This window comes from Tenacibaculum sp. Ill (assembly GCF_051938915.1).
Lineage (GTDB): Bacteria > Bacteroidota > Bacteroidia > Flavobacteriales > Flavobacteriaceae > Polaribacter > Polaribacter larymnensis.
This window is the reverse complement of record NZ_JBPSCW010000002.1, coordinates 2832735-2890405: the sequence shown is the minus strand read 5'-3', so window position 1 is coordinate 2890405 and position 57671 is coordinate 2832735. Positions and strand designations below refer to the sequence as shown.

General features: G+C 31.5%; 61 protein-coding genes, 2 tRNA genes and 1 pseudogene (2 of these 64 cut by a window edge). 29 read left to right on the top strand and 35 right to left on the bottom strand.

The genetic code is table 11. From position 1 onward, the window contains the following. The 9 genes from hemN to ACTPNM_RS13525 all read left to right on the top strand — a co-directional run. On the top strand, window positions 1-866 hold the 3' portion of the coding sequence (gene hemN, locus ACTPNM_RS13565) for an oxygen-independent coproporphyrinogen III oxidase (protein ID WP_440122343.1). It extends 496 nt beyond the left edge of the window; the window shows 866 of its 1362 coding nt (coding positions 497-1362); its start codon lies off the left edge, out of view; its stop codon occupies window positions 864-866. A gap of 89 nt (window positions 867-955) precedes the next feature. Next, window positions 956-1291 (top strand): hypothetical protein, encoded by a 336-nt coding sequence (locus tag ACTPNM_RS13560; protein WP_274640321.1) that lies wholly within the window; start codon window positions 956-958, stop codon window positions 1289-1291. Between the two features lie 111 nt (window positions 1292-1402). After that, window positions 1403-1567, top strand: a complete 165-nt coding sequence (ccoS, locus tag ACTPNM_RS13555; protein ID WP_073184498.1) for a cbb3-type cytochrome oxidase assembly protein CcoS — start codon at window positions 1403-1405, stop codon at window positions 1565-1567. Between the two features lie 33 nt (window positions 1568-1600). Then, a complete protein-coding gene (gene ccoN, locus ACTPNM_RS13550; RefSeq protein WP_274640320.1) occupies window positions 1601-3802 on the top strand; it encodes a cytochrome-c oxidase, cbb3-type subunit I in 2202 nt (733 codons plus the stop codon). Between the two features lie 5 nt (window positions 3803-3807). Continuing rightward, complete coding sequence (locus tag ACTPNM_RS13545; RefSeq protein ID WP_115902066.1) at window positions 3808-3975, top strand: CcoQ/FixQ family Cbb3-type cytochrome c oxidase assembly chaperone; 168 nt, start codon at window positions 3808-3810, stop codon at window positions 3973-3975. A gap of 14 nt (window positions 3976-3989) precedes the next feature. Further along, a complete protein-coding gene (locus ACTPNM_RS13540; protein ID WP_440122341.1) occupies window positions 3990-4913 on the top strand; it encodes a cbb3-type cytochrome c oxidase N-terminal domain-containing protein in 924 nt (307 codons plus the stop codon). 36 nt (window positions 4914-4949) lie between these two features. Beyond that, entirely contained in the window at window positions 4950-6371 is a 1422-nt protein-coding gene (gene ccoG / locus ACTPNM_RS13535; RefSeq protein ID WP_440122339.1) for a cytochrome c oxidase accessory protein CcoG, read from the top strand. Between the two features lie 64 nt (window positions 6372-6435). Continuing rightward, complete coding sequence (locus ACTPNM_RS13530; protein ID WP_440122338.1) at window positions 6436-6882, top strand: FixH family protein; 447 nt, start codon at window positions 6436-6438, stop codon at window positions 6880-6882. Then, window positions 6882-7580: a sulfite exporter TauE/SafE family protein gene (locus tag ACTPNM_RS13525; RefSeq protein ID WP_440122337.1), complete on the top strand. Its 699-nt coding sequence runs from the start codon at window positions 6882-6884 to the stop codon at window positions 7578-7580. Before ACTPNM_RS13530 ends, ACTPNM_RS13525 begins: the two co-directional genes overlap by 1 nt. 36 nt (window positions 7581-7616) lie before the next feature. Here the strand turns inward: ACTPNM_RS13525 and ACTPNM_RS13520 are convergent, their stop codons facing one another. Further along, window positions 7617-8921 carry a hypothetical protein gene (locus ACTPNM_RS13520; protein ID WP_440122335.1) on the bottom strand — a complete coding sequence of 435 codons (1305 nt, stop codon included), beginning with the start codon at window positions 8919-8921 and terminating at the stop codon, window positions 7617-7619. A gap of 129 nt (window positions 8922-9050) precedes the next feature. On the opposite strand from ACTPNM_RS13520, the gene ACTPNM_RS13515 reads away from it, so the two are divergent. Then, window positions 9051-9887, top strand: coding sequence for a universal stress protein (locus ACTPNM_RS13515; protein ID WP_440122334.1), 837 nt, complete (start codon window positions 9051-9053; stop codon window positions 9885-9887). A gap of 66 nt (window positions 9888-9953) precedes the next feature. On the opposite strand, the gene ACTPNM_RS13510 is transcribed toward ACTPNM_RS13515, so the two are convergent. From ACTPNM_RS13510 to ACTPNM_RS13470, 9 genes are all read right to left on the bottom strand, one after another. Next, window positions 9954-10658: a DUF4369 domain-containing protein gene (locus tag ACTPNM_RS13510; RefSeq protein WP_274640314.1), complete on the bottom strand. Its 705-nt coding sequence runs from the start codon at window positions 10656-10658 to the stop codon at window positions 9954-9956. A 40-nt stretch (window positions 10659-10698) separates the two neighbouring features. Further along, window positions 10699-12006: a DUF819 domain-containing protein gene (locus ACTPNM_RS13505; protein WP_430730015.1), complete on the bottom strand. Its 1308-nt coding sequence runs from the start codon at window positions 12004-12006 to the stop codon at window positions 10699-10701. Between the two features lie 43 nt (window positions 12007-12049). Continuing rightward, window positions 12050-12715, bottom strand: a complete 666-nt coding sequence (locus tag ACTPNM_RS13500) for a DUF2490 domain-containing protein (RefSeq protein ID WP_440122333.1) — start codon at window positions 12713-12715, stop codon at window positions 12050-12052. Window positions 12716-12861: 146 nt separating this feature from the next. Continuing rightward, entirely contained in the window at window positions 12862-14781 is a 1920-nt protein-coding gene (locus ACTPNM_RS13495; protein WP_440122332.1) for an alpha/beta fold hydrolase, read from the bottom strand. Window positions 14782-14825: 44 nt separating this feature from the next. Continuing rightward, entirely contained in the window at window positions 14826-18020 is a 3195-nt protein-coding gene (locus ACTPNM_RS13490; protein ID WP_440122331.1) for a WD40/YVTN/BNR-like repeat-containing protein, read from the bottom strand. A 96-nt stretch (window positions 18021-18116) separates the two neighbouring features. Then, window positions 18117-18284, bottom strand: a complete 168-nt coding sequence (locus ACTPNM_RS13485; RefSeq protein ID WP_081728321.1) for an Arc family DNA-binding protein — start codon at window positions 18282-18284, stop codon at window positions 18117-18119. 138 nt (window positions 18285-18422) lie between these two features. Further along, window positions 18423-18923: a hypothetical protein gene (locus tag ACTPNM_RS13480; protein WP_440122330.1), complete on the bottom strand. Its 501-nt coding sequence runs from the start codon at window positions 18921-18923 to the stop codon at window positions 18423-18425. A 1-nt stretch (window position 18924) separates the two neighbouring features. Continuing rightward, window positions 18925-19092 carry a DUF4177 domain-containing protein gene (locus ACTPNM_RS13475; RefSeq protein WP_121148363.1) on the bottom strand — a complete coding sequence of 56 codons (168 nt, stop codon included), beginning with the start codon at window positions 19090-19092 and terminating at the stop codon, window positions 18925-18927. A gap of 16 nt (window positions 19093-19108) precedes the next feature. Continuing rightward, window positions 19109-19969 (bottom strand): SPFH domain-containing protein, encoded by an 861-nt coding sequence (locus tag ACTPNM_RS13470; RefSeq protein ID WP_273694828.1) that lies wholly within the window; start codon window positions 19967-19969, stop codon window positions 19109-19111. Window positions 19970-20091: 122 nt separating this feature from the next. Here ACTPNM_RS13470 and ACTPNM_RS13465 point away from each other — a divergent pair, with 122 nt between their 5' ends. From ACTPNM_RS13465 to ACTPNM_RS13440, 6 genes are all read left to right on the top strand, one after another. After that, window positions 20092-20880, top strand: coding sequence for a S1/P1 nuclease (locus ACTPNM_RS13465; protein ID WP_440122328.1), 789 nt, complete (start codon window positions 20092-20094; stop codon window positions 20878-20880). 129 nt (window positions 20881-21009) lie between these two features. Further along, a complete protein-coding gene (locus tag ACTPNM_RS13460; RefSeq protein WP_440122327.1) occupies window positions 21010-21522 on the top strand; it encodes a TlpA family protein disulfide reductase in 513 nt (170 codons plus the stop codon). A gap of 6 nt (window positions 21523-21528) precedes the next feature. Then, entirely contained in the window at window positions 21529-22149 is a 621-nt protein-coding gene (locus ACTPNM_RS13455) for a thioredoxin family protein (protein ID WP_440122326.1), read from the top strand. Window positions 22150-22265: 116 nt separating this feature from the next. Further along, a complete protein-coding gene (locus tag ACTPNM_RS13450; protein ID WP_440122325.1) occupies window positions 22266-24764 on the top strand; it encodes a M14 family metallopeptidase in 2499 nt (832 codons plus the stop codon). 35 nt (window positions 24765-24799) lie between these two features. Beyond that, window positions 24800-25594, top strand: a complete 795-nt coding sequence (locus ACTPNM_RS13445) for a hypothetical protein (RefSeq protein WP_440122324.1) — start codon at window positions 24800-24802, stop codon at window positions 25592-25594. 92 nt (window positions 25595-25686) lie between these two features. Beyond that, complete coding sequence (locus tag ACTPNM_RS13440) at window positions 25687-25842, top strand: YqaE/Pmp3 family membrane protein (RefSeq protein WP_073184478.1); 156 nt, start codon at window positions 25687-25689, stop codon at window positions 25840-25842. A 91-nt stretch (window positions 25843-25933) separates the two neighbouring features. Here ACTPNM_RS13440 and pafA read toward each other — a convergent pair whose 3' ends face one another. After that, on the bottom strand, window positions 25934-27571 hold the full coding sequence (gene pafA / locus ACTPNM_RS13435; protein ID WP_440122322.1) for an alkaline phosphatase PafA: 1638 nt from the start codon (window positions 27569-27571) through the stop codon (window positions 25934-25936). Window positions 27572-27689: 118 nt separating this feature from the next. On the opposite strand from pafA, the gene ACTPNM_RS13430 reads away from it, so the two are divergent. The 9 genes from ACTPNM_RS13430 to ACTPNM_RS13390 all read left to right on the top strand — a co-directional run bounded on the left by ACTPNM_RS13430 (window position 27690) and on the right by ACTPNM_RS13390 (window position 35533). Beyond that, on the top strand, window positions 27690-28430 hold the full coding sequence (locus ACTPNM_RS13430; protein WP_274640301.1) for an MlaE family ABC transporter permease: 741 nt from the start codon (window positions 27690-27692) through the stop codon (window positions 28428-28430). Beyond that, window positions 28430-29194, top strand: a complete 765-nt coding sequence (locus ACTPNM_RS13425) for an ABC transporter ATP-binding protein (protein ID WP_028892908.1) — start codon at window positions 28430-28432, stop codon at window positions 29192-29194. Before ACTPNM_RS13430 ends, ACTPNM_RS13425 begins: the two co-directional genes overlap by 1 nt. Window positions 29195-29328: 134 nt before the next feature. Further along, window positions 29329-29401, top strand: a tRNA-Lys gene (locus ACTPNM_RS13420). 47 nt (window positions 29402-29448) lie between these two features. Then, window positions 29449-29531: transfer RNA gene (locus ACTPNM_RS13415), tRNA-Tyr, on the top strand. A 114-nt stretch (window positions 29532-29645) separates the two neighbouring features. Continuing rightward, window positions 29646-32045, top strand: a complete 2400-nt coding sequence (locus ACTPNM_RS13410; protein ID WP_440122321.1) for a TonB-dependent receptor — start codon at window positions 29646-29648, stop codon at window positions 32043-32045. A gap of 70 nt (window positions 32046-32115) precedes the next feature. Next, window positions 32116-33231 carry an aminopeptidase C gene (locus tag ACTPNM_RS13405; protein ID WP_440122319.1) on the top strand — a complete coding sequence of 372 codons (1116 nt, stop codon included), beginning with the start codon at window positions 32116-32118 and terminating at the stop codon, window positions 33229-33231. 117 nt (window positions 33232-33348) lie between these two features. Continuing rightward, window positions 33349-34797: a DUF389 domain-containing protein gene (locus ACTPNM_RS13400; protein WP_440122317.1), complete on the top strand. Its 1449-nt coding sequence runs from the start codon at window positions 33349-33351 to the stop codon at window positions 34795-34797. Between the two features lie 29 nt (window positions 34798-34826). Beyond that, complete coding sequence (locus ACTPNM_RS13395) at window positions 34827-35243, top strand: winged helix-turn-helix transcriptional regulator (protein ID WP_440122316.1); 417 nt, start codon at window positions 34827-34829, stop codon at window positions 35241-35243. 2 nt (window positions 35244-35245) lie between these two features. Then, window positions 35246-35533 carry a YciI family protein gene (locus tag ACTPNM_RS13390; RefSeq protein ID WP_440122315.1) on the top strand — a complete coding sequence of 96 codons (288 nt, stop codon included), beginning with the start codon at window positions 35246-35248 and terminating at the stop codon, window positions 35531-35533. Between the two features lie 123 nt (window positions 35534-35656). On the opposite strand, the gene ACTPNM_RS13385 is transcribed toward ACTPNM_RS13390, so the two are convergent. The 3 genes from ACTPNM_RS13385 to pdxH are packed head-to-tail and all read right to left on the bottom strand — an operon-like array spanning window position 35657 to window position 37728. Next, window positions 35657-36553, bottom strand: a complete 897-nt coding sequence (locus ACTPNM_RS13385) for a Ppx/GppA phosphatase family protein (protein WP_274640395.1) — start codon at window positions 36551-36553, stop codon at window positions 35657-35659. An 8-nt stretch (window positions 36554-36561) separates the two neighbouring features. Next, on the bottom strand, window positions 36562-37050 hold the full coding sequence (locus tag ACTPNM_RS13380; protein ID WP_274640295.1) for a SixA phosphatase family protein: 489 nt from the start codon (window positions 37048-37050) through the stop codon (window positions 36562-36564). A 30-nt stretch (window positions 37051-37080) separates the two neighbouring features. Next, window positions 37081-37728 (bottom strand): pyridoxamine 5'-phosphate oxidase, encoded by a 648-nt coding sequence (gene pdxH, locus ACTPNM_RS13375; RefSeq protein ID WP_440122314.1) that lies wholly within the window; start codon window positions 37726-37728, stop codon window positions 37081-37083. Between the two features lie 235 nt (window positions 37729-37963). Here pdxH and ACTPNM_RS13370 point away from each other — a divergent pair, with 235 nt between their 5' ends. The 3 genes from ACTPNM_RS13370 to ACTPNM_RS13360 all read left to right on the top strand — a co-directional run bounded on the left by ACTPNM_RS13370 (window position 37964) and on the right by ACTPNM_RS13360 (window position 41384). Continuing rightward, window positions 37964-40120, top strand: a complete 2157-nt coding sequence (locus tag ACTPNM_RS13370) for a TonB-dependent receptor (RefSeq protein WP_440122313.1) — start codon at window positions 37964-37966, stop codon at window positions 40118-40120. Window positions 40121-40246: 126 nt separating this feature from the next. Then, on the top strand, window positions 40247-40666 hold the full coding sequence (locus ACTPNM_RS13365; protein WP_440122311.1) for a DUF2141 domain-containing protein: 420 nt from the start codon (window positions 40247-40249) through the stop codon (window positions 40664-40666). Between the two features lie 91 nt (window positions 40667-40757). Then, window positions 40758-41384, top strand: a complete 627-nt coding sequence (locus ACTPNM_RS13360; protein ID WP_440122310.1) for a tetratricopeptide repeat protein — start codon at window positions 40758-40760, stop codon at window positions 41382-41384. Here ACTPNM_RS13360 and ACTPNM_RS13355 read toward each other — a convergent pair. The 15 genes and pseudogenes from ACTPNM_RS13355 to ACTPNM_RS13285 all read right to left on the bottom strand — a co-directional run bounded on the left by ACTPNM_RS13355 (window position 41381) and on the right by ACTPNM_RS13285 (window position 53254). Then, window positions 41381-42058 carry an SGNH/GDSL hydrolase family protein gene (locus ACTPNM_RS13355; protein WP_440122309.1) on the bottom strand — a complete coding sequence of 226 codons (678 nt, stop codon included), beginning with the start codon at window positions 42056-42058 and terminating at the stop codon, window positions 41381-41383. The two genes, ACTPNM_RS13360 and ACTPNM_RS13355, sit on opposite strands and share 4 nt — an antisense overlap. An 18-nt stretch (window positions 42059-42076) precedes the next feature. After that, entirely contained in the window at window positions 42077-42583 is a 507-nt protein-coding gene (locus ACTPNM_RS13350) for a transcriptional regulator (protein ID WP_440122308.1), read from the bottom strand. 3 nt (window positions 42584-42586) lie between these two features. After that, window positions 42587-42727 (bottom strand): annotated as a pseudogene (locus ACTPNM_RS13345) (winged helix-turn-helix domain-containing protein); the annotation flags it as partial. A 62-nt stretch (window positions 42728-42789) separates the two neighbouring features. Then, complete coding sequence (locus ACTPNM_RS13340; RefSeq protein ID WP_440122307.1) at window positions 42790-43260, bottom strand: DinB family protein; 471 nt, start codon at window positions 43258-43260, stop codon at window positions 42790-42792. Window positions 43261-43443: 183 nt separating this feature from the next. Then, on the bottom strand, window positions 43444-44079 hold the full coding sequence (locus ACTPNM_RS13335; RefSeq protein ID WP_440122306.1) for a nitroreductase family protein: 636 nt from the start codon (window positions 44077-44079) through the stop codon (window positions 43444-43446). Between the two features lie 11 nt (window positions 44080-44090). Further along, on the bottom strand, window positions 44091-44513 hold the full coding sequence (locus tag ACTPNM_RS13330; protein ID WP_440122304.1) for an organic hydroperoxide resistance protein: 423 nt from the start codon (window positions 44511-44513) through the stop codon (window positions 44091-44093). Continuing rightward, a complete protein-coding gene (locus ACTPNM_RS13325; RefSeq protein WP_440122303.1) occupies window positions 44497-44943 on the bottom strand; it encodes a MarR family winged helix-turn-helix transcriptional regulator in 447 nt (148 codons plus the stop codon). The genes ACTPNM_RS13330 and ACTPNM_RS13325 overlap by 17 nt, the downstream gene beginning before the upstream one ends. A gap of 119 nt (window positions 44944-45062) precedes the next feature. Then, window positions 45063-45755, bottom strand: coding sequence for a hypothetical protein (locus ACTPNM_RS13320; RefSeq protein ID WP_440122302.1), 693 nt, complete (start codon window positions 45753-45755; stop codon window positions 45063-45065). Further along, on the bottom strand, window positions 45745-47307 hold the full coding sequence (locus ACTPNM_RS13315) for a serine hydrolase (protein ID WP_440122301.1): 1563 nt from the start codon (window positions 47305-47307) through the stop codon (window positions 45745-45747). The genes ACTPNM_RS13320 and ACTPNM_RS13315 overlap by 11 nt, the downstream gene beginning before the upstream one ends. A gap of 51 nt (window positions 47308-47358) precedes the next feature. Continuing rightward, window positions 47359-48003, bottom strand: coding sequence for a hypothetical protein (locus ACTPNM_RS13310; protein WP_440122300.1), 645 nt, complete (start codon window positions 48001-48003; stop codon window positions 47359-47361). Window positions 48004-48335: 332 nt separating this feature from the next. Beyond that, window positions 48336-48860 (bottom strand): hypothetical protein, encoded by a 525-nt coding sequence (locus ACTPNM_RS13305; protein WP_440122298.1) that lies wholly within the window; start codon window positions 48858-48860, stop codon window positions 48336-48338. 218 nt (window positions 48861-49078) lie between these two features. Next, window positions 49079-51409 carry an endonuclease/exonuclease/phosphatase family protein gene (locus ACTPNM_RS13300; RefSeq protein ID WP_440122297.1) on the bottom strand — a complete coding sequence of 777 codons (2331 nt, stop codon included), beginning with the start codon at window positions 51407-51409 and terminating at the stop codon, window positions 49079-49081. Between the two features lie 206 nt (window positions 51410-51615). After that, the gene (locus ACTPNM_RS13295) at window positions 51616-52233 is read right to left on the bottom strand and encodes a DUF7079 family protein (RefSeq protein WP_440122296.1); all 618 of its coding nucleotides are present in this window, start codon (window positions 52231-52233) and stop codon (window positions 51616-51618) included. Window positions 52234-52250: 17 nt separating this feature from the next. Continuing rightward, a complete protein-coding gene (locus tag ACTPNM_RS13290) occupies window positions 52251-52628 on the bottom strand; it encodes a nuclear transport factor 2 family protein (RefSeq protein ID WP_440122295.1) in 378 nt (125 codons plus the stop codon). Window positions 52629-52768: 140 nt separating this feature from the next. Further along, complete coding sequence (locus ACTPNM_RS13285) at window positions 52769-53254, bottom strand: GNAT family N-acetyltransferase (RefSeq protein ID WP_274640280.1); 486 nt, start codon at window positions 53252-53254, stop codon at window positions 52769-52771. Between the two features lie 223 nt (window positions 53255-53477). Here ACTPNM_RS13285 and ACTPNM_RS13280 point away from each other — a divergent pair, with 223 nt between their 5' ends. After that, window positions 53478-54077, top strand: coding sequence for a leucine-rich repeat domain-containing protein (locus tag ACTPNM_RS13280; RefSeq protein ID WP_440122293.1), 600 nt, complete (start codon window positions 53478-53480; stop codon window positions 54075-54077). Between the two features lie 149 nt (window positions 54078-54226). On the opposite strand, the gene ACTPNM_RS13275 is transcribed toward ACTPNM_RS13280, so the two are convergent. From ACTPNM_RS13275 to ACTPNM_RS13250, 6 genes are all read right to left on the bottom strand, one after another. Continuing rightward, complete coding sequence (locus ACTPNM_RS13275) at window positions 54227-54382, bottom strand: hypothetical protein (protein ID WP_274640278.1); 156 nt, start codon at window positions 54380-54382, stop codon at window positions 54227-54229. A gap of 193 nt (window positions 54383-54575) precedes the next feature. Further along, window positions 54576-54737: a hypothetical protein gene (locus ACTPNM_RS13270; protein ID WP_440122291.1), complete on the bottom strand. Its 162-nt coding sequence runs from the start codon at window positions 54735-54737 to the stop codon at window positions 54576-54578. Between the two features lie 187 nt (window positions 54738-54924). Beyond that, entirely contained in the window at window positions 54925-55857 is a 933-nt protein-coding gene (locus ACTPNM_RS13265; protein WP_440122290.1) for a hypothetical protein, read from the bottom strand. A 78-nt stretch (window positions 55858-55935) separates the two neighbouring features. Next, window positions 55936-56268: a hypothetical protein gene (locus ACTPNM_RS13260; protein ID WP_440122289.1), complete on the bottom strand. Its 333-nt coding sequence runs from the start codon at window positions 56266-56268 to the stop codon at window positions 55936-55938. Between the two features lie 40 nt (window positions 56269-56308). Then, the gene (locus ACTPNM_RS13255; protein WP_440122288.1) at window positions 56309-57241 is read right to left on the bottom strand and encodes a hypothetical protein; all 933 of its coding nucleotides are present in this window, start codon (window positions 57239-57241) and stop codon (window positions 56309-56311) included. 90 nt (window positions 57242-57331) lie between these two features. Next, window positions 57332-57671: the final stretch of a DUF3667 domain-containing protein gene (locus ACTPNM_RS13250; RefSeq protein ID WP_121148434.1), read on the bottom strand. Its footprint extends 368 nt past the window's final position; only the last 340 of its 708 coding nucleotides appear in the window; its start codon lies off the right edge, out of view — the gene reads right to left on this strand; the stop codon is at window positions 57332-57334.

Here is a 57671-nt window from a genome sequence, read left to right as displayed (position 1 = left end):
TAAGTTTTGGAGTACAAGATTACAATCCAAAAGTACAAGAAGCTATTCATAGAGTACAACCTTTTGAAAACGTAGAAAAAGTACACAATTGGGCAAAAGAAATAGGTTATACGTCTATCAGTCATGACTTAGTATTTGGACTTCCATTCCAAACAAAAGAAAACGTAATTCATACAATTAATAAAACAAAAGAATTAGAACCCGATAGAATTTCATTTTATAGCTACGCACATGTTCCATGGGTGAAAGGAGTGGGGCAACGCGGATTTAATGAAGATGATTTGCCAAAAAATGAAGAAAAACGCGAGTTGTATGAAATAGGTAAAGAATTATTTGCCGAAATGGGTTATGTAGAAATTGGAATGGATCATTTCGCCTTAGCTACCGATAGTTTATACAAAGCCACCCAAGAAAAAACATTGCACCGCAATTTTATGGGATACACTGCTAACAAAACACAGTTAATGGTAGGTTTAGGAATGTCGTCAATCTCTGATTCTTGGTATGGATTTGCACAAAATGTAAAAACTGTAAAAGAGTACGAAAGAATTGTAAACGAAGGAGAAATCCCTGTGTTTAGAGGGCATATATTATCGGAAGAAGACTTAATAATAAGAAAACATATTTTAAATATTATGTGTCATTTCTCCACTTCGTGGGAAGAAGAGCAATTACAAATAAAAAATGTAGAAACACATATAGGAAAGTTAGAAGAAATGATAGATGATGGTTTGGTTTCTATTGAAGGGAAAAAGTTAACAGTTCCTGAAAAGGCAAGACCCTATGTACGTAATATTTGTATGGCATTTGACAAGAAATTACATGAAAAACAACCAGAAACAAAATTATTTTCAATGACTATTTAATTTGTTGGTAATTAGTGTTTTGTATTGGTTTTTATTGTGTTTTTACTAAAAAAATGATTAAATTTGAGTAAACCTAAAAACCAGACGTCATGAAATCATTTGAAGTAAATTGGTCAAAGGAAGAGCTACAAACCTATGTTTTTATCTATTGTATTAATGCAGATTATAAAGAAACAAAAGAAGAACTCGAAGCCATTTCTTTAAGAACGAACCAAGAAACGTACAAAAAGATGCATGAAGAGTTTGAAAAAGATAATGACTATGCTAGCATTCAAAAAATTAATGAATCACTCAAAAAATTAAACTACGGTAAAGAAGAAATAAATCAGCTATTTGAAGAAATAAAAGAATTATTTCTATCAGATGGTAGCTACGCTATTTTAGAGAAAAATCTTCTAATGGGTTTACAAAGATTACTTAAATAAAGAGAACAAAAGTTCTCTTTATTTTTTTTGAAAAAAAACTCAAACATGACAAAAGTCATATTTTAAGAAAACCTTCACAGTTACCTTTGAACTATAATTATCAGGCAAGATATGAGCGTTATTTACTTACTACTATCACTAAGCATTTTAGTGGCTATTATTTTCTTTATAGCATTTATTGTTTCAGTAAAAAAAGGGCAGTACGATGATTCGTACACGCCATCAGTTCGCATGTTGTTTGATGATGAACTGGTAAAAGAAGAAACAAAGAACTAACAATTAACAATAGATATTAAATTCAAATAGATTATGGAAATGCAACAATTTTATTACGATAATAAGATCGTAAAAAAATTCATCTACGCAACCTTACTATGGGGAATAGTAGGTTTTTCAGTAGGATTGTTATTGGCTTTTATGTTTTTATTCCCAAATTTAACTGATGGAATTTCATGGTTGAGTTTTGGGCGTTTAAGACCATTACATACAAATGCAGTAATTTTTGCATTCGTAGGAAATGCCATTTTTGCAGGAGTTTACTACTCATTGCAACGATTACTGAAAGCGCGTATGGCAAGTGATTTTTTAAGTAACTTTAACTTTTGGGGATGGCAGTTAATAATTGTTGCAGCAGCCATAACACTTCCGTTAGGGTATACAACTTCAAAAGAATATGCCGAATTAGAATGGCCAATTGATATAGCCATAGCATTAGTTTGGGTAGCTTTTGGTGCTAACATGATTTGGACAATCTTACAAAGAAGACAACGCCATTTATATGTAGCAATTTGGTTCTACTTAGGAACTTTTGTAACCGTAGCAGTATTACATATTTTTAATAGTTTAGAATTACCTGTAAGCTTTATGAAAAGTTATTCAGTATACGCAGGTGTTCAAGATGCATTAGTACAATGGTGGTACGGACATAATGCGGTAGCGTTCTTCTTAACGACTCCGTTCTTAGGGTTAATGTACTACTTTGTTCCCAAAGCGGCTAACCGTCCGGTATATTCATATAGATTATCTATTGTACACTTCTGGTCGTTAATTTTTATCTACATCTGGGCAGGACCTCACCACTTATTATATACATCATTACCAGATTGGGCTCAAAATTTAGGAGTAGCATTCTCTGTAATGTTAATTGCACCATCTTGGGGAGGTATGATCAACGGATTACTAACACTTCGTGGAGCTTGGGATAAAGTAAGAGTAGACCCAGTATTAAAATTCATGGTAGTTGCAATTACAGGTTATGGTATGGCAACGTTTGAAGGACCAATGTTATCATTAAAGAATGTAAATGCAATTGCACACTTTAGTGATTGGATTATTGCTCACGTACACGTAGGAGCCTTAGCATGGAACGGATTCTTAACTTTCGGTATGTTATACTGGTTAGTACCAAGAATGTTTAAAACAAAATTATACTCTACAGCATTAGCAAACTTCCACTTCTGGATAGGTACCTTAGGTATTATCATGTATGCATTACCAATGTATGTAGCAGGATTTGTACAAGCATCAATGTGGAAACAATTCAACCCTGATGGAACCTTAACATATGGTAACTTCTTAGAAACAGTAAACGAGATTATTCCAATGTACTGGATGCGTGCTATCGGAGGAAGTTTATTTATTCTTGGAGCATTTGTAATGTTATATAACATCGTTAAAACTGTAAGGTCAGGTAGTGGAGTAACAGATGAATTAGCAGAAGCAGCAGCATTAACAAAAGTATCTAAATACAGAACTTCTAAAGAAGGATGGCACACTTGGTTAGAAAGAAGACCAGTAAAATTAACTATCTATGCTACTGTAGCTATTTTAATTGGAGGTGTTGTTCAAATTATACCAACCTTATTAGTAAAGTCAAATATTCCAACTATAACAAGTGTACAACCATATACTCCACTAGAATTAGAAGGAAGAGATATTTATATCCGTGAAGGATGTGTAGGGTGTCACTCACAAATGGTACGTCCGTTCAGATCAGAAGTAGAACGTTATGGAGAATTTGCAAAAGCAGGAGAGTTTGTATACGATCATCCATTCTTATGGGGTTCTAAACGTACAGGACCAGATTTATTAAGAGTTGGAGGAAAATATAATGACAGCTGGCACTTAAATCACATGTACGATCCGCAAAGTACTTCACCTGGTTCTATCATGCCTTCATACCAATGGTTAGTAAGAGATAAACTAGATAAGAGTGATACAGAAGGCAAAATGAAAGCAATGGTTAGCCTAGGTGTTCCTTATACTGAAGAAGATATAGCCAATGCGCAGGCAAGTATGGAAGAACAAGGAGCTAAAATTCAAGAGAACTTATATGCTGATCCAGACTTTGCAACAAATTATGAAGCAGATAAAAAGTACGCTCAAGAAAACGGACAAACTTTCATTGAAATGAAAGATAGAGAAATCGTAGCCCTAATTGCTTATTTACAACGACTAGGTACCGATATTAAGATTAAAGATGTTGAAGATCAATTAAGCGCTAAAAACTAGAAATCATGTTAAAGTTTGTAAAAAACCATATGGAAACTATTGCAGGTATTGAAATATACCCAATTATTTCGCTAACCATATTCTTTACATTTTTTGTAGTGTTGTTTTGGTGGGTGTTTACAGCCAAAAGAGAATATATAAGTAATGTAAGTAAATTACCTTTAGATAATTAGTAAAATTAAACAAGATGAAAAAATATTTTCAATCTATAGTATATATCATTTTTGTTGCAGTTACCTTTTTTGCTATAACAACTGCAATTAAATCATATGAAAACCCATTTAGCCTGTATGAACATCCGTTAGTATGGATAGCAATTGTAGGGCTCGTAACAGCAGTTGTGTTAAAAGAAGTTTTAAATATAGTAGCGCAACAAAAAGCAGAGCAACTTCAAATGGAAAAAGATGGTATTCAGCCAGAAGAAGTTGATAACTGGGCTTGGGCGAAGAAAATTATAAATAAATGGACGGAAGCTAAAGCGATAGAAGAAGAGGATGAAATTATATTAGATCATAACTATGATGGAATTAAAGAGTTAGATAATAACTTACCACCATGGTGGCTATATATGTTCTACGCAACAATAGTTTTTGCAGCCGTATACTTAGTAAGATATCATGTACTGGGAGCAGATAACCAAGAGATGGAATACGCTCAAGCTGTAGCAGAAGCTAAAAGAGAGTTAGCAGCATTTAAATCAAATTCTAAAGAAGCAGTTATTGATGCTGAAACAGTAACAGTTTTAACAGATGCTGGTGATTTAAGTAGAGGTAAAGCTGTATACAACTTAAACTGTGCTGCATGTCATATTGCAGATGGTGGTGGAGGTATTGGACCAAACTTAACCGATGAATATTGGATTTTAGGAGGAGGTATAAAAAATATCTTTAATACTATTTCTAATGGAGGTAGAGACGGTAAAGGTATGGTAGCTTGGAACAAAACGTTGAAGCCAAAAGATATTCAAAAGGTAGCAAGTTATATTATTTCTTTACAAGGAACTACACCAGCAAAACCAAAAGAGCCTCAAGGAGAGTTATATAAAGAAGAGGGTCAAGCGCCAACTGTTGCTGAACCTTTAGAAGAGCAAGTAAAAGACAGTATTCAATAAAAATAGTAGTTACAAATTAGTTTTTAATAGTTGATTATGGAAACACCCAAAAACGAACAATTCAGAGATAGTATTGGTACTATAAATGATGAAGGAAAAAGGGCTTGGGTGTTTCCAAAAAAACCAAGTGGTAAGTTTTATAAATATCGAAGCTATGTAAGCTACTTTTTATTAGCATTTTTATTACTAGCACCGTTTGTTAAAATCAACGGAAATCAGTTTTTACTATTTAATGTTTTAGAACGTAAGTTTAACATTTTCGGATTTCCTTTTTGGCCTCAAGATTTCCATTTAATGGTGATTTCAATGATAATAGGAGTAGTATTTATCATCCTATTTACTGTTGTATTTGGTCGAATTTTCTGTGGATGGATTTGCCCACAAACCATTTTTTTAGAAATGGTTTTCAGAAAAATTGAATATTTAATAGAAGGAGATAGAGGAAAACAAATTCGTTTAGCTAAACAAGCATGGAATGCTGAAAAAATAAGAAAAAGAGTTTTAAAATGGATAGCCTTTTTTATCATCTCTTTTATTATAGCAAACGTTTTCTTAGCGTATCTAATAGGAAGTGATAAATTAATAAGTTACATAACAGGTAACCCATTAGACCATATTAGTACTTTAATATCATTGCTAATCTTTACAGGGGTTTTCTATTTTATTTTTGCATGGTTTAGAGAACAGGTGTGTATTATAGCTTGTCCTTATGGTAGGCTGCAAGGAGTGCTGTTAGATAATAAAACTATTAATGTAGCTTATGACCACGTAAGAGGAGAAGGTAAAACAGGAAGAGGAAAGTTTAATAAAAAAGAAGATAGAGCAGCGACAGGAAAAGGAGATTGTATAGATTGTTTTCAGTGTGTGAATGTATGTCCTACAGGAATTGATATTCGTAATGGTACACAGTTAGAATGTGTAAACTGCACCGCCTGTATTGATGAATGTGATCACATGATGGAAAAGGTAGGCTTACCAAAAGGATTAATCCGTTATGCAAGTGAAGAAAATATTGTTAAGAAAGCGCCTTTTAAGTTCACTTCAAGAATGAAAGGGTACTCAGCAGTATTGTTTATTTTAATAGGGATTTTAGTAGGAATGCTATTTTTAAGAAATGATGTAGAAGCAACAATTTTACGATTACCGGGTCAGTTATATCAACATAAAGAAAATGGGGTTATTAGTAATATTTACACTTTTAAAGTGGTAAATAAGACAACAAAACAGATTGATAATGTGAGTTATAAATTATTGTCTCATAAAGGGAAAATAGAGACTGTAACACATCAAGATTTTGAAGTTCCAAAACAAGGATTGGCAGAAGGAACTTTGTTCATAGAGTTACATCAATCTGAAATGAAAGACGAAAAAGAAAAACTAAAAATAGGAGTGTATAGTGGCGATAAACTTATTGAAACAACTACAACCAACTTTTTAGGACCAAGAAGTTATAGATAAACCAGTCTAAGGTTATTAGTTTTCGTAAGTATGACTAAGAGCCAAAGGCTAAAAATTAAATAAAATGAAACTAAACTGGGGCACGGGTATAGTAATAGCAATTGTAGGGTTTATAGGCTTTATCATGTATTTTGTAATCACTATGAGTACAGGTAAAAACTATAACCACGATTTGGTAACTGAAAAATACTATCAACAAGAATTAGAATTTCAGAACAAATTAGACGCTACTAAAAATGCAAAAGCATTAAAAGACAATATTAAAATAGAAAAAGTTACTGAAGGAATTAAAGTCTATTTTCCAACAGACTTTAATCCTAAAGATATAAAAGGAAAAGTGTTCCTATACAGACCATCTGATAAACAATTGGATTTCGAAATGCCTATTTCGATTTCCGAAACATATTTGCTCGTGCCTGAGAAACGTTTGTTGGGTGGTCGTTGGAACATAACAGTTTCCTGGAACTACAAAAATAAAGATTATTTATTTCAGAAAGAGTTGGTGTATTAATGTTTCTCTCAGCAATTATATTTGGTTTATTAGGAAGCTTCCACTGTATTGGCATGTGTGGTCCTATAGCCTTTATGTTACCTGTAGATAGAACGAATAAAGTAAAGCAGTTTTTTCAAATTACCAGTTATCATTTTGGACGCTTATTTACTTATAGTTTAATAGGTTTTTTGTTTGGTTTATTAGGAAAAGGGTTTTATTTCTTCGGATTTCAGCAACAACTTTCTATCATCGTTGGCGTATTAATGATTTTGGCAATCCTTGTTCCCAAAACCTTTCAAAAATACAACTTCTCAAATCCAATAAATAAATTAGTAATGAAGGTAAAATCTACTCTGGGAAAAGAGTTAAAGAAAAAAGGAAACGATACCTTTTTTACAATTGGTTTTTTAAACGGTTTTTTACCTTGTGGCTTAGTATATATGGCAGTTTTTGGAGCACTAACTACAACAAATATGTTGTCAGGAAGCCTATATATGTTTCTATTCGGGCTAGGAACTATACCGTTAATGACAGCAGTAGTTTATGTAGGTAATTTTGCAAATGGCTTGGTGCGAAAAAGAATTCAACAAGCAATACCTTATGTTGTAGTTTTTATAGGCGTATTGTTTATTCTTAGAGGATTAGGGTTAGGAATACCTTATGTTTCACCACTTCCTGTAACAGATATTCATAATTCAGTTGAAGGCTGTCATTAATCATAATTTAAAACAGTCTAAATACTTATTTACTAGTTAGTTCTTTTGTTTATTAGTTATACCAATACCTTGTGTTATACGGTTTCCTTGATTATCGATTATTACATTTCCTTTTAATGTAAAAGCATCATAAAAACTAAGAATTGTTTTGTTTGGTAAAAAAGTTGCATCCACAGTAACTTTACCATAAGTATCATTTAAAAAAGGATTGTTTTCTTCATTAAAATCCCATAGTTTATTTCCTGTTATAGTATCATATGCTGAAATGATATAAGGAGTTTCTTTTTTTATGTTGACTTTGTGTCTAATAATAACAACATTATTTGTGTAAGAAATAATTTTAGCATTTAAAAACACAGCTTCTTGTAAAGTAGTAGCTAGCTTTTTCTTTTTTGCAAATAATTTATACCTATGTTCGTTTATACGTCTTAAATAGTATGTACTGTTAGTGTATTTGTATTTGTCAGTAATTAAATTATCATCTGTATGTAAGTATAATACCTCACCATAATTAGTTTTTACATAAATACTATTTTTTTGAGCAGACGAGTAACTTAATTCGGCAATACCACTTTTTTGATGTTTTTTAGGCATCATACGGTTTAAATCCTCTTTGTTTTTTATAACCATGTTGCTGTTAACCATGTTAAAAGCTTTTATATAATTATTAGAAGCTTCAAATAACCATAAGGTATCTTTTGCACTAAAAGTGTAAACATTATTGCCTGGAATAACTAACTTTTCAAATAAAACAGTATCTACTTTGGTAGTGTTAAATTTTCTTACAACTAAAAATGAAGAGTCATTGCTTACGGTTTTGTGTTCTTTAATATAGTTACCTTTTATTTTTTGTATACCTATTTCCCAAATTTCATTATTAGGATTATATATACGCTCTTTAAGTACATAAGCACCTCTTTCATTGATGTTTAAAAAAGAATCAATATTTATGTATTTGGGCATAAAGTAGAAGCTAACAACAAGTAGTGTTAAAATAAAATCTCTTTTGGCTAATTGCGTGTTTTGTGCTTTAAAATTTAAAAATGTTGCAATAGCAGAAAATACTCCAAAGTAAAAAATTAAAGCAATAAAAATCACTAAAAGTAAGGGTAAGGCTACATATAAACCATCATTGTTTAATACAAAAAAATCAAAAGTCCATCCATTTTGTCCTGGTTTATATGAATAATGTGTACTAGTATATGCTATAGGTCTATTAAAAAAAAGACGATTGGGTATGGTAATAAAAAACTTTAATAAAATACCTAAAATAGAAACGACCATTAAAGAAATAAAGGCACGTACACCAACGCCCACAGATCTAGAAGAGTTTTTATTCATAACAAATGTAAAATTTAAGAAAGCAAATGTATAGAATATATAGTGGTTTATAAAGTGACAAAAATCATAGTTTTACTAATAAAATTTAGGTAACTTTATAGGAGACATTAAACCTAAAAGTAATTAATCATGAAAAAAATTATAGTCCCAGTTGATTTTTCTGAATATTCTGAAAATGCTTTACAAACAGCAGCTTTTTTAGCAAAAAGATCAGACGCTGAAGTATTGGTAGTACATATGCTTGAGTTGTCTAACGCTGTCTTAAGTCGCTCAGAAAGTTATTTACAACAAGAAATGTTATTTTACCTACAAATGTCTGAAAAAAAGTTAGCAGAATTTTTAAAGAAAGATTATTTATCAGGAATAAAAATAAGACCAGTTATAAAACATTTTAAAATATTTAGTGAGATAGACCTTTTAGCAAGAAACGAAGGAGCAGATTTGATAGTTATGGGGTCTAAAGGAGCTAGTGGTTTAAAAGAAATGTTTATAGGTTCTAATACAGAAAAAGTAATTCGTTATGCACATGTACCTGTATTAGTTATTAAAGAAGAGCCAGTAGTAAAACAAATAGAAAAGGTATTATTTGCTTGCGATTTTTCTGATGATGACGTGAAGCCATACAAGGAAGCAAAAGAGTTTCTTAAGAAGTTTAATGCAGATATGGAACTAGTGTATGTGAGTACTCCAACTTCTAAATTTAAAAGTACAAAAGAGTTAGAAGAAAGAATGAAGCGTTTTTTCAATCAAACTAATGAAAGTTATGATGAAGGTGTTCATAAAGTAAAAATAATTTCTGATTACACAGTAGAAAAAGGAGTGTTTTACCATGCAAATAAAATAAATTCAGATGCTTTAGTGGTAGCGACTCATGGAAGAAAAGGAATAGCACACTTTTTTGAAGGTAGCATTTCAGAAGATATTGCTAATCATAGTAAATTACCAGTGCTGTCTTTTAAAATTTAATACACAGAAAATAAAAAAAGCTCATTCAAATTGAATGAGCTTTTTTATCTTTATAAGAGGAAAATTTTACTTTTCTTCTTTAGCTTTTATATCATCTACAAATTTTTGTAAACGTTTACCATATTCAGAGCTTTTAACTTTATCTGTTAAACTGTTATTAATAGTATCTAAAAGTTGAATGTTAGCGTCGTATAATTCAGATAATGCAATATATGGTGCAGCTTCACTATCAGCGTTTGCAATGGCAAAGTTTGTAGAGAATAAGTAACGACGACGGATCATTTTTTTGTAATCAGCTTCTACCTGCTCTAATTGTACTTCATCCTGAGCTTGACGAGCTTCAACTTCTTTTTTAACAAAGTCTAAACGTTGATCTATAAATCGTTGGTTTACTTTACGGTATTCGTCCATTACCTCCTGGTTTTTAGAACCTTTAATTTCAGGCTTAAAACCAAATTCTTCAATTTTATCGTTTATAGTAATTTCACCTTCTTCACCAAAAAACATGATGTGTTTATCTGTGGTATTACCATCAAAAGTTAGGTAATATATTACAGGAGATTCAATATTATCTGTTAGTATAAATTTATCATCACCTAACAACGCCATAGAATCAACAGATACCAATAATGTATCCTTCATCTTTTGAAGATATAAAGTACCTTTTTTTAATCCTTTAATCTGACCTTTAACAACCATGTTACCCTCTTTTTTAGAGGAACAAGCAAAAGCAACAAGTGCAATTGCGAAAAGAGCAATAATTTTCTTCATTGAATTCAAAATTTGTCTGTTGCAAATATGCAGATTTCTCCTAAACTTTTGAGGCTATTTCCATTAAAATTGTACATAGGATTGCACCTACAGTACCGATAGCGTATCCAAAAACAGCTAATAAAACACCTACGGTTGCTAAAGAAGGGTGAAAAGCTTGTGCTACAATTGGAGCAGAAGCAGCTCCTCCTACATTTGCTTGACTTCCTACAGCTAGGAAGAAATATGGAGCGCGAATTAATTTAGCTACTAATATTAATAATCCAGCATGAATTGCCATCCATACTAAACCAATAAAAATTAAATTGAAATTATCAAAAATTAGCGTTAAGTCCATTTTCATACCAATAGTTGCTACGAGTACATAAATGAAAATACTTCCTATTTTACTAGCACCGGCACCTTCGTAATTTTTAGCTTTAGTAAAAGATAAAACAACAGCAGCAATTGTTGATATACTAATTAACCAGAAGAAGTTAGAACCCAAGAAAGAGAAAATGTTTCTCATAGTTTGAGACTCCATACTTGCTGTAAACGAAGCAAAAACATCACTTAAATACGCTCCTGCAAAATGACCAAAACCAACAGTTCCAAAAGCAATAGCAAGCATAATTATAAAATCGGTTAAAGTTGGATTTCTTTTAACACTTTGAGTAAAGTTAGAAACTCTTTGTTTTAAATCTTCAATAGCTGAGGTATCAGCTTTTAACCATTTATCTATTTTATCTTTTTTACCAATTCCAATTAAAATGATTGCCATCCAAATATTAGCCACTACAATATCAACAAATACCATTCCTCCATATTTAGCAGGATTGTATTGGTAAATTTCTAGCATGGCAGTTTGGTTAGCTCCACCACCAATCCAGCTACCAGCTAAGGTAGAAAGTCCTCTCCAAACAGCATCAAAACCTGCACCGCCAACTGTTTCTGGTGAAACAGAAGAAATTAATAAAATGGCTATTGGCCCTCCAATTACAATTCCTATAGTACCTGTAAAAAACATGATTAATGCTTTTGAACCTAAGTTAAAAATAGCTTTTAAATCGATACTTAAAGTCATTAAAACTAAGGCAGCAGGCAATAGAAATCGGCTAGAAACATAGTATAGTTGTGATTTGTTTTTTACGACTTCGCCAGCAGCACTAGTAGTTTCCCATTCTGGGGAGATAATACCAAGAGTTGTAAATATTGCAGGGATAAAATAAGCCATAAATAATCCTGGGACTATTTTGTAAAACTTAGGCCAAAACCCTGTAGTTTTTGATTCTGTATAAAATACAAAACCTAACGAAATCATTAAAATACCAAATACGATTGCATCGTTTGTAAAAAGAGGTGCTTCCATTTAAAAAATAATTTGCCGCTAAAGTATGAAATATTAGTTAGTTCTATTTTCTATGACCTGTGCTGATTGCAACCCCTAATTGAATTCTATTAAAGTTACCAACCTCATTTAGATTTATCAGTTGATATCCTGCTTGAAGCTTAACTATATCAGATACTTTGTATTTAAAGCCAGCTCCAAACCAGTTTTGATTATAGGCTTCACCCTTAAAGTCTAAAAAAGTTTCATTATACAAATATGTAGACCATTTTTCATTGATAGGATGCCCTAAGGCCAATTGGTATCGGAAAAAATTACCAGTTGTTGATTCAAAAAAACGTTGTTCTCCTCTAAAACGATGTGCTAAATTTAAGCTAGCTATTTTATGCTTTACATTTAGGTCTTCATAAATTCGATGTTCGTTAAAATCTCCTGCATCAATATCAAAAGCTCTATCAGTATTTAAGAAAGCGTATCCTACAGTAGCGCTTAAAGTTTTGTTGAATTTATAATTACCACCTAAACGTCCAATGAATTGCTGCATATCGTCTCCAATTTCAAAAAAACGGAAATGCGCCATGCTTTTTAAACTAAACTTATCAGAAATTTGATGAGATCCGTTGTACATATACCATACACCTAATTCTTTTGTTGGGTCTGGGGCTGCTGATTGTTGAGCGAAATTATTTAATGAAAATAAAGTGATAATTAATAAAGTTAACTTTTTCATAATTGTTAAAGTGGTTGTTTGTTATATTAAAAATCCCCTACATATCCGTATCCGGTATATGTAGGAGATTTAATTGTTATGTAAGCAAAAATAAAAACCAGAGTTTTCTTACGAAAAATTAGGATGTTAAAATTGCGCCAACTTGTTTATAATTCATCATTTTTAATAGGCTCTTCTTTTTTTAGATAAGTATCTAAAAATTGTAAAATTCTACTATTAGCTTCTATTTGATTTTCCTTTTTAACAAAACCATGTCCTTCATCATCAAAAAGAACATATTCTACTGGAACTCCATTTTTCTTAACTCCAGCTACAATTTCATCAGACTCCACTTGTAAAACTCTTGGGTCTTTAGCTCCTTGTAATACCATTAATGGTTTTGTTACTTTATCTGTATGAAATAAAGGAGAAATTCTTTTCAATCTTACCGAGTCTGCAGAGTGTGGATCACCTAACTCTTTGTATAAAGCTTCTCTAAAAGACTCCCACCAAGAAGGAATGCTTTTTAAGGTGCGCATCCAGTTCGTAACTCCGTAAATGTTTACTCCAACAGCAAATTCTTCAGGAGTATATGTTAAAGCAGCCATTGTCATATAACCACCGTAAGAACCTCCTATGATTCCTATTTTTTCAGCGTCTATTTCTGGTTGTTTTGCTAACCAATTTTTGCCCTCTACACAATCTTGCAAATCTTTTTCTCCGTGGTTTAAATCATCCATAGTAAAAAAGGTTTTACCATATCCGCTACTACCACGATTATTAACAGCCAAAACAGCATATCCGTGGTTTACTAAATATTGAATTCTTGAATTAAAATTTTGACGTGATTGTCCTCCTGGGCCTCCATGAACCCAAACCAAAGCAGGAACTTTAGTATCTTTTGAAGCTTGATGTGGCAAGTAGTAGATTGCAGGAATAGTTACTCCATCAAAAGAAGGGTAACGGATTACTTTCGCTTTTACTAAATCTTCGGGATTAATATCTTTATTTAATACGTCAGTTAGTTGTGTTTGCTTTTTTGTTTTTAAGTCATACACATATAAGTTAGAAGGAGTGTTAGAGCCACCAGCATAAAAACGCATTATGCTTTCATCTCTAGAAAAACCAACACTAGTAATGCTTTTTCCATTAACATTAGGTAGTTCTATGTTTTTACCAGCTTTAACATCATAAACTTCAATTACATTCTTAGCATCTTCATTAATATATGTTACTCTGTAGCTACCATTATTGGTAAAGTAACTTCCAGAAATATCCCAGTCTTTAGCTAATACTTTTTCTGTTTCATTGGTACTAATAGTATATTTCATTAAGGTAGCAAATTCACCTTCCGCATCTGTTGTGTAGTAAAACTCAGTATCATCGATAGAAAAATCAGCTGCTGAATTACCACTTAATCTTAGGTTAATTTTTGTAATTACTTTGGTGGTTCTATCAAACAAAAACAAATCACTATCGTTGGTGTTAACTGTTTTGCTTAGTGCTAACATATTTTTGTTGTTTGATATAGCCGAAACGTTATAGCCTTCTTTGTTTTCATAAATCATTTTAGGAGTAAAAGTTTCAAGATCCATTTCGTAGAGATCCATAAAGCGATTGTCTCTTTTGTTTGAAGTAAAAAAGAAGCTTTTTTCATCTTTAGCCCACCCAAAAAAGCTAGCTCTAGCTCCTTTAGTTGGTGTTAAATCTTTAATATAACCATTAAGTTCTCTTAAAAAGATGTGGTAAATTTCATCACCATTATTATCCATTCTAAACAGCATTCTTTCATCTTTTGGAAAATAAGAGGTTGCAAAAACTGAAGAGCTATCTGACTTTGTAATAGGCTCTAACTCACCACCAGAAGTTGAAACAGTGTACATATTATAAATTCCTGAACGATTACTAGTTACTAGTAATTTAGAGTTATCAGGAGAAAAACTTCCTCCAAAAACATTTTCGTTATCCATCATTTGCTCAATAGAGTATTTTTTGAGTGTTATAATGGCTTTATCAGAATCTTTTTTATCCATTTTACAGGCAACTACCGAAATGGCAATGGCAAGTAGTAAGAAATGTTTTTTCATAAGTGTATGTTTGGGTTATTAATTTTTGTTTTTAGCAAGCCCTTTTATTCTAAGCTAAATTGCTTGGTTTCTTTAAAAGGGGACAAGTCTATTTTTTCAACTTCAATCTTATATTCTTTCCAATCTTTATTAAAGAAAGCATTGGTTTTTTCTAGTGCTGGTTTTAATGCTTCTTTAAATTGAATAATTAATTGTTTTTCTGTAGAAGTTTGTTCGCCAAACCTACTATTTACATATCTGCTAGCTATTCCTAAACGTTGCGTAACATTCATTTCTGGATTTCGTGTAATACCCTGTCTTTTGTCTAATTTTCCTAAATAAACAGCTAAAAGTGTATCTATTTTCTGAACAATATTTTTAGAGTTTTTAATTGATTCTTTGTAAAGTTTTTTGTCTTTTTTAGATAGTTTTTGATTGAAATTATTTGCAATATTTTTACTCTCAACTAACTGTTTTACCACATCAGCTATAATTTTTTGTTGAGACTCTAAGTCTTTGGCTGTTGCATATTTTTGATCGATTGCGTTTTGAGAAATACGAAGTCTAGGATCAAACTTTACAGTAATATTTTTTTCTGATGTTTGGTTACCAAACGTAGCTTTTATTCTGTAAGTACCAGGTTTTACTTGTACACCTCTAGGTTCTCTTTTTTGTTTTCTGATTGTTTTTGAAGGTCGAGTAACACCTTTTTCACTCATAAACCAAACACCTTTGTGAATTCCATTTTCTTTAGGAGTTTTTCTTTTAATAGTTCGAATAAGTCTGTTACCATCAAAAACTTCAAATTTGATAGAGTCCCATTTCACAGTATTCTCATCATCTTTTTTTAGTGGTTTCTTATTTTTTTCATCAGACTTTTTTACTGGTTTTGGTTTATTCACATAAAACTGAACCAAAGCACCACGACCTCTATTAGTTCCATTAAACATAGCATCAGCACCAAATCGGCTACCAGTGGGTTGTTGATATGCTGCTTGATATGCTGTTGGTGGTGTAAATAACTCAATATTTTTGGTAAGAATATTTTTGTCTTTAGCTAAAGCTCTTAATGGACGAATATCATCTAATACCCAAGCTGCTCTACCAAAAGTACCAATAACTAAATCGTGTTCTCTTGGGTGAATTACTAAATCTTTTACAGGAACAGTAGGGAAGCCCTCAGTCCACTTAGTCCATTTTTTTCCTGCGTTTAAAGAAATATATAAACCATCGTCAGTTCCTAAGAAAAGTAAATTTGATTCAATAGGGTCTTCAATAATACACTGTGTAAAGCTTTTTACATCATTTTCATCAACAATACGTTCCCAAGTTGTTCCATAGTCTTTAGTTCTGTAAGCATAAGGTTTATAGTTAAAACGACGATAATCGTTAGCAACTAGTAAAGCTTCTCCTTTATTTTTGTTAGATGCTTTTATTTGCGTAATCCAACTGTTTTCTGGTAAACCTTTTAGGTTTTTGGCAACATTTGTCCAAGTTGTACCTCCATTTTTAGTAATATGTACTTGTCCATCATCAGTAGCAGCCCACAACATATCTTTTTCAATAGGAGAGGGTTCAATTACTAAAACAGTACAGTGGTTTTCTGCACCAGTAGCATCCATAGTTAATCCACCACTTTCAGATTGTTTGAGTTTACTTTTATCATTTGTAGTTAAGTCTGGAGAAATTACTTTCCACGTTAAGCCTTTATCGGTTGATTTATGTACAAACTGACTTCCAAAATATAGTGTAGAATTATCAAAAGGATCAATATTAATAGCTGCATTCCAATTGAAACGTAGCTTTACATTAGCATCAGGATGTGTTGGACGAACGGTATAGTTGTTACCTGTTTTGTAATCGTAGCGAGATACATATCCTTGTTGACTCATAGACCAGCCATAACGCGAGTCGTCTTTATCAGGAATAACATCAAAACCATCTCCAAAACTAATCTCTTGCCAATACGAATTTCGTATTCCTTGTGCTTTCCATACATAAGCGGGTCCTCTCCAAGAACCGTTATCTTGCATACCGCCATACACATTATATGGAAACTCATTATCTACATTAATATGATAAAATTGAGCTACAGGTAAATTACCAATAAAACGCCAAGTTTTACCACCGTCTTTGGTAACATTCATTCCTCCATCATTTCCATCAATCATAAATTTTCCATTTTTAGGGTGAATCCACCAAGCGTGATGGTCTGGGTGAATACCGTTATCAACTCCATATGCAGGCATGAGTTGTTTGAAGCTTTTTCCACCATCAATAGAAACATTTACGTACGTAAAAACAGTATATAACTTATGTTCGTTTTGAGGATCTACATAAATTTCTGAATAGTAAAAAGGTCTATTTCCAATGCCTTTTTTATCATTAATTTTTTTCCAAGAAAAACCACCATCTTCACTTTTATATAAAGCATTTTTCTTTGCTTCAACAAGAGCATACACAGTATTTGGGTTCGAAGGAGCGATTGCTACGCCAATTCTACCTAGTTCACCTTTAGGGAAGCCTTCTTTTTCGGTAATTTTCTTCCAGTTATCGCCACCGTCATGAGTAATGTATAAACCACTTCCTTCACCTCCAGATTTAAAAAACCAAGGATTTCGTTTGTGTTCCCACATAGCTGCTATTAGTTTATTAGGATTGGATGGATCCATAATTAAATCAGCAGCACCAGTTTTGTTATTGTTGAATAAAATTTGTTTCCAAGTTTTACCACCGTCGGTAGTTTTATATACACCACGTTCTTTATGTTCTCCCCAAGGAGATCCGATAGCGCCTACGTAAACAACATCCGGATTGTTTGGGTGTATAACTACACGATGTATGTGACGTGTTTTTTCTAATCCCATTGACTTCCATGATCTACCACCATCAAGAGACTTGAAAATTCCGTAACCACCATTTAAACTATTACGAGGATTTCCTTCACCAGTTCCTGCCCAAATTACACTAGGATTGGATTGTTGTATGGCTAAAGCACCAATAGAAGCAGTTACTTCTTTATCAAAAATAGGTTCCCATTTAATACCTCCTGAAGTAGATTTCCAAATACCTCCTGAAGCTGTACCAACAAACATAATATCAGGGTTGGATTCTACAACATCAATGGCTGTTACACGTCCGCTCATTCCACCAGGACCAATATTTCTTGGTTTCATGTTTTTGATTAAATCCATTGAGAATTCTTGAGAAAAAGCAGCACAAGAGAAGGTTATAAATAGGAGATAAAAAAGTTTTTTCATAATAGTTAGTTGCTTGTAATTTAAGTTTGTACAATGTACAAAATAGAAAACGCCCAATAAAATTGGACGTTTTTTTTAACAAGTTCTTAAGATTTGTTATTCTTCTTCTTTCTTTTTAGGCTCTCTTTTGGCTTCTTTAAGTGCTTGCATAAGCATCCATTCAATCTGCCCATTGGTAGATCGAAACTCGTCTGAAGCCCATTTTTCAATGGCTTTTAACATATCTTCATTAATGCGTAGTGCAAAAGCTTTCTTTTTTGCCATGTTGTGTTTTATAATAGTGTTTTTTTGAAACGCTAAAATGGTTGCAAAAATACAATTTCAAATTTCTTTTAATTTATAGTAAAGAGATTATAAAGGTTAAAATATATACTATGGTAATAGTTATTACTTGTATCATTATTAGTTGATTTTGTATTGATAGTTTTCTAATACATGTTTAGCTTCTTGTTCTTTTTTAGTTCCTATCAATAGTTTTTTGTTGTTTTTCAATTCTATTTGAATGCCAATGTTTCCAGAAATATTAATAGCTGTTCCTTTTCCTTTGTTCCAAAGAAAACCACCTTTTAATCCCCAGCCGCCATATTCGCTAATTGGTTCGTATTTTCTAACATATATTTTATTAATTTCTGTCCAAGTAATTTTTCTCATTGAAAGATGAAATGGGAAAAACTGATAATGAATTCCAATTTCATCTATTCTAGTTGTTAATTTAAAGAAGAATATAAACGTAATAGATAAGGTGATACCAAGTAACGTTAATATAAACTCGGTTGAGTTCATAGTTGAACTTTCTTTCATGTACTCTTTTATAATAAGAGTTATAGGAAGAATTATACTTATTGTCATAAGAATAATTAACCATGATTGTGTAAATCGTTGTTCTTCTTTAAAAACTTTCATGTTATCGGTTTTTATCTCTTTCTAAAATAACTTCAATATTACCGTCACTTACTTGGTATGTACTAGCAACTCGCCAACCTTGTTTCGCATAATTGTTAATTTCATCTTCAAACTTTTGTCTTCCATTTGACCAACTAAACTTTCTATGTATAATTTTATATTCTTTCATTAGTAAGTAATCGTTTTTAATGATTTAAAGTTCCTGCATTTACTACAGGAGAAGCTTCTTTATCTCCACATAAAATAACCAATAAATTGCTAACCATCGCAGCTTTGCGTTCTTCATCTAAATCAACAATCTCTTTTTTGTTTAATTCCTCCAAAGCCATATCAACCATGTCAACAGCACCTTGTACAATTTTATGACGAGCTGCAACGATGGCTGTAGCTTGTTGACGTTTTAACATAGCACTTGCAATTTCTTGTGCATAGGCTAAATAACCAATTCGTGCTTCTAAAACCTCAATTCCAGCAATAGCTAATCGTTCTTCTAACTCTTTTTCTAAAGCTTCACTTACTTCGTTTACACTAGAGCGTAACGTAATATCTTCTTCGTGTCCCTCATCAGCAAAATTGTCATACGGATACATACTAGCTAGTTTTCGTACAGCAGCATCTGTTTGTACACGAACAAAATTCTCATAATTATCAACATCAAAAGCAGCCTTATAGGTTTCGGTAACTCTCCAAACCAAAATGGTACTTATCATTACTGGGTTTCCTAGTTTATCGTTAACCTTTAAACGCTCACTATCAAAATTACTAGCTCTTAACGAAACAGTTTTCTTTTTATATAATGGATTAGCCCAGTATAAACCATTTTGTTTCACAGTACCTACATATTTACCGAAGAATAATAGAACTTTTGAAGAATTAGGATTCACTAAAATGAAACCTAACGCTAAGATAAATGCTAATACAGACATTAATATAAATATTGGGTTTTCGCTTTTTACTGCTAATGCGATTCCGCCAATAAAAAGAATAAGTACAATAAAAAACATTACGTACCCATTTGCTGGTTTGATAATTTTTTCTGCTTTCATGTTTGTTTTATTTAAAGTGATATTAAAATGATATCATAAAGATATAAATTAAATTTTGTTAAATCCAAATTTTTGATGATTATATTTTATAATTTAGCTTCCGATTATAATTTAAACCGTTCATGAAGACAAAATTTTTAATAGTACTAGCTGCATTGTTAGTGAGTATTTCGTCAATAGCTAACAACGAAGATATTTGGGGACCAACAGGTCATAGAGCTACTGGAAAAATTGCAGAAAAACATTTGACTAAAAAAGCTAGAAAGAAAATTGAAAAATTATTACAAGGTGAGAGCTTAGCGTTTGTATCTACTTATGCAGATGAAATAAAGTCTGATAGAAAGAAGTATGGTAAGTTTTATACTTGGCACTATGTAAATATGCCATTAGATGCTCGTTACGAAGAAACAGAGAAAAATCCGAAAGGAGATATGATTACTGGTATTGAGCAATGTGTAAAAGTGTTAAAGGATGAAAATAGTTCAATTGAAGACAAACGTTTTTACTTAAAAATGTTAGTACACTTAGTAGGTGATTTACATCAACCTATGCATGTTGGACAAAAAGAAGATTTAGGAGGTAATAAAATTCAGGTTCAATGGCATGGAAAAGGATCTAACTTACATAGAGTTTGGGATGAAAACTTGATTAATAAGTGGGATATGAGTTATATTGAATTAGCTGATAATGCAAGAGATTTATCTAAAGAGCAAATCAAAGTAATTCAAAAAGGAACTGTTGTAGATTGGTTACATGATACACACAAAATTACTAAAGAGGTGTACAAATCTGCTGAAGTAGGAGAAAACTTACGTTACCGTTATTCGTATGTTTATTTTCCTATAGTTAGAGAACAGTTACAAAAAGGAGGTTTACGTTTAGCTAAATTACTGAATGAAATTTTTTGTTAGTAGAACAAATAAATGATAATAAGAAGAGCTCGGAAATTGTATTTCCGAGCTTTTTTCTTGTTAATATTTAGTTAATTCTATCTTTTTAATGTGATAAACAGTTAATTTTGAGAGAAATCGTTTTAAAAAATGTTTAGAAGTAAATTCTTACTAATACTTATAGTAATTGCTCTTTTTAGTGGAAAAATAGCTAAAGCTCAAGTTAAAACCACACCTAAAACAATTAAGATAACCACGTTAAATTACGAAGAGTTAAAACCGTTTTTACATAAGAATAATAATAAAACGTATGTAGTTAATTTTTGGGCTACATGGTGTATGCCTTGTGTAAAAGAGTTACCTGCTTTTGAAAAACTTTATAAGAAATATAAAGATAAAGATGTTGAGGTTGTTTTGGTGAGTCTAGATTTTTCTAAACAAATAGAAACGAACCTTATACCATTTATAAAAAAGAAAAAACTACAATCTAAAATACTTCATTTTGAAGATTCAAATGAACAGTTTTGGATACCAGATATTGCAGAAAGCTGGTCAGGTTCAATACCAGCTACGTTAATCTACAATTCTAACAAAAGAAAATTTTACGAACGAACTTTTAGCTATAAAGAGTTACAAAACGAATTACAAACCTTTTTAAACTAAATAATTATGAAGACATTTAAAATAATACTAATGTTATTGGTAGTTGCTACAATTTCAGCATTTACTAATGATACTTCTAGAGGTTATAAAATAGGAGATGAAGCTTCAGACTTTACATTAAAAAATATTGATGGTACCATGGTTTCTTTGGCAGATTATAAAGAAGCAAAAGGGTTTATAGTTGTGTTTACGTGTAATATGTGTCCGTATTCTGTAGCTAATGAAGATAGATTAATTGCTCTAGATAAAAAATATAAACAAAAAGGGTTTCCTGTAATAGCTATTAATCCGAACGATCCAGAAGTGTCAAAAGGAGATAGTTTTGAGGCAATGAAAGTACGTGCTAAAGAAAAAGGGTTTACATTCCCTTATTTATTTGATGAAGGACAGAAAGTATATCCTAAATATGGAGCAACAAGAACCCCTCATGTATATATTTTAAATAAAAAGAAAGGCAGATTAATTGTTGAATATATAGGAGCTATTGACGATAATTCTCGTGATGAAAACAATGTAAAAGAACGTTTTGTTGAAAATGCTGTAGAAGCTTTGTTGAAAGGAGAAAAACCAACAAAAACAGATACCAGAGCAATAGGTTGCTCTATTAAGGATAAAAGAAACAGATAATTAAATAGATAAAGATTAAAAAATGATAAATCCCGCGGTTTATGCGGGATTTTGTCTATTAGTGCTAATTTACTGCCTAATTTTATAATCAATCGTAAAATGAAATCAAGAAAATAATGAAGAAATTATTACTATCACTACTATTTATCAGTGCTACATTAACAGCTCAAACTGTAGATTTGAGTTATTATTTACCAAAAGGTATTTCATATAACCAAAATATTCCGACTCCAAAATCTGTTTTAGGACATGAAGTAGGAGAGTGGCATGTAACACATGATAAGTTGGTAGAGTATATGAAGGCGCTTGCCAAAGCTTCTGATAGAGTGATGCTTGAAAATAGAGGAACAACTTATGAAGGAAGGCCTTTAGTATTGCTAACAATTACTTCCTCTAAAAATCATCAAAATTTAGAAACAATACGAGAAAATCATATAAAAGCAACGAACAATGCTTCTGTTGATGTTACTAATAGTCCAATTGTGGTGTATCAAGGTTTTTCTATTCATGGAAACGAAGCAAGTGGTTCAAATGCAGCGTTGGCAGCAGCCTATTATTTAGCAGCAGCAGAAGGACAGAAAATAGAGGAGCTACTAAATAATTCAGTTATTCTTTTTGATCCAGCAATGAATCCTGACGGGTTACAACGTTTTGCATATTGGACAAATACAAACAAGGCAAATAATATCAATCCTGATCCGAATGATAGAGAATATCACGAAGTTTGGCCAGGGGGAAGAACTAATCACTATTGGTTTGATATGAATCGTGATTGGTTACCTGTGCAATTACCAGAGAGTAGAGCACGAATTAAAACTTTCCATAAATGGTTACCAAATATTTTGACTGATCATCATGAAATGGGAACGAATTCAACCTTCTTTTTTCAGCCAGGAATTCCGAGTAGAACCAATCCGTTAACTCCAAAAATGAATCAAGAGTTAACTAAAGAAATAGCAACCTATCATGCAAAAGCATTCGATAAAATAGGGTCGACATATTATTCAGAAGAAAGTTTTGATGATTTTTACTACGGAAAAGGATCAACTTTCCCAGATATTAATGGAGGTATCGGAATTTTGTTTGAACAAGGAAGTTCTCGTGGACATGCACAAGAAAGTGAAAACGGAATATTAACCTTTCCGTTTACAATTCGTAACCAGTTTACAGCAGCATTGTCAACTTTGGAAGCTGCTAAAAATATGCGAACTAAAATCTTACAGTATCAACAGGATTTTTATAAAAATTCAAGAAGCTCAGAAACAAACAAAACGATAGTATTTGGTGATGAAAAAGACGCAACTAAAACAAATCACTTAGCTGAGGTTTTACAACGTCATCAAATAAAACTCCATGAGTTAAAAGAAGATTTTACATCGAATGGAAAACGCTTCAAAAAAGGGTATAGCTATGTCGTACCTATGAACCAAAAAAATCATCGATTGGTAAAAGCAATGTTTGATGTGCGAACTACATTTAAAGATAGCTTGTTTTATGATGTATCCGCTTGGACGTTCAATCATGCATTTGGAGTCGATTTTGCAGATAATTTATCATTGTCGAAAGCAGGAGTTGAGGTGACTAAATTGCAACCAAAACAAGGAACAATTCAACAAAAAAGTAGTGTGGGATATTTATTTCTTTGGAATGAATATAACACTCCTAAAGCTTTGAATGCGATTTTAGAAAAAGGATTACGAGCGAAAGTAGCGATGAAAAAATTTACAAATGATGGTAATTCATACGATTATGGAACCATTTTTATCCCTGCTCAAAATCAAAAATTAAATGGAAGCGAGTTATTTGATTTCTTAGGAAAAATAGCGTATGAAAATCATCTTGAAATTAAAGGAGTATCTACAGGGTTGAATGAAGGAATTGATTTAGGAAGTAGAAACTTTGAGGCTGTAAAAAGGCAAAAAGTAGCGATGTTGGTAGGAAATGGAGTAACAAGTTACGATGCAGGAGAAATTTGGCATTTGTTAGATCAACGCTACGATATGAAGCTAACAAAGTTAGATACACAGTACGCTACAAGAGTAAATCTTGATAAATATACAACGATTATTGTTCCAAATAGTCGCTCTATTGATAAGAATTTAGTAGAGAAATTAAAAGTATGGGTGCGTAATGGAGGAGTGCTAATCGGATATAGAAATGCAGTAAATTGGTTATCTAGCAGAGGATTTGTTAATGTAAAATTTAATAAAACTAAAATAGATTCTATAAAAGATGTGTCATTTGAAAACCGTTCATTACAATCAGGATCACAGGTAATTGGAGGAGCAATTTTTGAAGCAAAGATTGATCGTTCACATCCAATCAATTTTGGATATAAGAATGATAAAATAGCATTATTTAGAAATACAAAACAGTTTATTCAACCTGATGCAAAGAGTTATAACAATCCAATTCAGTACACCAAGAATCCGTTATTGAGTGGTTATATTTCAAAAGAGAACTTAAAAGAGTTGAAAAACACCGTTCCGTTTAAAGCAGGACGCCTAGGTAGTGGAAGGGTAATCGTTTTTACAGACAATACCAATTTTAGAGGTTTTTGGTTTGGAACCAATAAACTATTGATGAATGCTATTTTCTTTGGAAAGTTGATGTAGAGAATTATTTATAATGTTAGATTAAATTATAAAGAATGAAGTTTTTCGAGTTTAGTACTAGTGGTGTCTTTCAATGGAGTATTAACATATACCAAGAAGATTATGGAGATATTATTGCTCCAATGAATGATAATATTTGGATAAAAGATGAAGTTTTACCTTTAAAAATGAGGTTAATAGATTCATTTGAAAATTTTGACACATGGCAAGGAGAAACGCCCTTTGTCGATGTATTAACATGGTATACGAATTTAATGACAGCAGATGTAGAACCTAAAAGAGGAGCTAATTTGCTAATGAGTAAAAAGGTAAAAGAAGTTTTAGAAAAATATAATTTACCTGAACATCGTTTCTATCCTGTAATACTTCACTGTAAAGAACTTCAACAAACCAATGAAGATTATTTTTTATTTCATGCGGTAGTTGATAGTGCAACATCGGGAGATGATATTATAGACTACCCAAAATGTACTTTTGTAGAAATAGCTCAAGATTCAGAAGGGAATAATGTGCCTGTCAAAATTTACCCAGAGGGATTTATAAAGTCGTCTGAGGAAAAGGGGGATATACAGTTTGGAGATATAGAACTCCTGGGAACATATGAGGTTACTTATGGCAATCAAACATTTACTGAATTAAATGAACTAAAATTTAAAAATAAGGTGTATAAATACGATTATGATGTATTATGGGGATTATCAGGGCTTTTATATATCAGTGAAGAAATAAAAAACGAGTTAGAAGCTGTTGGTATTACCAATGGATATTTTTACGAAATGCCCGAGAATATAATACGTTCTTTTGAATACAAGCAAATGAAAAATAGTTAAGCTTTATTTAAATGATGTGCTTCTAATGATTCAATAAGTGTAACAAAATTCTAATTAACTCGTCTTTTAAGTATACTAACTAAAAAAGTACTATGAGTTTATTAAGAGTTTTATTAGCAATTTTTTTTCCACCGTTAGCAGTTATAGGTAAAGGTTGTGGATCTATTATAATAGTGTTTTTACTAACACTTTGCGGATGGGTTCCAGGAGTAATTGCAGCGCTAATTATATTAAACAATCCAAATTAAACGATGTGTTGATTTGAGAATATGAATTAATTAAAAACGCCATTTTGAGTTTATCAAAATGGCGTTTTCTATTTTTATCTTCTAAGTTTTTCTATTCAAGAACTTCTTCAATAATCTCTCCAGAACATCCATTAGGGAATTCTATCTGTAATAAATTAGAAATGGTAGGAGCTATATCTACAATTTCATATTTCTTTTTAGAAACACCTTGCTTAATTCCATTTCCATAGAAAATCATAGGAATGTGTGTGTCGTATGAGTATCCAGAACCGTGAGTTGTTCCTTTTCTAGAGCTACTTGCAATAGTTGATGGATTAGGCACTAAAATAACATCACCAGAAAGCTTTTGATTATAACCATTTTGTAATACATGTAAAACTCCGTTTGTAAACGTAGTAGTCTGCATGGTTCTCGCAGTTACCGATTTATAAATCTTTTTATGATTAATGGCTTCATCCGCTATGGTTTGTGCCACATTTTCATAGTTAAGGTTTAACTCTCTAATCTTATCTTTATTTAAGAAAACTTGGAAGTTAGAAACGTTTTCAATGATTTCGTCAGATTTAAAATGCTTTAAGGTAATTTCATTTAAAAAGTTTTTAAAAGCAACAGGCTTTACATAACCAGCAGGTATTTTTAAAGACTCTAAGTATGAAGGAACTTGTACAGCAGCATGATCTGCAGTTAAGAATAAGGTATAATTCCCTTTTCCAACTTGTGTATCTAAAAACTTAAATAATTCTGCTAAATCTTGATCTAAACGTAAATAAGTGTCTTCAATTTCTTTAGAAGCAACTCCAAATTGATGTCCAACATAATCAGTTGAAGAATAGCTAACCGCTAAAAAGTCAGTATATGCTGATTTTCCTAAGTTTTCACCAATAATAGCTGCTTTAGCAAAATCGGTTGTGATAGAGTTACCAGCAGGAATACCTTTTATAATGCTATAGTTGTTGTTGCTTTTTCTTAATGTTGGAATATCGTGTGGAAAAACTGGCTTTTCTTCCCCTTTAAAAGTAGCTTCAAAATTATTATCATCTTCTATACTTTGTTTGTAGGTAGTAATATCATATAAAGTTTCCCAAGGCTTACTTAAGTATTCGTCTGCTTTTCCAGAAGCATTAAATTCTTGTACCCAATCAGGTAATTCATTTAAATAAAAAGAAGAAGAAATCCACTGTCCTTTATCACCGCCATCAAACCAATAAGCAGCATTAGCTGTGTGTCCTGCTGGTAAAATAGCAGAACGATCTTTTATAGCAACACCAATAGTTTTACCATTCATGTTTTGAGCTAATTTTAATTGATCAGTCATAGTTGTAGTAAACATTCTGTAAGGAGATTTTTTACCTCCTTCACCATCATTACCAATCGTTTTGTAGTTATTGTCATCAACACAATAAATGGTTTTCTTTAAATACTTATCGTACCAATGATTGCTAATAATACCATGGTTAGTAGGAGTTGTCCCTGTATATATAGAAGTATGTCCTACAGCTGTGTAGGTAGGAATATAATTGTAGTGTGCGTTTTCTAAAGAGTACCCCTCTCTAAGCAAACGTTTAAAACCGTCATTTCCATATCTATCAGCAAAACGAGTAAGGTAATCGTAACGCATTTGGTCAATAACAACACCAACTACAAGTTTTGGTTTTTGAGTATTTGTTTTTTTGTTAACAGAGCAGCTTGTTAAACATATTATAGCTGCTAAAAAAGCTATTTTTCTCATTTTGTTTTTTGAAAATTAAAACTCAAAGGTACACAAAAAGCAAGCTAAAACTTGTAAATAAGGCGATGAGTTAATGGTTTTTTAATACTTTAGCAAAAAAGAAAATATATTTCATTTAATGAATTACATTGAGCATATAGGTAAATACTTTTCAATGCTAAAACAGGTTTTTTCAAAACCTCAGAGGGCAAGAGTATTTCGTGAAGCTTTGTTTAGAGAAATAGATGAGTTAGGACATAAATCCATTGGAATTATAGCTTTTATCTCATTTTTTATTGGAGGAGTAATCGCTCTACAAACTGCGTTGAATTTAGAAAGTCCGTTTATACCAAAATCGTTGATTGGTTTTGCAGCAAAACGATCTGTAATTTTGGAGTTTGCTCCTACATTTTGTTCTATTATCTTAGCAGGTAAAGTTGGGTCTTATATTACTTCGAGTATAGGAACAATGCGTGTGACTGAGCAAATAGATGCCCTAGAAGTAATGGGGATTAACTCACTAAATTATTTGGTGTTGCCAAAAATAATAGCAACTGTTTTCTTTTATCCTTTTTTAATAATCTTAGGAATGTTTTTAGGAATTTTTGGAGGATGGGTAGCAGGAGTTTTATCTGGTTTGTTTTCAGGAGCAGATTATATTGCAGGAGTTCAATTAGATTTTGATCCGTTCCTTATAACTTATGCGTTGATAAAAACAGTAGTTTTTGCCTTTTTAATTGCTACAGTACCATCATATCATGGGTACTATGTTAAAGGAGGCTCATTAGAGGTTGGAAAAGCAAGTACACAATCGGTTGTTTGGACAACAGTACTTATAGTAATCGCCAACTATTTCTTAACTCAAATGTTATTAACCTAATGATAGAAGTAAATAATTTACATAAAGGATTTAATGGTGTTGAGATTTTAAAAGGAATTACAACCTCATTTAAACCAGGAGAAACAAGTTTGATAATTGGTCAGAGTGGTTCTGGAAAAACAGTGTTTTTAAAATCGTTAATTGGTTTACATACACCAGAAGAAGGAACGATTGTTTATGATGGACTAGCTAATGTTGATATGACCTTAGAGGATAAACGTCAATTTCGTCAAGAATTAGGAATGGTATTCCAAGGAAGTGCTTTGTTCGATTCACAAACAGTGGAAGAAAATGTAATGTTTCCTTTAAAGATGTTTACAAAGCAACCTGAAAGTGAAATGTTAGATAGAGTAAACTTTGTGTTGAACCGTGTAAACTTAGAGAACTCGAATAAAAAGTTTCCAGCAGAATTATCAGGAGGGATGCAAAAACGTGTAGCAATTGCGCGTGCGATTGTAATGAACCCTAAATATTTATTTTGTGATGAACCAAATTCTGGATTAGACCCTCAAACATCTATTGTTATAGATAACCTAATTCAAGAAATTACGGATGAATATAAAATTACCACAGTAATAAATACACACGACATGAATTCGGTGATGGAAATAGGAGATAAAATTGTTTTTCTTAAAAATGGAGTAAAAGCATGGGAGGGATCTCACAAAGAAATCTTCAAAACAGATAACGAAGCAGTGGTAGATTTTGTGTATTCATCTAATTTATTTAAAAAAGTTAGAAAAGCATACTTAAATGATCTTTAGGTAACTTTCTGTTAATTAATAGGTAACAAAAAACATTAAAAATTTTTCAAAAAAACTTCTAAAAAATGTTTGTGGGAACAATAAAAGCTTCTATATTTGCACCCGCAAACGCAGAAAAGCAAAAGCGAAAAAATGACCGGGTAGCTCAGTTGGTAGAGCATCTCCCTTTTAAGGAGAGGGTCCTGGGTTCGAGCCCCAGCCCGGTCACTAGTAAAGCTTCTCGATTTTACTGAGAAGCTTTTTTTAAAAGCTTTGGGGAGATTCCAGAGCGGCCAAATGGGACGGACTGTAACTCCGTTGTCTTACGACTTCGCAGGTTCGAATCCTGCTCTCCCCACGAAAACTCAATCATAACGATTGAGTTTTTTTGTTTTTATAATAATTTTGTTTAATGTTTTTTATTTTTAATTAAACAAAATATGTATTTTTGTTAGATACTAAATATTTTAATATGAGAAAAGTGTTGATACTCTTGGTTTTACTTCAGTCGTTTACTGGAATGTCTCAAAATGAAGGAGTAATTTCAGGAAAAGTTGTCGATTCCAAAACAAGAGAAGTACTTCCTTTTGTTAATGTTTTGGTATACGGAACAAAAATAGGAGTAGTTTCAAATGAAAATGGAGAGTTTGTATTGAAAAATGTTCCTCTGGGGTATAATAAAATACAGGCTTCGTTTGTAGGCTATAAAACGTTGATTTCTGATGAGTATTTAGTTACTAAAGATAATTCGCCATATATAACCTTAGAGTTGATTGAAGATGCAACACAGTTAAAAGAAGTCCAAATTCAAGCACCATTATTTAAGGAATCTGTAGATAGCCCATTATCGCTTCAAAGTTTAGGAATAGCTGAAATAGAAAAGAACCCAGGAGGGAATAGAGATGTCTTAAAGGTTATTCAATCTTTTCCTGGAGTAGCCTCTAATCCTGGATTTAGAAATGATATTATTATTAGAGGAGGAGCAACTTCTGAGAATAAGTTTTACTTAGATGGAATTGAAGTTCCTGTAATAAATCACTTTCAAACCCAAGGGGCAACTGGTGGACCAGTAGGAATTATGAATGCAGATTTAATTCGTAAGGTAGATTTTTATTCAAGTGCTTTTCCAGCAAACAGAGGTAACTCTTTGAGTTCTGTTATAGAGTTTACTCAAAAAAGAGGAAATCCAAATTCACTAAACACAAGAGCAACTGTTGGAACTTCAGATGCAGGAATAACCTTAGATGGTCCATTAGGAAAAAATACGACTTTTATGTTTTCTGCACGTCAATCATATTTACAGTTTTTATTTAAGTTGATAAAACTTCCTTTTTTACCAACATACAGCGATTTTCAAGTAAATGTTAAATCACAATTATCAAAAAACAGTGAATTATCAATAGTTGCTTTGGGAGCTATTGATGATTTTGAAATAAATAAAGAGGTAAATGATGGTGAAACAGATTTAGAAACGATAAAGAGAAATAAAGTTATTTTAAACTCTGTTCCTGTAAATAGTCAATGGAATTATACGGTAGGTGCCAGTTATAAGTATTTTGCACCAAACTCAACACATTTAGTTGTGCTTAGTCGAAATGAGTGGAAAAACAAGGCAGTAAAGTACTTTTTAAATGAAGAAATACCAGCAAACTTACTGTTAGATTATTCATCAAAAGAAATAGAGAATAAGTTACGATATGAAAACAGTTTTGAAAGTGACAATAAGATTGATTTTAATCTAGGTTTTAATTTGGAAACTGCAAGATATACGAATAACAATTATCAGAAAAATGCTAATTCAGATGGAGTAACAATCTACGATTTTAATTCAGCAATTAATTTTGTTAAATATGGAGTTTTCGGACAAGTATCAAAAAGATATTTAGATGAAAAGTTAGGAGTTTCTTTTGGTTTTAGAATGGATGGGATAGATTATAATTCAACAATGAAAAACCCGTTCAATCAATTTTCACCACGATTGTCGTTGAGCTATGATTTGTCTGGAAAATGGATGGTGAGTTCTTCAGTAGGTCGTTACTATCAATTACCGTCTTATACAGTACTAGGATATAAAAACGATATAGGCGAATTTGAGAACAAAAATGGATTGAAGTATATACAATCAGATCATTTTGTAAGTGGATTAAGTTACAAGCCTAATACAAGCTCAAAAATAACTTTTGAAGGGTTTTATAAAGGATATAAAGACTATCCGTTTTCGCTAAGAAATCAAATAAGTTTAGCAAACCTAGGTGCTGATTTTGGCATTATAGGAAATGAAGCAGTGAGTTCAACATCTGAAGGTCGAGCGTATGGATTTGAGTTATTGGCACAGAAAAAATCATATAGCGGACTGTATGGAATAGCGTCGTATACTTTTGTAAGAAGTGAGTTTAAAGATGCACAAGGTGGGTATATTCCTTCAACATGGGATAATAAGCACCTGTTAACGATTACTGCAGGAAAAAAACTAAACAGAAACTGGGAAATAGGAACAAAGTTTCGATTAGTTGGTGGTAAACCTTATACACCATACGATTTAGATGCTTCTTCTTTAAAAGATAATTATGATGTGCAAAACGGCGGAATTTTAGATTATACCAAACTTAACACAGAAAGATTAGATACGTATACACAACTAGATATACGTGTAGATAAAACTTGGTTCTTAAAAAAAGCGGCTATAAACTTATATTTAGATGTTCAAAATATATATGCTAGTAGCTCTAAACAGCAACCATTTTTATTACCTATTGAAGATGGGAATGGAAGAGTAACCGACCCTAATGATAGTTCAAGGTATTTGTTAGAAGAAATAGAAAGTACAACAGGAAGAGCTTTACCACGTATTGGCGTTATAGTAGATTTTTAACACTTTTGAAGTTTAATAGTCTTTTAAAAAGAGTAAATTGCTTGCTTAAATTATCATAAGGTTTTTAAGTATGAAAAAAATTCTATTAGGAGCAGCATTCACTTTTTTAAGTATAACTTCAACTTCAGCACAAAAGTATCAGTTTTCAACAGTAAAAGGTATTGAAGACACTGAAGTTAAAAGTCAAGGAAGAACAGGAACATGTTGGAGTTTTTCTACGACCTCTTTTTTAGAATCGGAAATTATCAGGTTAACAGGTAAAAACATTGATTTATCTGAAATGTATACGGTTCGTAATACCTATTCAGATAAAGCAAATAATTACTTATACCGCCAAGGAAAAGCACAATTTAGCGAAGGAGGTTTAGCACATGATGTAATTAACTCGGTAGGAAAATACGGATTAGTACCTGAGCAAGTTTTTACTGGTTTAGATCTTGGGCAAGACAGACATAATCACGCTGAAATGATTGCGGTGTTAAAATCGATGTTAGACGCTTACATTAAAAACCCAGCAGGAGAATTAAGTCCAAAATGGAAGCAATCGGTAGAAAGTGTTTTAGATGTGTATTTAGGAAAAAATAAAGAAGAGTTCACTTTCGAAGGAAAAAAATATACTCCTATATCGTTTGCAGAATATGTAAAAATAGATCCTTCAAACTATGTAACGATTAGTTCTTTTGAGCATGCAAAAAAATACGGTCAGTTCATTTTAAACATTCCTGATAATTTTTCAAATGGAGCATTTTATAATGTTTCTTTAGACGAATTAGTAGCTGTAACAGAAGAAGCTATTAAAAAAGGATATACAGTAGAGTTAGACTGTGATGTTTCAGAAAAAACATTTTCATCAAAAAGTGGAGTTGCTGTAATTCCTGCGAGTAGTACAGAAAATAAAAAAGCGTTGACAGAAATTGTAGAAGAAAGAACAATTACACCAAGTTTACGTCAAACAGAATTTGAAAATTTTAACACAACCGATGATCACTTAATGCATATCGTAGGTTTGGTAAAAGATCAAAAAGGAAATACCTATTTTAAAGTAAAGAATTCTTGGGGTAAAAATCAAGGAAATCAGGGGTATGTGTATATGTCAGTTCCTTACTTCAAATTAAAAACAATATCTGTTTTATTACATAAAGGTGGAATTTCACCAAAATTGAAAAACAAGCTAGGTATTAAATAAGAAAAACTTTTTAAGAGTATATAAAACGCTTGGAGGTTCAGAATCTTCAAGCGTTTTTTATATCTTTACTAATTCTTGAATTTCGTATCTTTCCAAAGTTAACAAAAATCAAAATTTATGGAAGAAAATAAACAAGAAGAAGCTGCAGAGCAGTCAAAGCAAGAGATACAGCAGGATGCAAAAGGTTTATGGGAAAAGATAAAGAAGTTTATATTAGAGCTTCTTGATTTTAGAGATGATACAGACCAAGAGGCAACAATAGAAGCAATAAAAAGCGATATTTCTTTCAAAGGAGCCACAGCGTGGATTTTAATATGTTCTATTTTTGTGGCGTCTATTGGATTAAATGCAAATTCAACAGCAGTAGTAATTGGAGCCATGTTAATATCTCCTTTAATGGGACCTATTTTAGGAGTAGGAATGTCGATTGCTATTAACGATATTGATACACTACGCAAATCGTTAACAAACCTAGCTACAATGATTGTGTTAAGTTTGTTAACGGCGTTTTTATTCTTTTTTATATTTCCACTTCGTGAAGAAACCTCAGAGCTATTAGGTAGGGTAAGACCCGATATTCGAGATGTGTTAATTGCTTTCTTTGGTGGTTTAGCATTAATTATTGCACGAACTAAAAAAGGTACGATTGCTTCTGTAATATTTGGTGTAGCAATTGCTACAGCCTTAATGCCGCCATTGTGTACAGCAGGGTATGGTTTAGCAATAGGTAATTTTGACTACTTTCTTGGTGCGATGTATTTGTTTACAATCAACACCATTTTTATTGCTTTAGCAACCTTCCTAGTGTTGAAGTTATTAGGGTTTACAATGATTCGTTATGTAAATTCTGCTAAACGTAAAAGAATAGCGCAAATAGCATCTTTTATTGCCTTTTTGGTAATGGTTCCTGCTGTATTTACTTTCGTAGGAGTGTATAATGAAAGTGTTATTGATGCAAGCTATAAAAGATTCTTAAAAGCGAAAGTATATGATAATCCTAACTTATGGTTACAGCGTGAAAAGCTAGAAGTTAAAGAAAAAACGATAAAGTTATTTTTTAACGGTGATGTAAGTGATGCAACAGAATCCTTTTTGAGAAATGAATTAAAAAACTTCCCAAAAATAGACTCTTATTCTTTGGTTATCAACGAAAACAAAGCAAAAAGTGTTGATAGGGTAGTAGATGCGTATGATAGGGCAGTAAAAGAGTTAGATCAAAAAGATAATGTTATAAAAGGTCTGCATATGGAGATTGATGATTTAAAAAGAACAATTTCTAATTTAAATCAAACCATTGAACAAGATGCTTTATACAGAGATAAAAACTCAATTCCTTTTAGTAAAATTAGTACAGAAGCTAAAATTCGATTTAACGATATTAAAGAAATGAGTTTGGCAAAAGTATTATCATCAAGTGATTTTATAAAAGTAGATACAACAACCGTAGTTTCTGTAAAATGGAGTAAAAAATTAAAAGACTCTGTCATTGTAAAAAATGAAAATGAATTAAGAAGCTGGATACAAAAAGAGTTAAAGACAGATAAAATTCAACTAAGAAGAAAATAAATAGTCTTCTGACTATTAAACAAAGCCGAATGAATTATTTATTCGGCTTTATTTTAAAAATAATCACTACAATTTTTGTAGTTAACTACAAAAATTGTAGTTTTGAAAGCAATATGAATATACCCAAACCAGGAAAATCAGTAAGAGGTTCTAAATCAGGAAAACCTATCATGGCACTTTTTGATTTGTTAGGACGTAATTGGACAATGAGTATCATTTGGCATTTAAATGATGCTCCAAAATCATTTAGTGATTTAGAAAAACTTTGCAGAGATATTTCTCCTACAACTTTAAATACAAGGTTAAAAGAACTTCAGAAAACCTTTATTATAGAAAAAGTTGTAGAAGGGTATAAACTAACAGATATAGGAAAAGAATTATTTGTTTTGTTTGAGCCTTTAAGAGAATGGTCGTCAAAATGGTCAGAAAAATTTAATATTAAATAAATATGTTTATAATCAATTTTAATTTTATTAAACCTATAGAAGAGGTTAACAAATACACAGAATCACATAGAAACTATGTAGCCGAACAATATGAAAAAGGGAAGTTTATTATAGGCGGACCAAAAGTACCACGTGAAGGAGGAATAGTATTGTCTAACTCATGTACAGAAGAAGAGGTGATTGAAATATTAAGTAAGGATCCTTTAATAGTTAAAGGATTAGCTGAATATAGTTTAACTGAATTTTCGCCAATGATGAGTACAGAAAATTTAAATTCTTATATAAAATAAAAAACCGAGCTATTCAGCTCGGTTTTATTTTTTGATTACTTGTTAGAGTATTCATAGTAAATAAGAGAAAACTCTAATTACCTATTATATGACACCATAATATTAAAAGAGTCACAAATAAAGTTAAAGCTTATTAAAATATAAACTTTTTATGATTCCGTCTGAAAGTCCAATTTTAGGAACATATATTTTTCTTGCTCCGCTCCATTTCATGGCAGATAAGTATATTTTTGTAGCAGGAATAATTACATCAGCTCTGTCAGGATTTAAACTTAACTCTGAAATTCGTTCTTGGTAACTCATCTTTTTTAAGAACTGATATTGAGCGTTAAGATAAATATAAGATATAGGTTTACCAGCATCTCTACCAGACATTTTAAATAGCTTATTGATATTTCCACCAGAACCAATTAAAGAAATACGTTTGTATTCGCTTGTATTTTCTTCAATCCATTTTTGAACCTTTTTAAAAAGTGCTTTATTTTCAGGTTTAGTGTTGTTAAGTACGCGAACTGTACCTATTTTAAAGGATTTAGAGTTGATGATTTTACCTTTAGAAAATAAGGTAAACTCTGTACTACCACCACCTACATCTACATATAAGTAGGTAGATTCAGATTTTATTAATTGATTTAAATCAGTTGATGAGATTATTGCAGCTTCTTTTTTACCATCAATAATATCAATTTTTACTTCAGTATTTTTTAAAATAGTAGCAGCAACTTCCTCTCCGTTTTCTGCTTCTCGCATAGCCGATGTTGCACATGCCTTGTATTTTTCAACACCATGAATTTTCATGATTAACTTAAAGGCTTGCATTGCATCAAGCATTCTTTGAGTATTAGCTTCTGAAATTTTTCCAGAAACAAAAGCGTCAGCTCCTAAACGAATAGGTACACGAACTAAGGATGATTTTTTAAACTGTGGTTCTTTGTTTTTTTCTTCAATAACGTTGGCTACTAATAACCTTACTGCATTAGATCCAATATCAATAGCGCCGTACTTCTTTATCTTCAAAATGTATTGATTTATCTATGGTTTTTAGGAAATTCTACTAAAATTGTATTTCCTTTCTTAATATCTTTCCAATGTTTTGTATCAAACTCTATTCCAACAACACCACAAGTAGCTACATGGGCAATAGGTTTATTTCCAAATTTATTAACAAAACTATTAATACCGTGATCGTGACTAAATACAATAGCACTGTTAAAGCTATCATCAAGAGCCTTTACAGTTTTTACCAAATACCCATCACTAAAGCTATACAGCTGGCGCTTTATTTTAAGGTTGGATAAAGGATATCCGAAGTTCTCACAAAAAATAACAGCCGTATGAAGTGCTCTGTTGGCACTACTAGAAAGAAATACATCGGGTCTTTGTATTTCTCCCGCTAGGTACTTAGATAAAAGATGGGCATCGTTAATACCACGTTCTTTTAATGGTCTGTCAATATCTTTAACGCTCTCATATTTCCAAGATGATTTCGCGTGACGAACGATATAAAGTGTTTTCATTTAATTATAAAATGCTATGTAAATATAAAACTAAGGAGCTAAACGTTCAAGTTTCCAAGAAAAATCTTTTTGTAAGGTGTATCTAATGCGATCGTGCATACGGTTAGGTCGTCCTTGCCAAAACTCGATAGAAACAGGTTTAACTAGAAAACCACCCCAATGTTTGGGTCTAGGTATGTCTTGATTTTCAAACTTTCTTTCAAAGGAAGCAAGATTGTTATCTAGCTCATTACGAGAAGTCACTACTTCACTTTGGTTAGAAGCCCAAGCTCCCAATTTACTTCCGTCTGGTCTCGATTCGAAATAACCATCAGATAAATTCTCAGCAAGTTTTTCAGCTTTCCCTTTAATAATAATTTGTTGCTCTAAACCAGACCAGAAAAATGACAAACACACATGATTGTTGTTTAAAATAGCCTTTCCTTTTTCTGAATTATAGTTGGTATAAAAAATAAAGCCTTCCCATGTATATTTCTTTAATAAAACAACTCTACTTTTTGGAAAACCATCTAATCCAATAGATGCAATTGTCATAGCATTTGCTTCATCTACCATTTCAGATTCATCTGCAGTAAAAAACCAATCCCTAAATAATTCAATAGGATTTTCAGGACAGTTATTTTCTAGTAACTCTCTTTTTTCGTAAGATTTTCTATAGTCACTTAAATCGTGTGCCATTCTTCTTAATTTATACTATGTAAAAGTACAACATTATCAAAAGTATTGTAGGTGTTGGGTATTAAAATTTAGCAAGATTTGAATAATTAAAAGCAAGAAAGGTAAAATGAAGATAGTTAAGTAGTTTTAGTTTTGATGCGTAAAACAATTCATCCGTAAAATTATACAGTTGAGTATTTCTTTTTGTGTTGAAGTTTAAAAAGAAAGCAGTTTTGTGGTGTCAAAAACAAACAGAATGAAACATTTATTACTTGCTATATGCTTTTTAACGCATACACTATTAATTGCACAAACAACTATTTCAGGAAAAGTAACCGATACTAAAGGTAATCCTATTGAAGGGGCAAATGTATATTTAGAGGGAACTTACGACGGAACTTCGTCTGACGAAAAAGGAAACTTTTCTTTTACAACTTCAGAAAAAGGACAACAAACATTAACAGTGTCTTTTATTTCTTTTGAAACGTATATGAAAACTGCTGAAGTATCAACATTTAAAAATTTAAAAATAATGCTTCGTGAAGATGTAAATACGTTGGATGCTGTAACTATAAATGCAGGAACTTTTGAAGCAGGAGATAATGCTAAAGTAACTGCGTTAAAACCTTTAGATGTGGTAACAACAGCGAGTGCTTTGGGAGATTTTATTGGAGCCTTGCAAACATTACCAGGAACCTCTTCGGTAAGTGAAGATGGGCGTTTATTTGTTCGCGGAGGGGAAGCGGATGAAACACAAATTTTTATTGATGGAATTCGAGTGTTTACACCATACAGTCCTTCGGCACGTAACATTCCTACTCGTGGTCGATTTTCTCCTTTTTTATTTAAAGGAATTACATTTTCTACAGGAGGTTATTCAGCAGAATACGGTCAAGCGCTATCGAGTGTTTTATTACTGAATACGAATGATGAAGCAATAAAAGAGAAGACAGACATCTCACTAATGACAGTTGGTTTAGGAGTAGGAAATACTCAGGTATTTGGAAAGAATTCACTAAGTGTGAACGCTTCGTATATCAATTTAGCACCTTATCAAAAATTATTTCCTGATAGAAATACTTGGAACAAACCTGTACAGTCGTTGAATGGAGAAGCTGTATACCGATTTAGATTTAAAAACGAGTCTTTGTTGAAGTTGTACGGAGCTTATAGTTATACTGATTTTGATATGATTCAAGATGATATTAATTATGAAGATGGATTTCGTTTTGGATTGAAAAATAGAAACTTGTACTTCAATGGTTCCTATAAACAACATCTAGCTAATAATTGGACAGTCTCAGGTGGGGTATCGTTTACTAATGATAATTCAAAGATGAATATATTGGATGATAAGGTTGTAGATAATGAAAACTCAGCTCATGTTAAAGCAACATTGAAAAAGAGGTTTTCAAACCGATTTAAACTGAATTTTGGTGCAGAATATTTTATAACCGATTTTTCTGAAGATTATAATAGTGAAACGAATGGAAGTGCTATATACGGATTTGACAATAATATCTTTGGAAGTTTTATTGAAGCAGACGTCTTTTTTAGTAAAAAGTTAGCAGCGAAAGTAGGAGTACGCATGGAAAACTCTGAACTGTTAGATGAGTTTACCATTTCACCAAGAGCTTCTATAGCTTATAAACCGGGAGAAAACGCACAGTTTTCATTAGCTTACGGACGCTTTTATCAAAATCCTAAAAATGAATACCTAAAATTCAACACGCAATTTAAAGCAGAAAACACTTCTCATTTTATAGCGAATTATCAGTATGTTAAAAACAAACAGATTTTAAGAATAGAAGGGTATTATAAAAAGTATCAAGATTTAGTAAAATATGATACTCACAGAGCGTTACCCTATTCAAATTACTCAAACTTAGGAGAAGGATATTCTAAAGGAATAGATGTTTTTTGGAGAGATAATAAAAATGTAAAAAATACAGATTATTGGGTGTCATATTCATTTTTAGATACTGAAAGAGATTATAAAAACTACCCAGTAAAAGCTACACCAAATTTTGCATCAACACACAATTTATCAGTCGTAGCAAAACATTGGATTGCAGATTGGAAAAGTCAAGTTGGGATGAGTTATAATTTTGCTTCAGGTAGAAGCTATACAAACCCTAACAAAGGTGGGTTTTTGAATCAGAAAACTAAAAATTATAATTCTGTAAGCTTAAATTGGGCATACTTAATTAGTCAGCAAAAAATCTTGTATTTCTCAGTAAACAATGTTTTAGGAACACAAAATGTTTTTGGATATAATTACAAGAATACCCCAAACTCAACAGGTACTTACAACCGACAAGCTATAATACCATCGGCTGATAGTTTCTTCTTTGTAGGGTTCTTTTGGACGATTAGTGATAATAAAAAGGACAATCAGTTAAATAACTTATAAGAGCTAACAACGGTTCAGTTATTAAAAATAACGATTCAGTATTCTTTTTTATATAATTAACGAAAATCAAAAGATATTTGAATAGTCAAGATAAAAATCAATATTTCTAAAATAAATACGAGACAGATGAAAAAAACAATTTTAACAATGATAATTTTATTTGGGGGCTTAACACCTATGGTAGCTCAAAATACACATACAGTTTCAATTGATTTTAAAGGAATAAAATCAGATAAAGGTGCATTATTTGTGGCGTTATATAATACTGAAAAAAGTTTTTTAAAAGAAGGGTATAAGGGAGAGGTTGTAAAGATAACTAATAAAAAGGCGAGGGTTGAGTTTCACGATATTCCAAAAGGCACATATGCGGTTTCTTGCTTTCACGATACAAATGATAATAAAAAAATAGATACAAATTTCATAGGAATACCAAAAGAGCCAATAGGAATTTCTAATGATGCAAAAGGATTTATGGGGCCTCCAAGATATAAAGACGCCAAATTCTTGGTAAATAAAGACATGTCATTAGTGATTAATATAAATTAACAAAAGAAGAATTAGTTATTTGATAGAGTATTTAATGAAGATATTCTACTTCCTGTAGAGTAATAAAAACAAAACAATAAAGATTAAAAACATGAAAAAAATAATAACATTAGTACTATTAGTATTTACAATAAGTATTTCAGCACAAACTCAATATGAAAAAGGAATGACAAAAGCTTTTGAGTTGTGGGGGGCAAATAAAACAACTGAAGCAGCTCAATTATTCGAACGTATTTCTAAAGCAGAAAAAAACAACTGGTTGCCGTCTTATTACGCAGGAATGATTCATATAATAGAAAGTTTTCAAATAAAAGAAGAAGCAACGTTAATAACTAAATTAAATAAGGCACAAGAGTTTTTAGATACCGCAAAATCTATTTCACCAGAAAATCCAGAAATATTAATTGCACAGGCATTATTACATGTTTCATATATGGCTTTTGATGGACAGAAATATGGAATGACCATGTCAATGAAAAATGCAGGGTTGTATGAAAAAGCACTAAAAATAGCACCTAACAATCCGAGAGTTATTTTAAGTAAAGCAGAGTCAGATATGGGAGCAGCACGTTTTTTTGGTCAATCTACAGAGCCTTTTTGTAATAATGTAAAAAGAGCTATTGAGTTAGGAAAAGAAGAAAAAATAAAAGAAAAATTTTATCCTAAATTTAATGCACAAAGAGCAGAACAGGTGTTGAAAAAGTGTATGAAGTCCTAATACTTTTGTACCAACTGAATTAATAAGTTAAAAGAATCTTCATCAGTTACCCATTTTTTATACTTTTTAAAAGGGAGTTGTTGAAGGTTTTTTGTTGGATATAATTGATGAAAAATAGCAAGGGCAGCTAAAAAGCTTCCAGTTGTTGAAGGATGAAAGTTATCTAGGCTATATAAAGACTCTTTGCTTTTATAAGTATTGTATTCTTTCCATAGATTACCCACAGGAAATAACAAAGCGCTATTTTGTTTGGCGGCAGATTTGTGATTTTCAATTACTTTATCAAAAGTATGGTAATATCTAACGGATGGCCATACCATAAAGTAGCCAAGTTTGGTGTTATATTGCTCACAAAGAGCTTTTATTATAGCCCCATCTTGTACTAACATTCTTTTTCCTTCTGCTTGTGAAGAAGGACCTTGTTGAATAATTAGATAATCGAATTGTTTTTTAGCTAGTAGTTTTTGAAGCTTTCCTTCGTTAATATGATCGATTATAGCGTAATTAGGATAACATAAGCTTTTGGTTTTAATAGTAACTCCTTGTTGTTTTCCAATATACTCCAACATTTTAGGCATGTTGTTCGTATAGGTTAAACTATTTCCAACAAATAATATTTGTTGTGCTTGAACTGAAAGTTGAAGAAAGAGAAGTAAGTAAAGTAGTTTTTTCAAAGAAGTTAGTATTATGTTTTACACCTCTAAATTTAACCTATTTTTCAATTCTATTCTACCAAAAGAGGTAATAATAATTTCTCTAGAGTTTGGTTTTTTACGTAACCAATCTTTTTTAATCATTGCTTCGAGAAGAGAAGCTCCTAATGCTCCTGCAATGTGATGTTTTCTTTCACTCCAATCTAAACATTGATGAGCAAAAGAACGTTTTTTCTGTTGGATAGTATTAATATTTACGCCAACTTCATTAAACCATTCTTCTCCATATTGAGTAACAATATAATTTTTATCAGAAATTGTAATGATTTTATGAGCAAGTAATGCTGTTGTTATTTTTACACCAAGGCTACCTGCTAAATGATCGTAGCAGGTTCGGGCATAGGTGAAATCATTCAGTTTAGGAGTCTTAATTTTTTTGTAATTATTATCTATGGAAATTAAACTAGCCATTGACTCTATAACTTGTGCAACTTCATCGTTAGCAAATTTAAAGTAGCGATGCCTTCCTTGTTTTTCAACGGACAAGATGTTTGCTGAAACCAATTTTTTTAAATGATTGCTTGCCGATTGTAGTGATATATTTGCACTTGTAGCTAATTCTGTAGCGGTATAGGCTCTACCATCCAGTAAATTCCATAAGATGATAGCGCGAGACTTATCTCCTAAAATAGCAGCAACTTTACTAAACTGATGTTCTAACTCTTCGATAGTTTTTTAGCTTTTATTATTGTTTAATCCCATATTTTAGGTCGTTTAAGACCAAGTGTTCTTAAATACCCTAATAGTTGACCAGTATGAACAGCTTCATGATACACCATTCTGTTTAAATAATCTCCTAATGTTTTACTTTGATTAACTTCTTTTCGTTCAATGCGTATATTCTCTAAATCAGCTTCATTAAGTGTTTTTATCATCTCTATAAAACTGTTATGATATTTTTCAGCAAAGCTAAGTTCATTTTTTAAATCTGAGTACGCTAAATTTTCCCAAGGAGATTTATAGTCACCTAAATTACCTCTGTTTTTAATAATTGTATGAAATAAATGTTCACCTTCTAGAGTGTGTCTTATCATTTCGATAATCGAAAAGGCTTCTGAATCAGGTTTCCAGTTTAAAAGTTCATTAGGAATCCCTTTCCACAGTTTTATGCTTCGTCTTCTTGTTTCTGAAAAGTTTAATAGTATATTTTCTATAGCGTTCATAGTTACCTTATTGTTGTTAGAGTGTAAAAGTACATGACGCTTTTATATTCTACTTCATTTTAAAATGAAGTATGGAATTTACGTTAATTAAAAAACAAATGCTTTTCTATAAACAGGCAAAGCTGTAAGAAAAGCATTTTGTTGAGTGTTTTACTTTTTGATAAAACGGTGTTTATTGCTGTACTATTTTACATCAATAACGAATTCCTCTCTAGGAATTCTAACTTTTTTCATTGGTTTAATCCAGTCCTTTTCATCGTCGGCATAACCAATGTACATCAATGATACACTTTTTAAGCCCATTTTATTTAATTCTAAAACTTCATCAACCACTTTATTGTCAAATCCTTCAGCAGGACAAGTGTCTACTTTTAACTCTGCAGCTTGTGCTAAAGCTAACCCTAGAGCGATATAAGTTTGTCTTGATGTGTGTGCAAAATTAACTTCGTCAGGAAGATCTAAATACACTTTTTTAAGCATGTCCGTATAGCTACTAAATCTACCTCTAGGTAACCCTCTTTCGTCTGTAGTATAGTCAAACACTTTGTCTATTCTTTCAGCCGTATAGTTGTCCCAAGCAGCAAAAACTAACACATGTGAACAATCTTTCATAGAATCTGGGTTTAAAGCTCCTTGTATTAGCTTTTCTTTAACTTCCTGATTTGATATTGAAATAACTCTAAATTGTTGTAACCCCGATGAGGTTGGTGCTAATCTAGCAGCTTCAATAATTTTTTCAATATTTTCTTCGCTTACTTTTTTGTTTGGATCAAAAGCTTTTACAGCATGTCGCCAGTTAAGATTTTCTATTAATGACATTATATTAATATTTAATTATTTGTTGTATTTAATTTTACTTCAATGTTTCCTCTTGTAGCATTTGAATAAGGACAAACTTGATGTGCTTTTTCAGTTAAGGTTTTTGCTTCTTCTAAAGAAACATCAGGGATATTTACATCTAATGTTACTGCAAGTCCAAAACCACCATTTTCTATCTGACCAATACTTACTGTTGCTTTGACAGTAGTTGTACCAGTATTAATTTTAGATTTTTTGATGACTAAGTTTAATGCACTATCAAAACAAGCTGAATATCCTGCTGCAAAAAGCATTTCAGGATTTGGATAATCGTCATTAGCTCCTCCCAGCGCTTTAGGATGTCTAACATCAAGTTCTAAAACTCCGTTTTCACTTTTTACATGTCCGTTTCTTCCACCAGTTGCTTTGGCGCTGATATTATAAATTGGTTTCATTATTTTTATTAATCTGATTTAAGATATGTTCTATTATATTTTTGAGCTCTGTTAATTTGTCAACAGAAATATTTAACGAAGTCATAATTTGACCAGGGACGCATTCTGCTTTTTCTTGGATATTCTTTCCTAGTTCTGTCAAATTAATTTTCACAACACGTTCGTCCGCTATCTCTCTTTTTCTCTCTACAAGTTTTTTCTGTTCTAACCTTTTAAGTAAAGGAGTAAGGGTACCACTGTCCAAATTAAGTTTATAACCTATTTCTGAGACACTTTGACCACCTTCTTCCCATAAAACTAACATTACTAAATATTGAGGATATGTTAAATCTAGCTTTTTTAGTATGGGGCGGTATAAACTAATTACTTCTTTCGCTAGCGTATAAACCGGAAAGCATACTTGATTGGTTAATTTTAATTGTTCTGACATAATTGACTTATAAATGACGATACAAATATATCTCACAATTAAATTGTGTACAATTTAATTATTGTAAAATTATGTGAAAATTATTTTAAGAATGTTAATTCGCTTGTTTTACTGAATGATTAACTGTTTAATGCAGTATTGAAATTTTGATATTCGTAGGTTATTGCTTGGGTGTAAAATTGTGTAGCTAATTTTTCATCTATAGGATTTTCTTTCTGATATTCAATTAAAAAGTTTCCGATAGCGTAAGCTCCACTAGGATCGTTGTTACCAGCAATCCAGGAAGCATAAAGATTTTTTGAAGAAGTAGGAGCAAGCTGTTCTGCTAACCAAGCCCATAAATATTCACAAGGTATCATTACTATAAGTGCATAAATGGGATCTTGATGAGAGGCTACCATAGACTCAAATTGAGAATATTGTTTACAAACTTCATTGGGTACAATTCCCGTAGCGTCTTTTATATGCCATGTTTTAGGAAATGTTTCATTGTATTTTTGATAGCTATCATATTTTTTGAATAAAAGTGCTTTAAGGGTAGCGTTTGAAGTCCTGTTCATGGCAGTTAAATAATCTTGCGCTCCGTTAAAACAATAATAAGCATCATTAATATTAAAACCTCCATAATTTACTGGACTTAGCGTTCCTGATTTTATCTCTTGAATAAATTGAGTGTTCAATGCTTTATTAGCAATGTCTTCACAAGTATTCCACATATTCCAAAACAACGAATCTGCTGGTGGGGGAGTGGTTGATAGTTTGTGCTCCGTTACAAATTTATGGTCCAGTTGGGTAGCTCTATTATTTCTCAATTCGTTTCAAATTTAAATCATGAAAATCAAAACTAAAATCAATATTAGGAGATATACCTTTCATTTTTATACCAATTGCCTTGCCTTCTTCATTTAAATTAAATGTAGCAAATGCATCGGCATTCATGTCTTTATATTCCCACTTAATAGCAAAGGTGGTTGCTTTGTAATAGAACATTTGTCCATTCAACTTAGGGGAACGTTTAGAAGTAAACCAAAGCTTTCCATTCTTTAACGATACTTCTACATCACCAAACCAATTGTCTTTATAAGTTCCTAGGTAGTTGTTTAAATTGATGTTTACGGATTTGTTTTGCTCAACTGTTTCCCAAACTTTGGTAGTTACTGAATCTGATTCTTGTCCAGTAGCTTTTGCTTGATCTGCTAATATTTTTACCCAATCTTTTACTTGAATTTTTAAGTACGAATCCAATATTGTTTCTGGAATAGAACTATAAGCTTTTCCGCCAGGTAAGGAGTTTGTTAAAACTACAATCCCTAAGTTAAGCTCAGGAACTAAAACCGTTTTTGATAGCATACCCGGTAAGCCACCTGTATGACTAATCACAATTTTTCCTTGTTTATCGGCAATAAACCAACCTAAACCGTAAGCGGAAAAATGTTGTTGAGTTCTAGGGTTGGGTTTTGTGGTAAATCTTAAGTTAGTATGAGGACTCCACATTTGTCTTTGCTGTTTCTCAGAAAATAATTGATTAGATAACTCTTTGCCATATTTTCCATTATTTAGTTGCATTAGCATCCATTTACTTAAATCGTGTACACTTGCATAAATACCACCAGCAGCTGCAACCAAATCATTATCGTAAGTAGCTAGTTGTTTAATTTTTTCTCCTTCAGAATCATGAGGCAATGCTAGGTTTGCATTTTTAGCTAATTTAGAACTTATAGGAGCAGAATTTTTCATTCCTAGCGGATTAAATATTCTTGACTGTACAAAATCTGCCCAAGGCATACCACTAACTCTAGCTACGACTTCTCCTGCTACGATGTACAAAAGATTGTCATAATCGTATTTGGTACGAAAAGCTGAAACTGGTTTTTGATATTGAAAACTACTCACTACATCTTTGATGGTGAAATTAGATCCATCAGGGAAAAACATTAAATCACCTGCCCCAAGTCCTAAACCGCTTCTATGGGTTAAAAGATCGAGAATGGTAAAATTAGCGGTTACATAATCGTTGTACATTTTAAACTCTGGAATGTAGGTAATAACTTTATCTTCCAATTTTAGTTTTCCTTCATCAACCAATATTGCTAGGGTAGCGGCAGTAAATGCTTTTGAATTTGAAGCAATGGCAAACAAGGTGTTTTCGTCTATCTTTTCTTTGTTTTTAATGGATTTAACTCCGTATCCTTTAGAGTGAATTACTTTTCCATCTTTTACCACAGCGACTGCAATTCCTACCGATGGGGTTGATGCTAAAGCGCGATTAACAAGAGCGTCAATTTCAGAGGAATTAATTTCTTGGGCAAATATTGAATTTAATGTAACAAATAATGTAAGTATTGTCAACTTGATAGTTTTCATATATTTCTTTATTATTAATCTATTTTTCATAGATTGATGTTATAAGTACTTTTAATCGAAATCATAATCTGCATCCCAACTTCCTCCAGAACCAAAGTTAAAATAATCATCTATTGAATCAAACATCTCTGATATATCAGAAAATAAGTCAGAAATAGATAAGTCAGAATCATATATAAAGTTGATTCCAAACCAATCGTCGTAATATTCATTATTATTTGAATATGCGGTAGAAGTTAATTTAAGTTTTTCTAAAAGTTCAAAGTTTAAGTTTTTGAGAAGGAAGATATTTCCTTGAAGAAATAGTATTAACTCAAGCGCTTTATTAGGTTCTTTATCAATTAAATCTCCTATGTTATCATCTACTTTGTTTAGGTATTCTGTAATATCAATTTTTAATTTATTTCCTTTTTGGTTAGTCCTAAACCAAGAAAAAGCACTTAAAATCAAATTATTTTTAAAAAGGTTATCAATTTTTAAATCATGAATAATCTCTTTTTTATACTTGTATTCGGGTGGTATTTCTTTAAATATAACTCTTAAGTATGACCTCAGTTGAAAATAGCTATCCTCATCAATTCTCTCTGTAAAATACTTTTCGAAATTGTTTGGATTATATGTCGAGTAGTTTTTTCCAGTTTCAACTACTGTGTATTTTCTTAAATACGGATCTCTCGGGTGAGATTTCTTTAGCATTTTTTTTATTACCAGCACTTGCTTTAGAAGTAAATCAAACAATGTTAGTTTTAAGAGTTCAATTAACTCAGTTTTAGGTTCTAAAATTAATTTAGTTCCAGCTGGTTTTAGTTCTGATAACAAATGTATACTTGATTCCTTGAATTTCGAATCAGAATTAAACTTTATTATTTTGTGAGAATTTTTCAAAATGTTTGTTTACGGTCTCGGCTATGAGTAGTCGCGTGGTTTAGTACCTCACTTTGCAAGTACGCACCAAACTGAAAATCCGTGAGGTTTGCAGAATAAACAGAAAACAAGCAATTACTTATAGGCCTTGTTATAGGTAGTTATTATTTACTTCTCTTTTTTTTAGTTTCAATCATATAAATATTATCATTATTCTTAATAACGAAATCAACATGTTTCATCTTCTCAAGTGAACTAGAAAGTTTCTTATACTGGGTAGAGTAATTTTCTGTAAAGTTTTTAAGAGAATTTTCAATTTGAATTGACATATTTTTGAGTTGACTGAAATCGGGTAACTGAATGGAGTTTTTATTTTCTTCTTTTAACCTTTCAATTTCAGACTCCATTTCGTTAACTTTTATTTGAAGTTCATTTTTCTCTTCAAGAATCTTATTATTTAAGGATTCTAGTCCTTCTTTAGTACTCTTATAGTGAGCCATTATTTTTTCAGAAGTTAATTCTTTGAGAGTTTCGTTTTTTTCTTTTAAGACTTTAACCTGTTCTTGTATAGACTCAATCTGCGCTTTTTTTACCTCTCTATATTCTGAACTCCATTTAAGTTTAGCAATCCAAGCTAAAATTGATGCAACTATGCTTAGTCCAGTAATTGTTAAATACACTATTTCCATATTTTTTATTAGGATTGGTTTAATTACCTATAATTAGATTATATGAAGAATAAAATTACCATTATATTCCTTTTATGGTAGAATAAGTGGAAGTTTTAGCAATTTTATTCTCTTCTCATTTTTTGCGAACTAAATATACTAAAAAACCCCAAGTGATTAGCTTGGGATTCTGTGGCATCAATATGTATCTATTTCTGTAGTAATTTTTTGGGAATGATTTATTCTTTTATAATTTTATAGGTAAGCGTTTTTTTCTTGGTTTTTACATCAACAAAATACATTCCTTTAGGGGCTAATTTTAAATTAATGTTCACATTGTTTTGTGTAGCAGTTTGCTGTAAAATTGTTTGCCCTAAAAAGTTTCGTACTGTATAGGTAAAAGGAGCACAGTCTTCACACTTGATATTCACTATTCCTTTTGTTGGGTTTGGATATACGCTAAAGGTATCTTCGGTTTGTGTAGTGTTATTGGTTGTTTCAAACATTCTAGCTGCACTATTTGCTGATAGATTGATTACCGCACTAACTCCTTTATGGTCAGAAGGCCAAGGCAATTGGTCTGCTTCAAACGTGTCGTTTTGGGTATTAGCAGTACTCGATACATTGTTAACATACGAAGCTTTTGGACCTACAAGAGCAGCACTCGTAGCAGAAAGGGTAGTACCTCGGTAAAAAATATAGTCAATACGATCTCTTTCGTCAGCTTCTGGTGTCCAGCTAGTGCTTCCAACCCCTGTAGCAACAGAAGGCCATGTGATACCAGGATTGGCAACTTCATCAGGATATACTTCTCTAAAAGCATCTACAAAACCATTATTTTCTAAAGTTTTGGTCGTGTGCCAAGGGAATACTACTCCGTGGTGGTCAAACATATTGGCTTGTCTTGAGGTCCAGTCTAAGTGCGAAGGTTCGTTAAAATCCCCCACTAAAATTACTGGACGAGTTTCATTTTTTATATGATTGATAAACGCAGCAATTTGCTCATCTCTTCGTGAACCTAAGTTTTGTTCTGAAATGATAGCAGGATCGGTAACTGGTTGCGGATCTTGGTTTGTAGCTCCTATTTTACTCCATCCAGTGTAAGGAGAAGAACCACCACAGTTGTATCCTCTTGGAAGATAGGTAGCATAGTAAGTATAATCTAAGTGTGCCGTTGCTACCACTACACTTTGCCCGTTAACATCTACCTCAAAAACCGAAATCGCACCTAGGTTGGTACCCGATGAGGTGATAGGGTATTTACTAATGATAGAAACATCGCCATAAGCATAACCTCTGTTATAATTTAAGCCAATAGCAGCAAGGTTGTTTACAATTTTAGTAGTCCAATCACCCGTATAGTTTCTTACTTCGCTAAAACAGACAATATCAGGATTTACTTCAGCAATAACATCTCTAATATAGGTCATTCCGTTTGGTACTGAAGTTCCTTCTTGCCAAATATTAAATTGCAATACTTTAAGGCTATTGGTGTTACGAACAGTAACATAGCCTGTTTTAGTAGTGGTATTACTGCCCGTAGTATTGCTAGCGGTTAAGGTTACATTGTAAGTTCCTTCGGTAGTATAGGTTACTACTGGATTTTGAGCGGTACTGGTAGCAGGTGTTCCTCCTTCAAATGTCCAATTCCAAGAAGTAGGATTGTTGGTAGAACTATCTGTAAAAGAAATTTGTTGTCCTGCGATAATAGAAGAGGTGTTTGATGTAAAGTTAGTTACTGGAGCTCCTACTTGAATTAAAGTTCCTCCGATATTGATTTCAGCAGCTGAGGTATAATTTCCGTTGTTGATATCAGAAGTGGCTACTAAGCGTACGTATTGCCCTTGCTTTTTAGGGAAACTAACAGTTTTTTCTGTTTGATTGGAAGCAAAAGTTCCGGTGGCTACCGCAGCCCCCCAATTAGAAGGAGTATCACTTACATAAATTTGATAATCGGCTATGGTACCGTTAGTTCCTGTTTGGCGAGGTAAGTATTTTAGCTCGCAAACATCATAAATACCGTTTAAGTTAATCTGAATTTCATGTGGGTGCGTTGGTTGATTAGCGCTCCATTCGGTATGCCAAATAGTTGATGAGTCACCATCAAAAGCATTAGTAGCTACTCCGTTTTCACCTGATGTTTCTTGGCTGTCTGCATATTGTAAAGTCCATCCAGATTGTGAAATAGGAGAGCAGGTTGGAGTTTCTGTACCCACCGTAAAACTTGAAGAAGCTAGCACGGTATAACCGTCATTCTGAAAAAAATATACTTTATAAGTTCCAGTATTTGGTAAACCAGAAGAAAAGGTAACACTACCATTTTTAAGTTTTTTGGTAGCACTTTGTTTTCCATTTACATATAACCAATCAATAGAGCTTACAAGCCCAGGTGTATCTCCTTGATTGTAGATGCCAATCCAATCTTTTGAATTTCCTGGACCGTTAGAAAAATTGACAGTGATAGCTTCGTTAGGAACATAAGTGGTTTTTGAAGGGTTTACACTTTGTGCGTGTAATTTGATAATGCTTCCTATTAATAAGAAGCAAGCAAAAAAAATAGTTTTTCTCATGGGGGTTAAATTAGTTTGATGTTGTATAAATTCTTGTTGAATCTAGACTACAGAAATAGTTAATTGATTAGTTGCCAAATTTATAAGTTAGTATTTTTTATAAGTGAAGAGAGCGTAAATAGTCTGTTAAGTCATTGTTATTTTTGTAGTTGTAAATAACAATTCTTAGTATGTTTACTTAAAATAGTAGAGAAAAACTAGGGGTGTTATTTGTTTTTATTTCTAAGCTCAATTTCCATTGCTCTTTTATAGAAATCAGCAAATTCTTTTTCGTTATACTTAACTCTCATAGCAGCCAATACATCAGGTAACCCTAAACTAAACCAATCCCAAAGCATGGTGTCAAAATTGTATTTATACATTTGTTTACCTACTTCGTCTCTTATTTTTGTTATCTCAGAGTTAGAAATACCGTGTTTGTTTAGTAATTGGGTTGTTTTAATATTTTCTTCTGAAGTGTTTTCTGTGTCAAGGTATGGCTCTAATAACCAGTTCCAGTTTTTGGTTTCTCTAAAAGTAGCTATGTTGTTTTTTTCTGTAAACTCTTTAAGTAACTCGGCATGTTCTCGAGAGATAAATATAACTTCATTACCCATTTTAATTAATGGGGGATAAGATTGATGGCAAATAGCAATTATTTTACTAGCTTTAATTGTTTTATTAGGGAATACAGCTGATGGTTTAAAAGGGTATTCTGAAATTTCAATCTCAGTTTCTAGAATTTTAGCTTTTCCAATGCCACAAATCATATCATCTATTTTATAATTCGTAGCCCCAAAAAAGGTTCCTTTTTTACTAAATATTTTCTTTAAAAACTTCAGCATTTTTGATTGGTTGAGCTTTACTCATTTAAGTCATTTACTAACTTTCTAGAAATAACTGTGTCGTAAATTATTTTTAGCTTGGTTATTTTGTTTTCATAATCAAGTTCAATAATATCAACAACATCAAACTCTACTTTTTCATTGTTTTTTAAAGTCCATTTATAGGTGAAGTAAAGAGCTAAATTGTTAGAATCATTTTGTTCAAAAATCCCTTTTAGGAAAAGTTCAGAATTAGAAGTGTCATTATTTAATTCACGATAAAATTGGTCAGCTTTTTTAATTCCATAGATAGGAGACTCAACAATTCCGTTATTGCTAAACAGATTAATAACTTTTTCTATATTTCCATTTTCTAGGTGTTCTAGGTATTTTTTAGCTATTTCACTTTTATTCATTAGTTCTAGGTTTATTTAAGGTTACATACACAGTCATTCTAAAGGTAAGGTTTTAATTTTCGCTCAAAAAATAGTTGAATGTTAGTTTTTAGTATTAATGAATTAATATTCTTTTTAGAGTTTATATATGCAAAATACATTTATAAATTTAATTCAAGTATTTCTCCAGGTAATCCGTCAAAATCTTTAAACTCTTTTGAGTAGAATCCATTATTTGTTAAAACTTTTCTTGAGGGAATATTTTTAGGGTCTATTATTGCAAAAATTCTTTTTAAAGAGTTTTGTTTTTTACCTATTTCAATTAACCTTCTTCCAACAGTACTAGCAATTCCTTTTCCCCAGTGTTCAGGCAAAAGCATATATCCTAGTTCAGCTTCAGTAGTGTTAACCTCTGTTATTTTTAGTTTAGCTAATCCTAAAAACTCATTTGTATTTTCATCAATAATTTTGAAGTTACCGAAACTTGATGTAAGCCTGTTGTTTTTTATTAATTTTTCAAAGTCTTTTTTAGCTTCCTCTAATTCAATAGCTCTTTCGGTAATCATTTCCATGACTTTTTCATTATTTACGAGTTTGAAATAATCGGTAAAGTCAGATTCTGTAAATTTTGTTAGTATTATTTTCATGCAATATTTTTATGAGTTGTTTTCAGAATAGTAGCAATTTGATTAAAAATTTAAAAAAATCTAATTATCGCAATTTTGTATATCTGATCAGTAAACAGGGTTAGCCAGTATAATTACGAATATAAAAACAAATGCTACGAAAACAAACTACTTTTTATAGGCTATTACCTACCGTATACATTTGATATTTGTAATTAATAATAAAACATCATATCAAATAAAAATGGAAGAACAAGTTGCTATTTTAAAAAATGAGGATTATTCTTTTAGAGAACTTAACGGAGGTATTGCAATTTTAGATTATACAGGAAAGTCTACTGATATTGTGATCCCCGATAATATTAACGATAAACCTGTAAAATATATACTAAGGGAAGCTTTTGATAACAAAGGGCTCAAAGCGGTGGTTTTACCAAAGTTTCTAGAGTATATAGATGAAGATGCTTTTTATGAAAATGAAATTAAAGAGCTGGTAATTCCTTCAAAAGTTACAGAAATTAGAGGAGGAGCTTTTGGGAGAAATAAGATTGAAAAACTAGTTATTGAAGCACCAGTTACAACGATTCATATGTTTTGTTTTGTGGGTAATGCGCTTAGGGGTATAGATTTACCAGAGTCAGTAACTACATTATATAACGATTGTTTTGCGGAGAATGATTTTGAAGAACTTACAATTCCAGAGCATATAACAACTCTAGGGAGCGATTCCTTTAAGGATAGCAAGAAGTTAAGAAAAGTAATTTTGCCTCAAAAATTAGAAGGTAGTATTACTGGAGCTTTTAGAGGATCAGATATTGATAATATTGATTTTGTGTTGTACTAGTTAGTATTAATTAGGGTTAACAAAAAACAGTCATTTTATCAAGTTAAGATGACTGTTTTATATTTAGTTGAATACTAAGCTTAGTTGTATTTAAAACAAGAATAGTTTTAAAAAGAAAATAGCGAACCGAAGTTCGCTGATAAATTTAATTACATTGTTTTGGGAACACACCTACAGTTTTCATCAAATTCATGATGATCATCACAAGGGTGAGGTAGGAAACGACATTCAGTTGTTCCTCCGTTAATAGATTGTTGTTCTTGTTTATTTAAAACAGAACCTAAGTTTGAAATGTTCTTTAACATAATTTTTAATTTAAAATTTTATCAAAACTAGGTATAAATAAAAATGAAAGAATCTTTAAAACCGTAATAAAAGTAAGGCAATTCCTTACTTAACTAAATTTAACAATTAGTTATTGTTGAAAAGAACTTACTATGTTTTTATGAATAATAGTTATATAATAAAAAAGTCCTCGGTGGGCGAGGACTAATAATATTAATTAACGCAATCATCAAGGGGAGCACTAGCTATATGTGTACAACCTCCACTCCAATTTAAGCAATATCCTGAAGGACAAGATGTTTCCCCTTTACCATTAATAGATTGTTGTTCGTTTTTGTTTAAAACAGAACCTAAGTTTGAAATGTTCTTTAACATAATTTTGAGTTTTAAAATTTACTAAACTTAGTAATAAAATAAAATGGAGAAACAAAATAAACCGTAATAAAAGTAAGGCAATTCCTTACTTAACTAAATTTAACAAATAACTATTCTTAAAGAAGTATAGAGATGATTGAAACAAAACAGGAAAAGTTATCTCTATAATTATAGTTGTAGCCAGTATTTATTTTGTCAATATCCAGTTTATTAGGTCTTTTTTGTCTACAATAGCCCAACTGTGAGGGTGTCGTTCACCATTTGCTCTATACCCTTTGTTGGTGGTTGGTATATACTCAACATTATTAAAATCTTTAGCTTTTAAACTCTCATATAGTTTTTTGATATAGAAAGCATTCATTTGGTCATAATCAGCCATTCTATTCTTTTTCCACCATAGAGTATCAGGTTCTGTATAAAGTCTAATCTTAGTGTTTTTTAGTTTCTCTATGTTAGAAATATTGTCTGTACTAGAGGTAAATACAGCTTTTTCCTCGTATTTTTTAATACTGTCTTTAGGGTTGCCAAAGTTATTACCTAATGTTTCTAATAGCCAAGTACTTTCTAAAATTGAAGGCTCTGAAAAATTTCGTTCTATATTTTTTTCTGAAGATTTATACAAAGCAACCAAGTCTATAGGAGAATCCACAATAAATACTCCTTTTGGGTCGATATAAAATTGTTTCATACCAACAATATAATTACTTATTAAAAGACTTATAACTCCACCACTTGAAAAACCTCCAATAAAAATATTATCAGTTGGCAATTGGTTTTCTGTAATTATATTCTGTAAACTTTTGGCGAGTTGTTGTTTTTCGTTTTCTTCAAGCCATAATTTCTGATTAAGATTAGAAAGTATAACTGCAATATTATTTTTTCTAGCGATATCAAGGATTTTAAACTCTCTTTTAATGTCTTTAGCAACTTCTGGGTAACCTCCAAACAGAATTAAAACCGCTTTAATTTCTTTTGTTGGCTTATAAAGTTTGTAATCTTCTTTTATAAGTTCAGTAAACTCAGACTTTTCAGGAGTTACTTGTTGTTTTTCTTGTTTACTCTGCCTACAGGAAACAAATACAGTAAAAGCTAGAATTAAAATTATTGTAAGTTTTTTCATTTGTTAAATTGTGTAGAGCGGTTTAGATAAACTGTGTTTTAATGTAGTTTAGGTTTTGTTAGCTACTTTTTTTGTGTTTTACAATCCAAATATCTGAGGCGGTTGAATACTAATTTTTGGCAGTGCATCATGCATCACTCCTCCAACAGAATTATCCACTTTATACTTTCGTCCGGTCGGATCGATTCCAACATTTAGAATTATAATTTCCAGATAAATTTCATCCTTTTTATATCTCTCAATCCAATTCGTTTTAAATTCTTTTTCAATTGCTCTTGAGATCTCTTCATCTTGTAATTGAATATTAGCTCTACGATTTATAGTTGCTTGTTCTGATTTTCTTATCTCAATCGTTATGTCAGAATAAATTCCATCTTCTCCTTCTCCGAGAAAGAATTTGTTGGATGACATTGTGGAGTTGTTTTTCATTGAATTATAGCCATTGTTAGCGTTAGTTTTTCTTCTTTTCGATAATAGAGTACTTGAAAGCTGATTTTGTTCCTGATTCAGATAATTCGTAGCTTTCAGTAATCCTTTTTTTCCAATTTATATTATTAGGTTCGTATGTATATTTGTTTTCTAAAAAAGGTATATACTTTTTTGTTATAAAAGTTGAATCTAACCACTTTTCTTTGATTAATAAATCATCTTTGTATTCATAGATTCTCTTAATTCCTCCCGATAACTCTTTTTCAATAAGCTTTTGTTTATCGTTGTAATTAAAGCTTAGGTGAGATGATTTAAAAGTCCCATCGTTTTTATAAAAATCATAAAATGCTTCATTTAACATTTTACCGTATTTGTTTATTGAAATCTGTTTCTTAAGTCCCAATTTAAAATTATAAGTGTTAATCTTGTGTTTAGGTATGTAGCGTTCATTATTCTTTTGATTATTAGTTATTTGAATTTTAGGCTTAAAAGGTTTTACAATAATGATACGATTATTAATTAGTTCGTAGCTTTGAAGCTCTAATAAATTACTATTGTTGTCAAAAATATAATCAAGTCTTTTTTGTTCTTTAAAAATACTTTTAATTGTCATTTCTGTAGCTTCGCCATTTTTGTCAGAAACACCTTTAAATACTCTAGTATGATAATTATGATTTGAATCGCAGTATACTTTTACTTCAGAGTAGACATTAAATTTTGTAGAAAATCTATTAAGTCTATTGTTAAATAAATTAGTTGGAGATTCACTTTTTTTTACAATGTTTCCATTATCATCTTTTACAGCTCTAAATGTAGTTAATGAATTATCAGATTTGATATTAAAAATATCTTTATCATTATCGAAATATCGTAGAATATCTTCTGTGTTTTTCTTACTAAAAGAAAAAAATAAATATGTAAGAAAAAAAAATATTATAGTTGATTTTTTTATCATTCTTTTTTTTATTTAATGCTAACGTTCTTGTATAATATTAGTTACGTGGTTAAGAAGTAGGCGAGTATGAGTAATCATTTATAGCCATTGTTAGAAAAAGTATTTTATTCCTCCGATTATTCCAATAATTATAATTAATTGAATTATGAATAATATTAAAACGGTTATTGATATTAGAATTGCTTCAATTCTATCGTTATTATTTTTAAATATTCTATAAACTAACCATAGAATGACTAGATAAACTACTGGATCTAAAATTAATGGAAATCTGAAAATTAAGTAGCTTAAAATTCCTATTAAAGTAGCTTGTCCAATTATAAATGAACTTATAGCTAGATGTTCTATTAAATTATATTTTCTAAAAAATAGTTTTAATGATATTCCTAGTGGAATTATGCACAATACCCAAAAATACTTCAAGTAAGTT

Bases quoted from the DNA above. Each gene is read 5' to 3' on its own strand.
- ACTPNM_RS13310 (WP_440122300.1), bottom strand. From the start codon at position 48,003: ATGCTAAAGAAATCTCACCCGAGAGATCCGTATTTAAGAAAATACACA.
- ACTPNM_RS13270 (WP_440122291.1), bottom strand. From the start codon at position 54,737: ATGTTAAAGAACATTTCAAACTTAGGTTCTGTTTTAAACAAAAACGAA.
- ACTPNM_RS13370 (WP_440122313.1), top strand. From the start codon at position 37,964: ATGAAACATTTATTACTTGCTATATGCTTTTTAACGCATACACTATTA.
- ACTPNM_RS13480 (WP_440122330.1), bottom strand. From the start codon at position 18,923: ATGAAAGTTTTTAAAGAAGAACAACGATTTACACAATCATGGTTAATT.
- ACTPNM_RS13560 (WP_274640321.1), top strand. From the start codon at position 956: ATGAAATCATTTGAAGTAAATTGGTCAAAGGAAGAGCTACAAACCTAT.
- ACTPNM_RS13400 (WP_440122317.1), top strand. From the start codon at position 33,349: ATGGAAGAAAATAAACAAGAAGAAGCTGCAGAGCAGTCAAAGCAAGAG.
- ACTPNM_RS13530 (WP_440122338.1), top strand. From the start codon at position 6,436: ATGAAACTAAACTGGGGCACGGGTATAGTAATAGCAATTGTAGGGTTT.
- ACTPNM_RS13410 (WP_440122321.1), top strand. From the start codon at position 29,646: ATGAGAAAAGTGTTGATACTCTTGGTTTTACTTCAGTCGTTTACTGGA.
- ccoG (WP_440122339.1), top strand. From the start codon at position 4,950: ATGGAAACACCCAAAAACGAACAATTCAGAGATAGTATTGGTACTATA.
- ACTPNM_RS13490 (WP_440122331.1), bottom strand. From the start codon at position 18,020: ATGAAAAAACTTTTTTATCTCCTATTTATAACCTTCTCTTGTGCTGCT.
- ACTPNM_RS13325 (WP_440122303.1), bottom strand. From the start codon at position 44,943: ATGTCAGAACAATTAAAATTAACCAATCAAGTATGCTTTCCGGTTTAT.
- ACTPNM_RS13430 (WP_274640301.1), top strand. From the start codon at position 27,690: ATGAATTACATTGAGCATATAGGTAAATACTTTTCAATGCTAAAACAG.
- ACTPNM_RS13505 (WP_430730015.1), bottom strand. From the start codon at position 12,006: ATGGAAGCACCTCTTTTTACAAACGATGCAATCGTATTTGGTATTTTA.
- ACTPNM_RS13525 (WP_440122337.1), top strand. From the start codon at position 6,882: ATGTTTCTCTCAGCAATTATATTTGGTTTATTAGGAAGCTTCCACTGT.
- ACTPNM_RS13485 (WP_081728321.1), bottom strand. From the start codon at position 18,284: ATGGCAAAAAAGAAAGCTTTTGCACTACGCATTAATGAAGATATGTTA.
- ACTPNM_RS13465 (WP_440122328.1), top strand. From the start codon at position 20,092: ATGAAGACAAAATTTTTAATAGTACTAGCTGCATTGTTAGTGAGTATT.
- ACTPNM_RS13395 (WP_440122316.1), top strand. From the start codon at position 34,827: ATGAATTATTTATTCGGCTTTATTTTAAAAATAATCACTACAATTTTT.
- ACTPNM_RS13300 (WP_440122297.1), bottom strand. From the start codon at position 51,409: ATGAGAAAAACTATTTTTTTTGCTTGCTTCTTATTAATAGGAAGCATT.
- ACTPNM_RS13315 (WP_440122301.1), bottom strand. From the start codon at position 47,307: ATGAAAACTATCAAGTTGACAATACTTACATTATTTGTTACATTAAAT.
- ACTPNM_RS13255 (WP_440122288.1), bottom strand. From the start codon at position 57,241: ATGATAAAAAAATCAACTATAATATTTTTTTTTCTTACATATTTATTT.
- ACTPNM_RS13275 (WP_274640278.1), bottom strand. From the start codon at position 54,382: ATGTTAAAGAACATTTCAAACTTAGGTTCTGTTTTAAATAAACAAGAA.
- ACTPNM_RS13540 (WP_440122341.1), top strand. From the start codon at position 3,990: ATGAAAAAATATTTTCAATCTATAGTATATATCATTTTTGTTGCAGTT.
- ACTPNM_RS13285 (WP_274640280.1), bottom strand. From the start codon at position 53,254: ATGAAAATAATACTAACAAAATTTACAGAATCTGACTTTACCGATTAT.
- ACTPNM_RS13290 (WP_440122295.1), bottom strand. From the start codon at position 52,628: ATGAATAAAAGTGAAATAGCTAAAAAATACCTAGAACACCTAGAAAAT.
- ACTPNM_RS13445 (WP_440122324.1), top strand. From the start codon at position 24,800: ATGAAGTTTTTCGAGTTTAGTACTAGTGGTGTCTTTCAATGGAGTATT.
- ACTPNM_RS13390 (WP_440122315.1), top strand. From the start codon at position 35,246: ATGTTTATAATCAATTTTAATTTTATTAAACCTATAGAAGAGGTTAAC.
- ACTPNM_RS13460 (WP_440122327.1), top strand. From the start codon at position 21,010: ATGTTTAGAAGTAAATTCTTACTAATACTTATAGTAATTGCTCTTTTT.
- ACTPNM_RS13425 (WP_028892908.1), top strand. From the start codon at position 28,430: ATGATAGAAGTAAATAATTTACATAAAGGATTTAATGGTGTTGAGATT.
- ACTPNM_RS13520 (WP_440122335.1), bottom strand. From the start codon at position 8,921: ATGAATAAAAACTCTTCTAGATCTGTGGGCGTTGGTGTACGTGCCTTT.
- ACTPNM_RS13265 (WP_440122290.1), bottom strand. From the start codon at position 55,857: ATGAAAAAACTTACAATAATTTTAATTCTAGCTTTTACTGTATTTGTT.
- pafA (WP_440122322.1), bottom strand. From the start codon at position 27,571: ATGAGAAAAATAGCTTTTTTAGCAGCTATAATATGTTTAACAAGCTGC.
- ACTPNM_RS13380 (WP_274640295.1), bottom strand. From the start codon at position 37,050: ATGAAAACACTTTATATCGTTCGTCACGCGAAATCATCTTGGAAATAT.
- ccoN (WP_274640320.1), top strand. From the start codon at position 1,601: ATGGAAATGCAACAATTTTATTACGATAATAAGATCGTAAAAAAATTC.
- pdxH (WP_440122314.1), bottom strand. From the start codon at position 37,728: ATGGCACACGATTTAAGTGACTATAGAAAATCTTACGAAAAAAGAGAG.
- ACTPNM_RS13330 (WP_440122304.1), bottom strand. From the start codon at position 44,513: ATGAAACCAATTTATAATATCAGCGCCAAAGCAACTGGTGGAAGAAAC.
- ACTPNM_RS13500 (WP_440122333.1), bottom strand. From the start codon at position 12,715: ATGAAAAAGTTAACTTTATTAATTATCACTTTATTTTCATTAAATAAT.
- ACTPNM_RS13360 (WP_440122310.1), top strand. From the start codon at position 40,758: ATGAAAAAAATAATAACATTAGTACTATTAGTATTTACAATAAGTATT.
- ACTPNM_RS13335 (WP_440122306.1), bottom strand. From the start codon at position 44,079: ATGTCATTAATAGAAAATCTTAACTGGCGACATGCTGTAAAAGCTTTT.
- ACTPNM_RS13455 (WP_440122326.1), top strand. From the start codon at position 21,529: ATGAAGACATTTAAAATAATACTAATGTTATTGGTAGTTGCTACAATT.
- ACTPNM_RS13280 (WP_440122293.1), top strand. From the start codon at position 53,478: ATGGAAGAACAAGTTGCTATTTTAAAAAATGAGGATTATTCTTTTAGA.
- ACTPNM_RS13515 (WP_440122334.1), top strand. From the start codon at position 9,051: ATGAAAAAAATTATAGTCCCAGTTGATTTTTCTGAATATTCTGAAAAT.
- ccoS (WP_073184498.1), top strand. From the start codon at position 1,403: ATGAGCGTTATTTACTTACTACTATCACTAAGCATTTTAGTGGCTATT.
- ACTPNM_RS13295 (WP_440122296.1), bottom strand. From the start codon at position 52,233: ATGCTGAAGTTTTTAAAGAAAATATTTAGTAAAAAAGGAACCTTTTTT.
- ACTPNM_RS13440 (WP_073184478.1), top strand. From the start codon at position 25,687: ATGAGTTTATTAAGAGTTTTATTAGCAATTTTTTTTCCACCGTTAGCA.
- ACTPNM_RS13405 (WP_440122319.1), top strand. From the start codon at position 32,116: ATGAAAAAAATTCTATTAGGAGCAGCATTCACTTTTTTAAGTATAACT.
- ACTPNM_RS13510 (WP_274640314.1), bottom strand. From the start codon at position 10,658: ATGAAGAAAATTATTGCTCTTTTCGCAATTGCACTTGTTGCTTTTGCT.
- ACTPNM_RS13470 (WP_273694828.1), bottom strand. From the start codon at position 19,969: ATGAAAGCAGAAAAAATTATCAAACCAGCAAATGGGTACGTAATGTTT.
- ACTPNM_RS13545 (WP_115902066.1), top strand. From the start codon at position 3,808: ATGTTAAAGTTTGTAAAAAACCATATGGAAACTATTGCAGGTATTGAA.
- ACTPNM_RS13365 (WP_440122311.1), top strand. From the start codon at position 40,247: ATGAAAAAAACAATTTTAACAATGATAATTTTATTTGGGGGCTTAACA.
- ACTPNM_RS13495 (WP_440122332.1), bottom strand. From the start codon at position 14,781: ATGAAAAAACATTTCTTACTACTTGCCATTGCCATTTCGGTAGTTGCC.
- ACTPNM_RS13475 (WP_121148363.1), bottom strand. From the start codon at position 19,092: ATGAAAGAATATAAAATTATACATAGAAAGTTTAGTTGGTCAAATGGA.
- ACTPNM_RS13340 (WP_440122307.1), bottom strand. From the start codon at position 43,260: ATGAACGCTATAGAAAATATACTATTAAACTTTTCAGAAACAAGAAGA.
- ACTPNM_RS13450 (WP_440122325.1), top strand. From the start codon at position 22,266: ATGAAGAAATTATTACTATCACTACTATTTATCAGTGCTACATTAACA.
- ACTPNM_RS13305 (WP_440122298.1), bottom strand. From the start codon at position 48,860: ATGGAAATAGTGTATTTAACAATTACTGGACTAAGCATAGTTGCATCA.
- ACTPNM_RS13260 (WP_440122289.1), bottom strand. From the start codon at position 56,268: ATGTCATCCAACAAATTCTTTCTCGGAGAAGGAGAAGATGGAATTTAT.